Here is a 57,671-nt window from a genome sequence, read left to right on the forward strand (position 1 = left end):
TGGGACGTCCTAAAATGGCTACAAAACCTGATTTAAAAGTCATAATTTCCTCTTACTGTTTAAAATAATAAATCCCAGATTCGTGGGAGAAAAATTAATGCGCCTGTTAAGGCTGCGAAAAGAGAAACCACTAATACCGCGCCAGCCGCCATATCCTTGGCATTTTTAGCCAGCATGGAAAAGTGATAGTGACTGGCCAAATCCACCACATTTTCAATAGCAGAGTTGATAATCTCAAAGGCTACTACCAAGAAAATGCTCAATAGGAGAAAGAGCCATTCGATTCGTGACACCTGAAAAACAAAACCTGCAAGGATGACCACTAGAGCCGTCACTGCGTGTTTTCGCATATTGCGTTCTTCCTTGATAGCAGTAAAAATACCTGTCAAAGCAAATTCTAAACTGGATATCAGGTCACGATTTTTCCATTTTCGTTTATTGTCTTGTGAGTCCATAGGCTGTCAAAATTTCTTCTTGTAAACCGAACATCTCCGCTTCTTCTTCCGGAGTGTAGTGATCATAGCCGTTAATATGTAAAAAGCCGTGTACTGCCAAGAAGCCCATCTCACGCTCAAAGCTGTGACCATATTCTTCGGCCTGCTCATGAGCCTTATCGATAGAGATGAACAATTCCCCAATATAGGCATCAAACTCAGACATCATCTCTGTCAATTCTGGATTTTCAAGCAAATCCTCTTCGTCAAAGGCAATTTCCAATTCTGGTTTATACTCAAGGCTAATGACATCTGTCGGACGGTCGGTGTCACGGTACTCCAGATTAAGTTCATGACTACGCTCATTGGTCACAAAAGTGACTGCCATCTCCTTGTCTTCTTTTCCTAATTTTTGGGCTGCAAATTCCAAAATTTCTTGGGTTTGTTGCAACATTTCTTTTGAAACTTGACCAGTTTCATCTACCATTTCAATATACATGTGCTTCTCGTTTCTCTTTACTTGGCTTTATTATACCACATTTCCATGATTTTATTCTACCTTTTTGATATAATACTATGGAATACAATCACAAGGAGAGAACGATGTCATTTGATGGATTTTTTTTACACCACATAGTTGAGGAATTGCGAAGCGAATTAGTGAATGGTCGCATCCAGAAAATCAATCAGCCTTTTGAACAAGAGTTGGTCTTGCAAATCCGCAGCAATCGCCAAAGTCACCGCCTGCTCCTTTCTGCCCATCCCGTTTTTGGACGCATTCAGCTGACCCAAACGACTTTTGAAAATCCAGCCCAACCTTCTACCTTTATCATGGTTTTGAGAAAGTATTTACAGGGGGCCCTGATTGAGTCGATTGAGCAGGTGGAAAATGACCGTATTGTGGAAATGACAGTTTCCAATAAAAACGAGATTGGAGACCATATCCAGGCTACCCTGATTATCGAGATTATGGGGAAACACAGTAATATTCTACTGGTTGATAAAAGTAGCCACAAAATTCTCGAAGTCATTAAACACGTTGGTTTTTCACAAAATAGCTACCGCACCTTGCTTCCTGGATCGACCTATATCGCTCCGCCAAGTACGGAATCTCTCAATCCTTTTACTATCAAGGACGAGAAACTCTTTGAAATCCTGCAAACACAGGAAACGACAGCTAAAAATCTTCAAAGCCTCTTTCAAGGTCTGGGACGCGATACGGCAAATGAATTGGAAAGGATTCTGGTTAGTGATAAACTGTCTACTTTCCGTACCTTTTTCCATCAAGAAACCCAGCCATGCTTGACTGAGACATCCTTCAGTCCAATTCCTTTTAAAAATCAAGTAGGAGAGCCTTTTACCAGTCTTTCTGATTTGCTGGACACCTACTATAAGGATAAGGCTGAGCGCGACCGTGTCAAACAGCAAGCCAGTGAACTCATTCGTCGTGTTGAAAATGAACTTCAGAAAAACCGACACAAACTCAAAAAACAGGAAAAAGAATTACTGGCGACAGACAATGCTGAAGAATTTCGTCAAAAAGGGGAATTGCTGACAACCTTCCTCCACCAAGTGCCTAACGACCAAGATCAGGTTATCCTAGACAACTATTACACCAATCAACCCATCACAATTGCCCTTGATAAGGCCTTGACTCCCAACCAGAATGCCCAACGCTATTTTAAACGGTATCAGAAACTCAAAGAAGCTGTCAAATACTTGACTGATCTGATTGAGGAAACTAAGGCAACCATTCTCTATCTGGAAAGTGTGGAGACCGTCCTTAACCAAGCTGGGCTGGAAGAAATCGCTGAAATCCGTGAAGAATTGATTCAAACAGGTTTTATCCGCAGAAGACAACGGGAGAAAATCCAGAAACGCAAAAAACCAGAACAGTATCTAGCAAGCGATGGCAAAACCATCATCTATGTCGGCCGAAACAACCTACAAAACGAGGAGCTAACCTTTAAAATGGCCCGCAAAGAGGAACTTTGGTTCCATGCCAAGGACATTCCTGGAAGCCACGTTGTCATCTCAGGCAATCTTGACCCATCTGATGAAGTCAAGACAGAAGCAGCAGAACTAGCTGCCTACTTCTCTCAAGGTCGCCTGTCAAATCTGGTGCAGGTAGATATGATTGAAATCAAGAAACTCAACAAACCAACTGGTGGAAAACCCGGCTTTGTCACCTACACAGGACAAAAGACCCTCCGTGTCACACCAGACCCAGAAAAAATCGCATCCATGAAAAAATCCTGATTTTACTTAAAATCAGGATTTTTAACATACTATTCACTCAAATCATATCCAATTATAGGACTAATCTTTGCCACCTAGTTTCTCATTGATTTTCATCATCACACTAGCAATTTTTTCACCCCAATAAGGGTCTGAGGCATATTCTACATTCATACCAGACGCCTTGTTTCCAAGGAAAGTTCTTCCCCTATCGATATAATTTTCCTTAATCCACTTGGTTGCACCTAAAATTCCCTTATCCACATCATCAAATGTCTTAGCAGAAAGGTAAGGGGTCGTATCATAGGCTGTAATGCCAAAGAAATTATTCTTATCTTTGGCAATTTTACTTCTTCCCCAGTCACTTTCTAGGGCACTATGGGCAAGGAGATAAAGGGCATTGATATGGTAATGTTCTTCGGCTTCCTTAAAAGTAGCGCCCTTGTTCTCCAAAAGGCTATTGTTAATGTTTAGCAAACTAAATACCTTATCCAATTCTTCAGCACTGTAGTTGGTAGCCTCTGTTAAATCTTTGAAAAGGAAGGGATTCTCAAGCTTAAAACCATCAAAATGCAGGCCATCTGCCGAATAATATTTCTTGCCTACTTCCATATCAGAAAGATGAGCAGCTACTGGGATACTAGCATTCTGAGCCACATAGTGATAAAAACGGTGGCCATCACTCTCATAATAAGGGATAAAGTCCTTACTGGCATCTAGCGCTTGTAAATCTTCTGTTTTCATATAGCCTGACAAACCAGAAATAGTAATAGCCAGGCGCTTGTCATCACTTTTTCTATCCTTATCTAGCCAAACAACACTAGCTTGCGATATATAGGAGAGCTTTTCACCATCTGCATTATAGATATTTGCTGTGACTGGTACTACTTGATAATAAGCAGCATTTTCATTTGTAGCTTTTTCTCCACGCCATTTACCATCGCTTCCAAGCTGATAACCATCTACTGTCTCATTTTTCGCCATGTAGCCACCGGATTTGAAGTAGTACCAGGCTTGACTTTTAGAATCGTAGACCCATTCTTTTTTAGCCATTTTGCCATCAGACTTGAGGTAAAACCATGACTCCTTATCCCAAATCCATTCATTGGCTGCCATGTAGCCACCAGATTTGAAGTAGTACCAAGCTTGACTTTTAGAATCGTAGACCCATTCTTTCTCAGCTATTTTACCATCAGATTTGAGGTAAAACCATGACTCTTTATCCCAAATCCATTCATTTGCTGCCATATAGCCACCTGATTTTAGATAATAATAGTGACCATTTTCGAAAATCCATTCTTTGTCAGCATGATTTCCATTTTCTTTGATGTAAAACCAAGATTGATATTGTTTGTCAAAAAGCCAACCTTGCTGTACTTTGGCGCCAGTGGCATTCACATAAGCCTGGTCAATCCACTGACTTGTTAGTAAATAACCACCAGATTTAAAATAATAGTCCTTCCCCTTGATTTGGAGCCATTCTTTCTCTGCGTGCTGGCCATCTGCTTTTATATAAAACCAAGAGTCGTATTGAGAATCATAGACCCAGTCTTCTATTACCTTAGCACCTGATGCACCGACATAGGAAGCTCCTAGCCAAGCATTTCTTTTCATCTTTCCATCTTGGTCAAGATAGTAGAGGACTCCCTTGTCTTCTACCCATTCTGACTTGGCCATATAGCCACCAGATTTTAGATAAAAATAGTCGTCACCTTGTTTCAGCCATTCATTTTCAGCATAGTTGGCATCTGCTTTTATATAAAACCAAGATTGATAATGAGTATCAAAAACCCACTCATTGGCTGCTTGACTGCCATCTTCTTTCAGATACTGTTTTCCTTGCCAAGTACCATCACTAGCCATTGCACCCTCTGGACTAGCTAAGAAAAATAGCAGAGCTAAAAAAATAAATCTTACTTTCTTCATTAACCTTCTTCCTCTGTTCTTATTTATTTTATTGTACCAAAATTCTCCTAAATTCATATTACAAACTAATAAAAAATCAAGAACAGATTGATTGCAGGTTACCTCAGAGACTCTTTTACTTCCTGACGGAGTTCTTCCAGACTGCTAATACCGTATTTATCCATGACTTTTGGTAAATTTTCGATGATGTCAGGGCAGGCATAAGGATTGGTAAAGTTAGCTGTTCCAACTCCGATAGCAGATGCCCCAGCCAGATACATTTCTAGGGCAGCTTCAGCCGAATCCACTCCCCCCATTCCAATGATAGGCAGGTCTGTTGTTTGGGCTACTTGGCGGATGAGTTTGAGGGCTACTGGAAAGACTGCTGGACCTGACATTCCACCTGTTCCATTGGCCAAGATTGGTTTTCTGGTTTTGAGGTCAAAGCGCATTCCAACCAGAGTATTGATCATGGTCAAGCCACTTGCTCCCGCATCTTCTGCAGCTTTTGCGACAGTAACGATATCGGTCACACTCGGGGTTAATTTGACATAAACTGGCACTTCTGAGGCTTCCACAGCTGCTTTCACCACATCATAAGCCAAATCTGGATCTTGACCAATCAAAAGTCCATGATTACAGTGGTCAACATTGGGACAAGAAATATTGAGCTCGATAGCTTTTACATTAGTTGCCTTGGAAATCCCATGAGAAACAGCTGCATACTCTTGTTTTGAAAAACCAGCTACATTGGCAATAATAGGAAGATTTGGATATTCTCTTTCCAGCCAAGGTAGCTTTTCAGCCAAAACAACCTCTAAACCAGGATTTTGCAAGCCAATTGCATTGAGCATACCAGCAGGCGTCTCTGCCACTCTTGGAGTTGGATTCCCAAAACGTGGTTCAAGGGTTGTCGCCTTGATCATAATAGAACCTAAAAGGTCTAAATCATAGTACTTGGCATACTCTTGTCCAAAGCCAAAACAGCCTGATGCTGGAATAATCGGATTTTTCAAATCCAAACCAGGTAGAGACACTTGTAATCGATTTGTAGTCATAATTTTCTCCTTATAATACAACTGTTCCTGTGCGGAAAACAGGACCATCTTCACAGACGCGTTGGCTGACCGTCTCGCTTTCTGGTACTTTTAGAACACAGGCATAGCAAGCTCCCATCCCACAAGCCATACGAGATTCCAGAGATAGATAGGCTCTTGGGTGATCATCAAAGGTTTGATTGATATACTTCATCATTCCTGGAGCCCCACACGAGTAAACAGCATCAAACTGACTATCTAAATCATTGATAACAACGGAAACATTTCCCTTGATGCCATAAGAACCATCATCTGTCGTTACAAAGACCTGACCATACTGAGCCAATTCCGTTTTCAAAATAACAGCATCCTTATTAGCAAAACCGAGGACTGTCACTACTTTCACTCCACGTCCATGCAATTCCTTGGCCACCTCAAGCAAGGGTGGAACACCAATCCCACCACCAACAAGGAGAACCTGATTCTGCTCATCAAGGTCAGACAAGTCAAAACCATTTCCCTGAGGCCCCATCACATCAAGAGTGTCTCCCTGACTTAAGGTTGAAAAAATTGCAGTCCCAGCTCCCTCAATCCGATAAATGAGGTGACACTGCTTGTTTACCTTGTCAATAGACGAAATTGAAATAGGACGACGTAAGAGATGGGCATCGTCCGGTACACGCAGATGAAGAAATTGGCCTGCTCGCATGGCTTCAACCATTTCTCCTTCTAGGACTAATTCAAAGATTGCTGGCGCGATTTCCTCTTGTGCAACCACCTTCATGGTTTCCAACCGAATGACACCCAAACGCTTCTTACATGTGGGATTCATAACTTTTCCTCCTTAAATTTTAAGGGGACCAGATAAAGAAAAGACCTTGCTAGTGCAAGGCCTCAGTTAAAATCGTACAACACAAGAGAGCACATTCAAAAAGTCTCCTCTAGAAAATTGCACTATTCTTTTATCTGACACCTTGTGAGTCTCTCTGGACTCCCCTTAAAGGTTGAATTTTTATTAGTATACTCTTTCAGCTAAAAAAAGTCAAGTAGAAAAGGAACATTCTACTTAACTTGCACGAAATTATTTTTCACGAATGACTTCGACCTTGTAGCCATCAGGGTCTTTGACAAAGTAATAGTTTGGTGTAGTTCCTGGTAGACCATTTGGCTCAGTCACTTCATAGCCTTTTGCACTGTGCTCTTGATGAAGTGCCTCAAGATCAGGTGTACTGAGGGCGATATGGGCAAACCCATCACCAACCACATACGGACCGTGATCGTAGTTATAAGTCAACTCCAACTCATAGTCATCACCCTCAAGACCTAGATAGACAATCGTGAAGGCATGGTCTGGAAAATCTCTGCGACGCAATTCTTTAAAACCAAAAGCATCTTGATAAAATGCGATTGATTTTTCAAGATTTTCTACTCGTAAGCAAGTGTGTAGCATTTTTGAAGCCATATCTTTCTCCTTTATTTTTAAAAAGACTGGACAATCCTGTTCCAGTCTCATCAGTTGTTATTTACCAAGTTTTGCTTTAGCTGCATCTGCAAGAGCTGTGAAAGCTACTGCATCGTTAACAGCCAAGTCAGCAAGCATTTTACGGTTAACTTCGATCTCAGCCAATTTCAAACCATGCATCAATTGTGAGTATGAAAGTCCGTTCATACGAGCTGCCGCGTTGATACGAGTGATCCACAATTTGCGGAAGTCACGTTTTTTCTGACGACGATCACGGTATGCATAGTAGTAAGAGTTCATTACTTGTTCTTTTGCAGTACGGAACAAGATGTGTTTAGCTCCATAGTAACCTTTTGCTAATTTAAGAATACGTTTACGACGTTTGCGTGATACAACGCCACCTTTAACACGTGCCATGTTTTATTTCCTCCAAATATTTCCTAGAATTATTTACTTACAGTCAAGCTATTATTTCAAGCGAGTAAGCATTGCTTTGATACGTTTGTAATCTCCTGAATGCACCATAGATGCTTTACGAAGATGACGACGTTGTTTCTTAGTTTTTCCGTGGAAACGGTGAGAAGTGTAAGCACGGAAACGTTTAAGTCCACCAGAACCTGTACGTTTGAAACGTTTAGCTGATGCGCGGTGTGTTTTTTGTTTTGGCATGATTTTTTCTCCTTTATTTAACTTTCTGACAATTATTTTTTGTCAGTCGCTGGCGCCAATTGCATGAACATTTGACGTCCATCCATTTTAGCACGTTGTTCGATGATGGCAATATCTTGAGTTGCTTCAGCAAACTCGGCTAAAACTTTTGCACCAATCTCTTTATGGGTAATCATACGACCCTTAAAGCGAATAGATACCTTAACTTTATTTCCTTTTTCAAGGAACTTACGTGCATTACGAAGTTTTGTATCAAAGTCACCCTTGTCAATTGTTGGACTTAGACGAACTTCTTTCACAGTAACAACGCTTTGTTTTTTACGTTGTTCTTTTTGCTTCTTCTGGTACTCAAATTTGAACTTACCGTAGTCCATAATTTTTGCAACAGGCGGTTTGGCTTGGGGTTGAATCAATACTAGGTCAACATTAGCGTTATCAGCCAAAGCTTGCGCTTCACTGAGTGGCTTGATGCCTAGCTGTTCTCCCTCAAGACCAATCAAGCGAACTTCACGTACACGAATCTCATCATTGATGAATAAGTCTTGCTTTGCTATGGTTTTCACCTCTTTTGTTTTATTAGAGAAAAACAATAGCGGACTCGTAAATATACAAGCCCGCACGTTATGATAGCGTTTCTTCGAAACTTTTCATCCGTAGGGCCAGGCAACTTAATGTCACAAGGCGAGAAGCTCTCACTTCTGCTTTTCTCAACTTTTATATGATACCAAGTTTTCTAGCTCTTGTCAAGATAAAAAGTTATTTTTTGAAAAGTTTGTGTTTGTATTTTGGTTTGGTTTTCGAATCAAAAAGAGAGAATCAAGTTGATTCCCTCTCTATGTTAGTTTTTACTTATTTTCCCTACCTATAGGAAAGCTAGAATCTATTAAAAACTTCCCTTTTACGTGAATTTCCCCATCTTTCGATAAATAAAATCCCCACTAACAAAAGGATAATCAAGTAAGGAAGTAAAACTAGCCCCATGCTCCAATTTAGATTGACATTATCAATCTGCTTAGGTAATCTTCCAGATAAAATCTCCACTGAACGCAAGTAAGTAAAGGGAATCAGATGTGCAATCCTTTGAAGAGGCTGAATGGTTTGGATGCCAAACAATAAGCCAACAATCCCAATGAGTGAAAGAAAAAGGACAGGCATTTTTTGCTTGAAAAAGTAAGCAATCAAATACACGACTTCCACAATGACGATAAAGGCTAAGAAAGCTAAGAACAAGCCAGGAAATAACACATCTTGTATCTTTCCAATAGTTACCTCTTGATTCGCTAAGCTATAAATTGGGTAGGGATAATCTAACTGTCCAAAACCACTTATCAGACTTCCCGCTAGAAAAGAAAATCCACAGATTCCGATAAACAGCACAGTTACATAGCTCACTCCAACTCCAAGAGAGGATAAAGCAAATGTCACTTTTGAAAAAGGATATAACTGAGCTGTGTCCAGATGATTTTGATATCTTTCTGCAAATAGTTGCGTTAGCATAAAAATAATAGCAACCACAAACAAGCTTGGGATGATAGCCTCTAAAATCCAGACAATCTGGTCAATCCCGTGGGTCGGAAACTCCAAAGTATGTGCTTTTATGTTCAAGGGATACAGGGCTTGGTAAATCTTTCGTTGGCGGTCAACCGCCATTTTAAAGTCAGAGCTAGCAGTCGGTTCATTTGACATAACTTCATAATTCTTCTCTTCATCTTGCCACTGCAAATAATAGGCTTCTTTCCATCGTCCTTCTTTTAGTAAATTCAAAATTTCTTTCTTTTGCGTTAAAAAATTTTTTTGCAAGTCTAAATTACTTTTAACACTCTGGTATTCCTCCGAGCTGGTGTCAGACATTTGGGAAAGCTTCACTTCATTTTCATTGATGATTCTCTCATATTTTACAACACTGGTTTCCAACTCGCTCTCCAAGCTGTGTGAGTTTGCAGTCTGACTATTTAAATAAAAGGTAACACCGAGTACAGATGCAAATAAAAGTAAGATGAACCAGTTTAAACGACTTTTGAAAACTTTCTTTAATAAAAATAGGCTAATATCTTTCATAACGGAACCTCTTCTATCTGCCCCTGATGAATGGTTATTACTCTATCGCAGACATCAACCAACTCTTCCTTATAGTGGGAACTTAAAAGAACCAGCTGTTCTTGTCTATCGATTTGTGCTAGCCTATCAAAAAACTTCTGTCGATAATACTCATCTAAGCCATTTGTAATCTCATCCATAAGCCAGCATTTGGCCTGACTGAGGAAATACATGGCAATCACCAAGCGTTGCTTCATGCCTAAGGAATACTTGCGAATGGGAAGGCTGACATAGTCCGACATTTCCCAATAGGCAATTTCATCCCTCAAGTTCAGACCTGACTTCCAGATGTTTTTGATAAGACGAAGGTAGTCCATCCCACTTAAGTTTCCATCCAGCCATTCAACGCTCTCATAATAAAATAAAGAAGGAGGAGCTGCGATATGTCCACTACTTATGGGAATTAAGTTGCTAATGGTGCGGAACAGGGTCGTCTTTCCAGAGCCATTGATAGCAAGAACGCCATAAATACTGCCCTTTTCAAAGGTGAAATCTACATCTTGTAAGATGACTTGTCGCGTTTTTAAGGTCACATGAGTAAGCTGTAACATATCCAGTCCTCCTTTTTCTCACTCTTTAAGGATCAATAGCCTCCTTTGTAATGGTTTACTACCTCATAACGATCGTAGTTCCAGCCTCCGCCAACTTTATACTCAGAATAGCTATAATAACGAGACCATTCCGGAATGACAATATATCCATATCTGTGGTAATTCATACTAGACCTATAGTAGGTATTCCAATCATAGCGATAACTTTTAAGAACGGTCTTAGCAGATACACTAGACTGAAGAAGACCAATAGATTATAAACTAACTAATTAAACGATTTTTGCTAATTTTTAATGATTTTATATCATCAATATCGAAGACGCTTTCATTATATCGTTTTTATCATTATTATGCAACAGATTTTTAGTTTATTTTACTACTAGACTTCTGCAAAACTAGAATCCTAGTTCATGATTGATAATGCCAGCAATCGAATTCATTCGTAATCCGAAGCGTTTACGATGATTTCGATAGGTTGTTGAAAACATTTTAAACGTTTTTACTGTGGCAAAAATATTCTCAACCTTGCTGCTCTCCTTAGATAGTGCATGGTTACAGGCTTTGTCTTCAAGAGTTAATGGCTTAAGTTTACTTGATTTCCTCGGAGTTTGTGCTTGAGGATATATCTTCATGAGTCCTTGATAAGCACTGTCAGCCAAGATTTTACCAGCTTGTCCGATATTTCTGCGACTCATTTTGAACAACTTCATATCATGACAATAGTTCACAGTGATCTCCAAAGAAACAATTCTCCCTTGGCTTGTGACAATCGCCTGAGCCTTCATAGCGCGGCATTTCTTTTTACCAGAATCATTCGCTAATTGTTTTTTAAGGCGATGGATTTTTACTTCCGTCGCATCAATCATTACCGTGTCCTCAGAACTGAGAGGAGTTCTTGAAATCGTAAAACCACTTTGAACAAGAGTTACTTCAACCCATTGACTCCGATGGGTTAAGTTGCTTTCGTGGATACCAAGATCAGCCGCAATTTCTTCATAAGTGCGGTATTCTCGCACATATTGAAGAGTGGCCATAAGAAGGTCTTCTAGGCTTAATTTGAGTTTTCGTCCCCCTTTTGCGTGTTTACCTTGATAAGCTGTTTTTAATACAGCTAACATCTCTTCAAAAGTCGTGCGCTGAACACCAACCAGGAGCTTAAATCGTGCATCAGTTAGTTGTTTACTTGCTTCATAATTCATAGAACTATTCTACCATATATTGTTTCGCAGGAAGTCTAATCAAACAGGATATCCTGTTGAAACGGAACTAGCGAGTCTAACAATCATCTCTGATAAATCAGTCGATGGCGAAATCTGAACGACTCGACTCTTTGGAGAAAGACATGCTTCTATCCTCTGGCAAGTCGAAAGTTTTGAGGGCATCGAAGCCATCCTCATCGATAAAGAAGGTCACCTAAGCTGTTCTTCAGGAATTCCTACTCTATAGAGACAACTGTTTCAATGGAGTTTTAAAATTGTATTATGTAAAAAGAGAAAGGAAATCTCATGTTATAGTCATTTAGTTTTAAAAAAGAAAGAATACATATTATGAATTTGGATCATCAAGACTACGACCATGTAATCCTTTTTCACGTTGTACCTGACGTAGTTTTTCTGGTGTAACATCATTACCTTCTTCGTCCACAATTTTGATTCCCTCAATGTGGTGACGAACAGAGCGACGATAACCTTCAATGTACTCCTCACGTAGTTTAGCTTGTTCCACTTTTTCTTCTGATGTCAAGCCTTCTGCTTTTTTCTTTTTGGCAAGCTCATTGATACGATCAATTTTTTTAGGATCCATGTTTCTCTCCTTTATGATAAGATTTAATCCGTTTAACAGATTTTATTTGGTATTGATTTGGTTAAAACGTGCAAGTTTAGCTGCTTTCTTGGTTAATTGAGACAAGATTGCCAAACGATTTTGACGGACTGCTTCATTTTCAGCCATAACCATGGTATTCTCAAAGAATGCATCAATGACTGGGCTAAGAGCAAAGAGCTGTTTCAATTGCTGACTGGCAGTCCCTGACAAAACGAGTGATTCTACTGCTTCTGCCAAGGTTTTCTCTTCTTCATTCTCAAAGAGAGCTGAATCAACTGTGGCTACTCCTTCTGCCTTCTCAGTCAAGTTAAAGGCACGAGAGAGTGATTCAACGGATGGTTTGAAGTCTTCTTCCTTGCTTGCTTCTACGAGAGCACTTGCTGCTTCCAACATATCTGCCACAACAAAGTTTGATCCTGCAAGAACGGCTTCCTTAATGTCTTTTGGAGTAGAACCCATCATCTTATCAACACGAGCCTTGATAAAGTTCATAACCTCTGTCTTATTTTCATAAGTCAAGCTGTCAAATGTTAAAGCATAAAGGCTATCAATCAGCTCGTCCATAGCAATGTGCCAACCAAAGGCATCCAATATACGAACTACACCTTGCGTCGCACGACGAAGGGCATAAGGGTCATTAGAACCTGATGGAATCAAACCTACTGAGAAGAAACTCAAAATCGTATCCAATTTATCTGCAATAGCAAGCACTGCACCAACCTTGCTCTCTGGAAGTTCTCCTTCAGCTGATGTAGGCATGTAGTGTTCACGAATAGCAGTTGCCACTGCTGGAGTTTCACCAGCAAGAAGGGCATATTTCTCACCCATAATTCCTTGGAGCTCGTCAAATTCACCAACCATACCTGTCAACAAGTCAAACTTGTAAATTGCTGCTGCACGGGCTAGGTCAACTGTTTCATCCGCTGACAAGCCTGCTTTTTCTGCCAAGAGAATAGCAATCTGACCCGTACGAATCATGTGTTCACGAAGGGAACCAATCTTCTCATGGAAGGTCACATTGTTTAATTTTTCAACAAGATCTGAAATGACCAATTTTTGATCTTCACGCCAGAAGAATTCACCATCTTCTAAGCGAGCGACCAAGACTTTTTCATTTCCTTTGATAACATTTTCCAAATGCTCTGCATTTCCATTACGAACAGAAATGAAGTTTGGCAATAGTTTACCGTCTTGATCACGGACAACAAAGTAACGTTGGTGTTCCTTCATTGAAGTCACCAAAACTTCTTCTGGAACTTCAAGATATTTAGCATCAAAACTTCCCATAAAGGCAGTTGGGTATTCAACCAAGTTCAAGACTTCATTCAGCAAATCAGCGTCAATCTCGATACCTACACCACGCTCAGCTTCGATTGTCTTGATTTGGTCAACAATCATTTGCTCACGTTCACGTGGATCTGCAATTACATACTGTGCACGAAGGTCTTCTTCATAGCTCAATGCTGACTGAATCTTAGTTTCTTGTCCCAAGAAACGATGGCCACGGCTCACACGCCCTCCCTTGATATCAAGGAAATCCAAATCAAACTCTTCTTCATCTAAAAGAACAGTTAAAGTGTGAACAGGGCGGATGTATTCAAAGGTGTTGTTAGCCCAGTGCATGCTGACAGGGAAAGTCAAGGACTTCAAGACATCTACAACACCAGGAACAATGGCTTCAACTGCTTGACCAATTTCTTCCTTGGTAACATAGACATATTCTTCACCCTTGATTTCACGGAATTCGATATCTTCAACAGTCAAGCCTTTCCCACGGACAAATCCTTGAGCTGCTTTGGTGAAGTTTCCATCACTATCCAATGCAATTTTCTTTGCTGGCCCCTTAAAATCTTCTGTCAAATCAGACTGTTTGTCTGCAAGACCAGTTAAACGAACAGCCAAACGACGTGGTGTTGAGAAGGTCTGAATAGCTTCAAAAGACAAGCGGTTTTCCTTGAGAAAGGCTGCCATTTTTTCGCCTAGTTGTTTTTCACTTGGTGTGACAACATAGGCTGGTAATTCTTCAAGACCGAGTTCTACTAATAAGTTTTTTGTCATGTTTTTTCTCCGAAAAATATCTTTTTATTTTCCAGTTTGCCTTATGTGATTGGTACGCAAGCAACCAACTTCGTTGTTTCATTGCTAAAATTGGAGCCAAAAGTCTCCAATTTTGCCTAGTATCCTTAGTTTCACTAAGGATACCTTCATCACTGCTGCAACTGGTTCAGGGCTCACACTGTTCGCCCATTTTCGTAATTTGTCACTTTCTTTATTCCGCGTCTTCTGCTAAGAGTTTAACTCGTGTTGCTTCATCTAAAAGTGGGTAACCTAGGCGTTTGCGTTCTGCGACAAAGGTTTTGGCTACGACACGGGCCAAGTTACGGATACGAGCGATATAGCCTGCGCGCTCTGTTACAGATACGGCACCACGCGCATCAAGCAGGTTAAAGGTATGTGAACATTTGAGAACATAGTCATAGGCAGGGTGAACTAAGCCTTCTTCTGATGCACGACCAGCTTCTTTTTCAAACTTATCAAAATTTTCAAGCAACATTTCTTGATCTGAAATTTCAAATGAATATTTTGAGTGTTCGTACTCAGGCTGGATAAAGATTTCTCCGTATTTTACACCATCGGCCCACTCAATATCATAGACAGAATCCACTTCCTGAATATAAGAAGCCAAGCGCTCCAAACCATAGGTAACTTCCGCAGTCACAGGGCCGGTTGCCAATCCACCGACTTGTTGGAAATAAGTGAACTGGGTGATTTCCATCCCATCAAGCCAAACTTCCCAACCGAGACCTGCAGATCCAGTCGATGGATTTTCCCAGTTATCCTCAACGAAACGAATATCGTGCTCCAAAGGATTGATTCCCAATTTTTCCAAAGACTCAAGGTAAAGTTCCTGGATGTTTGATGGAGATGGCTTCATTACCACCTGGAATTGGTGGTGTTGGTAGAGACGGTTAGGATTTTCCCCATAACGACCGTCAGCAGGACGACGTGATGGCTCTACATAAGCCGCATTCCATGGCTCAGGTCCGATAGCTCGAAGGAAAGTGTAAGGACTCATGGTTCCCGCACCTTTTTCATTATCATAAGCCTGCATGAGCATACAACCTTGGTCATTCCAAAATTGTTGCAAAGTCAAAATAATTTCTTGAAATGTTAATTTCTTAGACATTGAATACTCCTTAATAAAAAATGATTTCTTGCGACACGAGTCTGCCTCGTCGATTATACGAGGCAAGACGAGTTAGTACTGCGTCTAGCTCAGGCACTCTAGTGCTGAGCGTGGGGCAGTCCGACTGAAGGAGGTTTCTGCCACTGACGCAGTGGAAAGTCAATTTTTTAGACATTGTTTACTCCTTTTTATATAAATTACTTGCGACACGAGTCTGCCTCGTCGATCATACGAGGCAAGACGAGTTAGTACTGCGTCTAGCTCAGACACTCTAGTGCTGAGCGTGGAGCAGCCCGACTGTAAGGAGGTCTCTGCCACTGACGCAGTAAAATGTTAATTTCTTAGACATTGTTTACTCCTTTAGTTTTTATATTTCTTTTTCAATTATTTTCTGCTGAACAAACCAATTTAACAAGGGAAGAGTTTTATCTGTATTTGCCCATAAATGATAAGAATCGAAGACCGCTTGTACACTACCTAGATTTTCTACCAACTTATCTATTGTCAAAAAACTACGCCAGTATTCGTAAAAAATACTTGCATAGTTCTTATCATAAGTCGAAGAACCAAAATCATTCAATGAATGCCAACCATACTTCTTCTGAAAAAGTTCTACGAGAGATTGATTACAAATTTTTTCCGCTTGAAATTCCTCTTCTGTCAAGAAATACTTGCGACTAATATATTCAACCATCCCCTCTTCGAACCAGATATAAGAGTCGTAACCATCAAAATCATCTAAAAAATGTTCCGACCAATGAGCTAACTCATGTCCTACAATCTGTAAGAGAAAATTTTCAGATAAAGAATGATAGTGACTTTCTATTGCTTGAGTTTGCTCAGAACACTCGTAGTCCATCAACTGATACAAATACAACTCTTTCCAAACAGCTAAATCAGGCGTCATAACCATTCTTCTATTATTTGTATAGGCTGGAACAGCGCTTTCCCTAATAATCTGTGTAGCAGCATTAAAATCTGACCAAATAACGGCTTGCGGTAAATCACAGACTGCAAGTTCATTCTTTAAAAAAGATTGATAATCTTTCAACTTTTCAGTATTTCTTACTACAAAATCACGAAATGTAGCTAGTTGACTATCGTCTTTTACAAGATAAAGATTTTCCACGTCTCTCCTTTCTTTCACACAATAGACTGAATAAGCAAAAGAACCGCGTCCGACAATCCTAGGTTGATTTAACCTAGGGGCGTCAGAAACGCGGTTCCACCCTAATTTATTACTTCATTGTTTTTGAAAATACTACAGAAAGCGCCAGCACTTTATTTTGCCCTACTTGGCTCCCACTATCCCAAGCTCGCTTGAAGAACGCCATAAGACTTTCTTTCCTGCTGACTATTATATCAAAAATTAGAACAATGTACAATTCTTTTTATGATTTTCTAAAAATCCACATCATCAACTCGTGGAGCACCAGAATGAACAGCAATCGCTTTTAAGGTTTCACGCTCCTCATGGCTCAATTCAATTCCAAAGCAATCAAGATTAGCCTGAATACGAGAGGCTGTGACAGATTTTGGAAGTGGTAGAAATCCTTCTGCCAAGCTCCAGGCCAAGGCTATCTGAGCAACAAACTTTCCATGATTTGCTGCGATTTCTTGGACTTCCTTACTATCAAATAGTTCTCCCTGACCAAAAGGGCCCCAAGCTTCCAATAAAATTCCTTTTTCTCGACAGTAATCTACGACTTCCTCTTGATACACACCTGGCGCCAAGCGAACTTGATTGACCGCTGGAAGAATTTTTGCTGTTTCAAACAAGGCATCCAAATGATGGGGAAGAAAATTGCTAACGCCGATAGCACGGATCTTGCCTTCTTGATAGAGGTCTTCCATCGCTCTCCAGACCTCAGCATTTCGGATTTTCCATGCGTCATTTTCTCTAAGCGGTTTTGGATTTGGCCAATGAATCAAATACAGATCCAAATAATCCAAGCCCAACTTCGCTAAAGACTCTGCAAAAGCCTGACGAGCTTGCTCATAGGTTTGTTGGCTATTCCACAGCTTGGTAGTTACGAACAATTCCTCTCGTGGAACTCCGCTATCTTTGATTGCTTGACCAACACTTTCTTCATTCTGATAAATCGCCGCCGTATCAATATGACGATAACCAGCCTTCAAGGCTTCTAACACTGCACGATAGGCTTCTTCTCCATCCTTAGCCTTAAAAGTTCCAAATCCTAGAACTGGAATTTCTACTCCATTATTTAATTGATAGGTATTCATATGCTTCTCCTTCTATTTTATTTATCATTTATAGCATAATTTTTTTGCTAATTAGTACTATCTTTTGTAAAAAATAAGTCTATCACATATCTGACAGAACCTATTTTTTCTTGCTTATTCATCACGGCTATAATACAGTTCATGAGGTTTTAGGCGAGTATTGAGCATCTCTGGTATGGTCACAAAGGTATAACCCTGATTTTTCAAATACTCAATGACCCTTGGCAAGGCATTGACTGTCGGACTGTGAATATCATGCATCAGAACGATAGAGCCGTTAGCTACTTGATGCTGAATTTCTGTCAAAATAGATGCTTCATTTTTACTCTTCCAGTCCAGACTATCCACATCCCACATGATAAAGCTCAAATCGAGGCTATTGCGAATGTCGTCTGTAATGGCTCCATAAGGCGGACGCATGAGTTTTGAACTAGAACCCAGCGCCTTAGTTAGCGCATCCTCAGTATCAGTAATTTGTTTTTTAGCTTCATCAAGAGAGAGTTGCGAGAGAATCGGATGGCTCCAACTATGGTTTCCAACAACATGACCTTCAGATTTTATCCTTTTCACCAAGTCCTCATTCCCAGAAACATTTTTCCCAAGCACAAAGAAAGTGGCTTTAACACCATATTTAGCTAGAGTCTCTAATACCTGCGGAGTCGTTGCTGGATTTGGACCATCATCAAAGGTTAGAGCGACAACTTTTTGATGTTTCTTATCAAAATAAGACTGGTACAAGGCCGCATCTTTTTCGAGTAAGTACGAAGATTGGATAACATCAAAGAAAGTAGATACTGGTAAGGCTATCTCTTCTAAATTTTCAACCGCAGGACTCGGATAAAGGATAATCTGACTATCCTTATAATCAAAATTCCATGCAGATAAGTCTTGGTCGGAGAAACCTTTAACAATCTGATCACTCTGGTCTTGCTCCAATTTCTTATCCTGTAAGAAGGAAGTCAATTCTTTTATCAGCTGTTCCTTGGCCTTACTAGCATCTGAAAACAGTTGGTCAAGTGTAAAAGGTTGCCCATCTTCTGTTAAGTGAACCTTTCCTAGGCTGGTCTTTTCAGTCTCTTCAACCTTAAAATCAACTAAATCATAGATTTGTTTCGTCGCATTACGATTGACGACTCCCTTTAAACCTGACTCTTCTTGCTCTGTATAGTAGAAAACAAGATTGTCCTTACTTTCTAGCTTGTCCTTAATATCTTGATTTATCAGCTCCTTAACAGACGAAATCACTTGCTCCCCTTGGAGAGGATAATAGGTAATCACTTCGGTTTGTCCCTTACGAAAATGCTCCTTCTGATTTCCCTCACTCAATTGATCGTCTTTCTCTTTTTTGAGCGATTCAATCTTTTGCTCAAAGCTTTTTTGCTGATACATTTTAAAAACAATAAATCCGCCTAATAGGCAAATAGAAATTGCTAAAATACCAATCAAAGCCAATAATATATGTCTCTTTTTCCCGTGTCTGCCACGTCCCAGTCTACTTTTATTCATGTTTATATCATAACAAATTTAAGCAATAATTTCAATGATACAGTTTGGCAATCCACAATTCCTCTAGCAAGCCAAAGCATCTCACATCAACTAGATCAGCCCTATCTATAGGAACCATCTAGTTTTCTATCTATGGAATTTCTAGTAGATTGAAGCTAGAATAGACACCGTCACTTCTAAAAACATTCTGAGAAATTGATTTATTTTTCCCAGTCGATTTATCCTCAAACATCCCTATACCTCTGATATTTTCTTGATAATACTATATACCCAGACACTTGTAGTTTTACCTTCAGCTAGTAATGTTGACTTTTCTTCTTCAGATAATTTTTTCCGTAAGTAGTCAATCTGCTGAGAAGTAATGTTCTCTTTCCCCATTGCCTTGACAGATTGTATCACCATTGCAGTTAAGGTTGACATATTTGAAATATCTCCATTATTTCTATGCTTAAATTCTATTCTTGCCTTACCAACATTAAAACTGGCATATCTTCCATCTGATATATAGATCCATTTTGCTGGTACCTGCGTAGATAGACCAAGTAAATTAAGGGCTGTGTTTCCCGATGGAGCAATGGTCCAATTATATTTTCTAGCAATAGCATCAGCAACTTCATCCACAGAGGCCATTGCATACTCTCCAATCAGTTCTATATATTTTGGTTTATAATAAATACCTTTCAAAATGCGAGTAACCTTTTTGTCTTTTACAAGACGATTTAATGTACTACGAACAGTTTCATATCCTACAATTTCAAAGAAATCATTTGCTATAAAAACTTGATTCGATTCAAAATTTTCTATCCTGTTTACTATTTCCTGCTTATCGTTCATCTATCGCACCTCCTTTGCACCGAATATGATGCTATTTTGGGTGCGAGAGTCATTTTATCAAGAGGGAACAGACCTCTTACAATTTCTTATGTAACATCTCTATCTATTTTATCCCATTTCTTATTTCAGTAATCGCTTGATTATAAAAATCAGGATAGTCAGCCGTATTTATTTCTTTTATATTGTAAAATGAAATAAGAATAGGACGATTCGATCAGGACAGTCAAATCGATTTCTAACAATGTTTTAGAAGTAGAGGCGCACTATTCTAGTTTCAATCTACTATAATAGAAATTACTTTGACTTTCCTGACTGATTTGTTTAGTTCTTATTTCATTCAGATATGCTATGCATTAACCAATAGCGGATACCTACGGAGAACTTGCCACTCAGATGTAGGACCTGCCCATCATACAAAAAAACAGACTTCATCCCACAAAGAGATAAAATCTGTTACTATTTTCTACACGATATTTCCTAATTTTTAATCCAGCAGTTGGTCTACTTGGCTGATGACTCGCTCGGTAAAGGGCTTGTTGCCAAAAAACTCCAACCACGGCTTGCGAACCTCGTCTTTGCTGGTTTCTCTGTATTTTTTAGGTCTTATTTATGATGCTCTTTCAATAGTTCTTCAAACTCAGCCACAGTCATGCCTAATTGCTCACTCGCAACCTCAGGTGTTAGAAGACCTTGACGAACTAGATTTGCTAAACTTACTTTTAATCCCTGTTCGATGCCTTCAGCTCGTCCACGTTCAATTCCCTGTTCAATGCCCTCAGCTCGCCCACGTTCAAGACCGCGCTCCAGTCCTTGTTCAATCCCTTCCGCCCTAGCAGTTTCTAAGGCATAGTCCTGTGCTAACATGGCTTGTTCTTCTCGCCTGCGTTGTTCACTAAACATTTTCTTATCCTCCTCGGACCAACTCTTGTAGTCCAGCAGTTGATCTGCTTGGCTGATGGCTCGCTCGGGCTGCTGGGTAAAGGGTTTATTCCCGAAAAACTCTAACCATGGTTTACGAACCTTGTCTTTGCTGGTTTCTCTGTATTTTTTTAGTTCCAAGAAAGCCATCTTAACCAGATGGTTTTCCTGACCGTTATTTGTGATGGTTAAGACCTCACCTGTCGTGTCCTCTCGCATGCTAAAACTGTGGAAAGCCAAATCATCTTGAAAATAATTACTATCCACAATTGCAATAGCGTATACTGGTGCGATGTGTTTGTAGCTCTGGTGAGTATTGCCTTCTTGCTGGCGAATTTTTTCAAGATTTTGATTGACCTGACTGCACAGGTAAGCCCATAAACGATTGATGAAAAAATTCTGATGATGGACTTGGATTTCAATGATTACTTGAGTGCCATTATCCAACTCCGCCAAGACGTCTATACTGGTATAGAAATCCTGCGCCGAGTAGGGCAGGGAAGGCAAGACGTGAATGTTACTTCCCTCCAAAATCGTCACATTTTTTGCTGGCAAGTCCAGCATATCGCGAATAAATTGACAAGTGATTTCTGGATTGCTAAAAATTTTCTTAGCAACCAAGTCGTTGGTCGGGCTAATGCCCGGATGTCTTAGAATCATCCTTCTCCTCCTTCTATTATAGCACATTTTTTAATCTAATTTGCTAGATTTGATGCTTCTATCTATTTATTCGTAAAAGAAAGCTTTTCTTCAGAAGAAAGCTAATCGCTTATTTGAAATTTTTCCCCTCTGTTGGATAGTCCCGTCTATCTATGTTATAATAAAAGAAGGATTTAAAATCAGAAAAGGAGTATTTATGCTTAAATTAGGTATCATTGGCACTGGCGATATCAGCCACCACTTCATAGAAGCAGCCCATGCTAGTGGGAAATACCAGCTGGTCGCAGTCTATTCTAGGAAACTTGAAACCGCAGCAACCTTTGCTTCTCGCTATCAGGATATCCAACTATTTGATCAATTAGAAGACTTCTTCAAGAGCTCCTTCGATGTAGTCTATATTGCCAGTCCAAACTCCTTGCATTTTGCTCAGGCAAAGGCTGCCTTGTCTGCAGGTAAACATGTCATTCTTGAAAAGCCAGCTGTCACTCAGCCACAAGACTGGCCGGATTTGGTTCAAACAGCTGAAAAAAATCACTGTTTTATCTTTGAAGCAGCTCGTAATTACCATGAAAAAGCTTTCACTATCATCAAAAACTTTTTAGCAGACAAACAAATTTTGGGGGCAGATTTCAACTATGCCAAATATTCTTCCAAAATGCCTAACTTGTTGGCTGGGCATACGCCCAATGTCTTTTCAGAGCGTTTTGCTGGTGGAGCACTTATGGATTTGGGGATTTATCCTCTCTACGCTGCCGTTCGTCTCTTTGGAAAGGCTGAGGACGCAACCTACATGGCTCAACAGCTTGACAATAGCATGGACCTAAATGGAGACGGTATCCTCTTCTACCCTGACTTTCAAGTTCATATCAAGGCTGGGAAAAACATCACTTCCAATCTTCCTTGCGAAATTTACACAACAAATGGAACCTTGACCCTCAACACGATTGAGCATATTCGCTCAGCTATTTTTACCGACCACCAAGGCAATCAAGTCCAGCTCCCTATTCAACAGGCTCCTCATACGATGACTGAGGAAGTCACTGCATTTGCACACATGATTCAGCAACCAGACCAGACACTTTACCAGACTTGGCTGGATGATGCAGGCTCTGTTCATGAGCTACTATATACCATGCGCCAGACTGCTGGCATTAGATTTGAGGCAGAAAAATGAAAAGCAAACTACCTACTGAATGGCAAGAACTAAGTGACCAACTCGGTTTCCAAGAATTTACCCCCATTCAAACTCAACTATTTGAGCCCATTCTTGCAGGAGAAAATCTTCTAGGAGTAAGTCCAACAGGAACCGGTAAGACCCTAGCTTACCTCCTACCAAGTCTTCTCAGACTACAAAAGAAAAAAGCGCAGCAACTCTTGATTCTAGCACCAAATACAGAGCTTGCTGGACAGATTTTTGATGTATGTAAAACGTGGGCTGAGACTATCGGCTTGACTCCCCAACTCTTCTTATCAGGTTCGAGCCAGAAACGCCAGATTGAACGCCTAAAAAAAGGACCAGAAATTCTGATTGGAACTCCTGGACGTATCTTTGAACTCATTAAATTGAAAAAAATCAAGATGATGAATGTGGAAACCATCATCCTGGATGAATTCGACCAATTGCTAGATGATTCTCAGATTCACTTTGTTGAGAAAATCACTCACTACGCACCGCGTGACCACCAACTGGTCTACATGAGTGCCACGACTAAGTTTGACCAAGAAAAGATTGCGCCAAACACACGTACCATTGATCTCTCTGACCAAAAACTGGATAACATCCAACATTTCTATATGCAGGTAGACCAACGTCACCGAGTGGATATGCTACGAAAACTAGCTCATGTGGAGGATTTCCGCGGTCTGGTCTTCTTTAACAGCCTATCAGACCTTGGAAGTGCAGAGGAAAAATTACAGTATCGGGATATCTTGGCTGTTTCTCTCGCTAGTGATGTTAATGTCAAATTTAGAAAAGTCATCTTAGAAAAGTTTAAAGACAAGCAACTAACCCTGCTTCTAGCAACAGACCTTCTGGCACGTGGAATTGATATCGATAGCCTAGAATGTGTCGTAAACTTTGATATTCCTAGAGATATTGAAACCTACACTCACCGTGCTGGCCGTACTGGCCGTATGGGCAAGGAAGGTTATGTTATCACTCTCGTCACTCATCCAGAAGAACTTAAAAAACTTAAGAAATTTGCGAGCGTACGTGAAATTGTCTTGAAAAATCAAGAACTCTATATTAAATAAAGCCCCATCGCTCTATACACATCCAGTGTATGGAGCTTTTTATAAGCAATTCAATTTTATACTCTTCGAAAATCTCTTCAAACCGCGTCAGCTTCGCCTTGTCGTATGTATATGATACTGACTTCATCAGTCTTATCTGCAACCTCAAAACAGTGTTTTGAGCTGACTTCGTCAGTCTTATCTGCAACCTCAAGACAGTGTTTTGAGCTGACTTCGTCAGTTCTATCTGCAACCTCAAGACAGTGTTTTAAGCTGACTTCATCAGTTCTATCTACAACCTCAAGACCATGTTTTGAGCTGACTTCGTCAGTCTTATCTATAACCTCAAGACAGTGTTTTGAGCTGACTTCGTCAGTTCTATCTACAACCTCAAGACAGTGTTTTGAGCAGCCTGCAGCTAGCTTCCTAGTTTGCTCTTTGATTTTCATTGAGTATTAGTTCAATATCTGAAAAAAAGAACCTTGCAAAGCAAGATTCTTTTAGTGTCTGACTTAAATAATTGTTCTTCTGGGAACTAAATCGAATTAAGCTTCGATTTCTGTAACCATACCTGAACCAACAGTACGTCCACCCTCACGGATAGAGAATGTAGTACCTTGTTCTACGGCGATTGGGTGGATCAACTCAACGTCGATTGTCACGTTATCACCAGGCATTACCATTTCAGTACCTGCTGGAAGTTCGATTGAACCTGTAACGTCAGTAGTACGGAAGTAGAATTGTGGACGGTAGTTGTTGAAGAATGGAGTGTGACGTCCACCCTCTTCTTTAGTAAGGATGTAGACTTCACCTTTGAATTTAGTGTGTGGGTTGATTGAACCTGGTTTAGCGATAACTTGTCCACGTTCGATTTCATCACGTTGAACACCACGAAGAAGGACACCTACGTTATCTCCGGCAAGACCTTCGTCAAGTTGTTTACGGAACATTTCAACACCAGTAACAACTGCTTTTTGAGTTTCTTCTTTGATACCAACGATTTCGATTTCGTCGTTGACTTTAACGATACCACGGTCGATACGTCCTGAAGCAACTGTACCACGTCCAGTGATTGAGAATACGTCTTCGACTGGAAGAAGCAATGGTTTGTCAGTGTCACGTTCTGGTTCTGGGATGTACTCATCAACTGTGTTCATCAATTCCATAACGATGTCTTCGTATTTAGAGTCACCTTCAAGAGCTTTAAGAGCTGAACCTTGGATAACTGGAAGATCGTCACCTGGGAAGTCGTATTCTGACAATAGGTCACGGATTTCCATTTCAACCAATTCAAGCAATTCTTCGTCGTCTACCAAGTCAACTTTGTTCATGAAGACGATAAGGTGTTTAACACCAACCTGACGTGAAAGAAGGATGTGCTCACGAGTTTGTGGCATTGGTCCGTCAGTTGAAGCTACTACAAGGATAGCACCGTCCATTTGAGCGGCACCAGTGATCATGTTTTTAACGTAGTCCGCGTGTCCTGGAGCGTCGATGTGAGCGTAGTGACGTTTTTCAGTTTCGTACTCAACGTGCGCAGTGTTGATTGTGATACCGCGTTCGCGTTCTTCTGGAGCAGCATCGATAGACGCATAGTCTTTAGGTTGGTTAACTGATGAAGGCAAGCGACGTGCCAAAACAGTTGTGATAGCTGCAGTTAGGGTAGTTTTACCGTGGTCAACGTGTCCGATAGTACCAATGTTAACGTGTGGTTTACTACGATCGTATTTTTCTTTTGCCATTTGAGTAAAAGCCTCCAATAAAATATATTTTATAGATAGACAGTAGGCAATACAGTCTAACTTTCCTTACTATTTTATCAAATTTCAGCTAAATTGCAAGTGTTTTACAACGTTTTTGTGAATTATTCTTGGTAAAAATTTAACTGAAAGTTCTATAATGAAGTTAGCCACCCAGCCCTCCTAAAAATTAGATGGTTCAACTAGCTGATAGCTAGCACTCGATTTCATTTGATAAGAGGCTTGATGCTGTTAGGCTGACAAGCCAAGGCTAAGATTAGCCTTGGTTTAGCTGACAAAACTGCTTCAAGGGTTCCTCTTGTCAAATGAAAGCTCTTCTAGGCATAAGAAAACACCTCTGTGTTATACTTGTTGTTCAATCACAAACACAAGAAAGGCACAGAGATGCAAAACCATTATACTACAAAAGCCAAACATTTGATAATCGATAGCCGTCGCTTAATCGAACGATGGAAAAAGGAAGGGAAATCAAATAGAGAAATCGCCTCTTTACTTGGAAAAGCTCCTCAAACTATCCATACTGAAACAAGCGTGGGACAGTCCGACAATGTCTTGGAAAAGGACGCTTTAAAGAGGTTTATTCTGCCGACTATGCTCAACAGGCTTATGAAAATAATCGCAAGCGCTCGGTCAAGAAATCAAGATTGACCAAGGAGCTGAAGGAAAAGATTCTCCACTATCATAACCAAAAGGTTTCTCCTGAAATGATGGTCAAGGCTAAGGGCGTTAACGTGGGAATTTCTACCATCTACTACTGGATCCATCATGGAAAATTAGGATTGCCTTGGGGAATTTCTTCAAACCACATCAGCTTGGTCAGTTCTACCTGCGACCTCAAAACTTGTGCTTTGGTCAAGCTGGGTTTAGTTTCCTAGTTTGCTCTTTGATTTTCATTGAGTATAAGATTGCAGATAAAACGATAACAATCATAGGACACAGCAGAGCCAATGTTGGTCGAAGAATAGCCCCCTAATCGCTTATTTTATGGCAAAATGAAATAAAAACTAAACATTTTGTTGAGGAAGGCAAATCAATTCCTCACAATGTTCGAGAAAGAAGGGCGGACTATTCCAACTTCAACCCACTATAAAGCAGACTTACAAGATAGGGAACCCATCTCCGATAATATAATATATAGTAGAATGAAAACTGCACAATTTGATTGGGGAATTCAAACTAATTTCTCACAATGTTTGAGAAAAAGGGTCTATTATTTCAACTGCAACCTACTATAGCCCATTAAAGTTGGAATAACCCACTGAGACTTTTAAACCACTGCTGGAGAGGAGTTTGTGTCGATTTTCTTTCATTTCCCTGAAAAATCAAAAAGAGAGAACCAATCTGATCCTCTCTTACTTATAAATGGTGCTCACTCAAATGTTAAAGGAGCTATTTCTTAGAGATAAAGGAATTTGAATACAGCTACTGCCGCAATTGCTGCTGCAATAGGTGCTACTACTGGTACCCAAGAATACCACCATTTTGAATCGCCTTTATTCTCACCAAGAACTGATTTCGGAAGGAAAGCATGAAGGAGACGTGGCCCCAAGTCACGAGCTGGGTTCAAGGCAGGTCCTGTAGGTCCTCCAAGTGATGTTACCAAAGCCATAACGAGGAATCCAAGTGCCAAGTGAGCCACAGAAAGTCCTGAAGCAGTGTGTGGAGCCACCTGTGCTTTAATAGCCAAGTCAGAAAAATCAACTGTCTGTCCTGCTTGTGTTGCCATTTGTTTCATGTATTGAAGCACTTCAGCACCAAAGAAGTTTTTAGTCAAACCGAGAGCTGCAAAGAACAAAACAAATGAACCAACAAACTCGTTTACAAAACCATTAACAGTTGCTGCATAGCGACTTTCTTTTGTACCATGGTCAATACTTGAAATAGTTGAGAAAGTTCCCAAGATGTTATTTGGGTTTTCAGTTTTCAAGTAGAATGGACGGTGTGTTGCCACAACTAAGGCTTGACCAAAGATAGCCCCCAAGACTTGCGCGATAATGTAAGGTACCACTTGTGCCCAAGGGAAAAGACCGCTAACTGCAAGTCCTAGAGTGAAAGCAGGGTTGATGTGGTTCCCAGATACGTTACCAAACATCAAGGCTGGGATCATAACCCCCATACCATAACCAACAGCGATGACGAGCCAGCCACTTTGGTGACCTTTCGTACCTTTAAGTTCAACGTTGGCAACTGCACCATTCCCAAGAATGATCAAAATGGCAGTTCCCAAAAATTCAGTGGCATATTTCAGTGCCCATGTGAAATCCATTTGCTAGATTCTCCTTAAAATTTTTTAGATATTCTTTATTCTATCAATTTTTACCCTATTTATCAACTGATTTCTGGAAATATTTTTAAAAAAATAGGATTCAGAGTTTCCCAGTCTAATGAACTTGTAAGCGTTTTTAATCTTCTCGAAAGACCTCGTTCTCAAAACCAGGAAAAAGCCCACATCTGTGAGCTTTTCCTTGTTCCTAGATTCTAAAATCTATTATTTTTCATCTTCTTTTTTCTTGAAGAATCCTAATCCTAGACCAGCTAATAAGGTCATGATACCAGCGCTAGCCAAGGTAGCATTCGCTTCTGGACCTGTGTTTGGCAATTCCTCTCTTTTATTTGTCTCAGAAGTCGGAACTTCTGGGTCTGGACTCACTGGAATTTCAGTTTTTGGAGTACCTGGTTCTGGAGTTAGCTCTGGTATTGGAGTCTCTTGATTTGGTAGTTCTGGGTTTGGTGTCGGAACACTTGGATGCTCTGGATTTGGTTGTGGGTTTGGTTTGTCTGGAGTCGGTTCACCTGGAGCACCTGGTTCCTGAGGACTTGGAATTTCTGGAATTGGTTTTTCTGGTCTTGATAAACGGTCATACCTTACCAAAATAGTCGTACCTTTTGAATCTGCTGTTACTTCTGCATTCGATACTTTTGGTAAATCTGGTTTACCATAATTTTCAATTTCTGGCGATACGACTTCGTCCCAGTTGCCTGTTGTCCATTCACCTTCTGTCACGACTTTCGTCACTTTATTACGCTTGTTGGTTCTTGTTAATTCAACTGTTTGCGTAACTGGGCTAGCTACTTCTGTTGTTTCATCAGTCGCATCTACATACTTGATGGTACGGGTAACAGTTTCGCTTTCTTTAATATCTTCTGTAGCTTGCGGATATTTCACTACTTCGGTTGTATCTGTAGTTGTTGATGTTACAGTTGCTTCCGCTACAGTTGCCTTATCTGGGGCGTCATAGTTGGTTACAGTTGGAGAATCTTGAGAACCCCATGTACCTGTTGACCAGTCTCCTTCTGTTACTTTACCTGTCACTTTGTTACGCTTGTTGGTTCGCGTTAAGGTGACGGTTTGCGTCCCAGTTGCCTGTTGACCAAGTTCCTTCTGTCACGACTTTCGTCACTTTATTACGCTTGTTAGTTCTTGTTAATTCAACTGTTTGCGTAACTGGGCTAGCTACTTCGGTTGTTTCGTTGGCTTTATCGACATACTTGATGGTACGGGTAACAGTTTTAGTTTCTTTAACATCTTCTGTAGCTTGCGGATATTTCACAACGACTGTCTCATCTTTGCTTACTGATGTGACGGTCGCAGAAGAAACCGTAGCTGTTTCGGCTGGACCATAGTTTTCTACTGATGGTGAAACTTTTTCGTCCCAGTTTCCTGTTGTCCATTCACCGTAGGTTACAACTCCTGTTACCTTGTTCTCAGTTTTTGTACGACTTAAGGTTACAGGTTGAACAACATCTTCTTTGACAGTTTGGTTCGTAACTTTATCAACGTAATGAATGGTACGCGTTATAGTCTTCGTCTCAGTAGTGGTGGCTGTTTTAGGAACCACTGTTTCCTCAACATTCTCACGGTAGTAGTAGTTAACGGTTGCACCGTCTTCTGGTACAGTTCCTGTGGCATTTTCAGGAGTTGCTACCAAGGTGTATGTTGTTTTCCTTGTGATAACTCGGTCTTCTTTGTCCTCAGTTGTTGTTTTTCCTTCAATAACTTTTGCTTCTGTAGTATACTCAGAACCTATCGCTAAATCAGCTTGTACAACAGACTCTGCCAACTTCTCTTGGGTACCTTCTTTATAGTAATTGGCTGTTACTGTAGCAGTAGTAGGCGCTTCACGTTCCTCATATACATAAGTTACCGTTCTTACCCCGCTTACGATATTTCCTTCAGTAGGGGCAGAATTTTCCCCCAAATCTCTTTTGACTCTATAATGTTTCCCATTAGTCGTTGAGATAGTGCTGAGTTTTTTATCTGTGACATTATAGCTAGTACCAATCAGTTGTTTTTTATTGGTAATGTAGGTTCCGTCACTTTCTTTTTCTCCAATTCCAGTATCATTTTTCAATGATAGCAAATGCCCTTGTTCATCAACATAGCGAACTTTCACATTTCCTGAGATTAGTTCTGCCAATTCTGAGGTTTTCTTCTTTTTCTTGATTTCTTCGGTTATTTTCTTTTTCTCTTCTTCGGGAATATTTAGTTTTGGAATGATTTTTTCAACAACGGTTCGTGATGGTTCCACAGTATCTTGGATGACTGAAAAGTCAGCGAGAATTGGAAGATTATACTGAACACGGTGACTTTGAGGATTTACCCCTACTCTGTCATTATTCTCTGAAAATACTTGTACGGTATAAGAAACAACATCTTTTGCTAATAAAACATCCCCAGTAGAGAAGTAGCCACCTTTTCCTAGATTGCTATCTCCAGGACCCACTGCGTCCTTAATCTTATCAGATAGTTGTTTATCAGTCAGTACATTCGTTCGCACAATTCCTTTGTCTACCCCTACAAAGTGTGAGAAATGTTTGAAGTCTTCAGAATCAGATCTAGCCCAACCTTTATTAAGGTTATTTGCTTTTGTATTTGTATTGTCTCTCTCAAAGGTTTGGGAATCAACACCATATGTATCTGCACTTGCAGTTGCTTCTATATCTGACCCTTGAATACCTGCTTCCTTACTACCATTTCTAGCGGCGAGATAGGTGTATTTTTCTGTTTCTACTTCTAGCTGATCATCCTTAACATGATAGGTAATTTTCTTAGCACCTGGTATAAGAGTCCTCAGTAGTTTATATACTCTGTCATCAGCTTTAGCTGGAGGAGTGCTTGAGTTTAGCCAAGTTGGGGTATTAGGAGTATCTTTATCAGCAACTTTCAATAAATTATTTAATTCGTTTGATAGCTTTGAAGTTGACTGAGATGTGCTTGTGAATGTTTTTCCCCACTCTGAATCTCTTTCTTTTGATTTTTCTATACTTAAGAAGTCTTCCGTAACATTTAATACAATATCGCCTTGTTTTTTAACTTCTTCCCTAGCTTCTGCTTCCAATTGATTGTACAGTTTGGTATCTTCTTCTGTATAATATCTTCTGGGTTTACGGTGTAATGGAGTAAATTTTATTTTCTCATTACGAATTTTATTAACACGAGATTTAAACTCATCTTTAAAAAATTTGGAAATTTGGAAATTCGCCAGTTCTACATTTAAACCTTTTTTGTACAAGTTTTCATTTTGAACGATTTCGGCTACACGGTGAATGGTTTCATCGTATACCGTCTTCTCTTGGCCAGCAGTATCCTTAGTTTTAATGACTACTCGATAGGTTCCTTTAGAACCATTAATATCTGAGATATATCCTGTCACAAATTCCACACGAACACGGCTTCCGAAGCCAGGAGAAAAGGCAGTAAACTGCTTCTCTATCCCATTATATCCAACTACACCTGGAGAATATTTATTATACTTATCTTTTTCTAAAAATGGGAGATTCTTAAATTCGGTGGAGTTCTTATTAGCACGTTCATTTTGAGCACGTGGATCATACTTCGAATTATCTGAAACCGTCTCGTCACGATTAGCTCGTGTACGTCCTTTAACAAGCATAAGCATGTATTTAAAACGACGGTCTAATGCTTGTTCGTGCACAAAGATGTTATCTAAGGCATCTGCCCCAAGCATACCACCTTGTTCAATCGTACCATCTTCTTTCTTATACCAACCTGTAAAGTAACCATCTGCATTTTTCTTACCAATAACGAATTTACCTGGTCTGCCATCTTTACCTGCAATCGCTGTCCATCCACCGAAAGAATCAAGTTCTCTTATTTCACCATCTTGTAATTTATCTCCTGTACCATCTTCACTGACTTTGCCGTTTTTAAATCTAAGAGCATCCCCAAGGGTGTTCATACTACGCAAGTAAGAACGTTCATTATTTTGGAAGTCGTCTGGCATATTTTTTACAATATCCCATAATTGTTCGAGAGTCAGATTTTCCTTAGGAGTATCAAATTTCAGATGGGCATTCTTATCATCCCCACCTGTCTCTCCATCTTTAGGCACAATGACCCCGGGCTGGTGTTCTTTTACTGTGTCACCCTTACGATTGGCATCCAGTAAATCTGAATCAGTATCTGCTGTGTCTGAACCTCCCTCATTTCCAGAAGTCGGCTCTGATTCAGTTCCTGTAGCTCCATTCGATGAATCACTTGACTCCCCATCAGCTAATTCTCTTTTACTACGAGTACGAGGTTTCGTACTTTCTGGAGTTACTAGCGGATTGTCAGCTACGGGAGCATTATAGGTGTTTGCTGCTGCATCAGTATGACTGAGGTCAGTCTTGTTTTCTGGCTCTCCAATTCCAGACTGTCCTGGATCTGTCGGGTTTGCTGTCCTCTCAGCTTCCCTCGCTGACTCCACGCCCTCAGCATGAGCAATCCCAGCTCCCATCAAAAGATAGAGCGCCCCAATGACAACACTAGCTGCACCGACACTCACTTTTCGAATACTGTATTTTAATTGTTTTTCTGGACTATTCATGACTACCTCCATATATATATATCAAAAGATATATATTATAACAGATCTTATATAATAATCCTCATTTTAAATTATACAACGAATAAGGTTTAATTTCAATTTTTTAGAGACTACAAATAGGATAAACTTGACTTGTCATTTCGGTTTGTAATTAACACACTTAAATCAAAATTATGAATAGTACAGTCTTCTTCGCTCATTGACTAAAAACTTATGCTACCGTTTTACTAAAATGCTAAAAAGTGCTATAATGTGAACGGTTAAAACAATTTACAAAAAGGAGAATTTTAATGTCTTACCAAGAAAATTACCAGAAATGGGTTGATTTTGCGGAGCTTCCTGACTATCTTCGTCAAGATTTGGAAAATATGGACGAAAAAACAAAGGAAGATGCCTTCTATACAAATCTTGAATTTGGTACTGCAGGTATGCGTGGCTTGATTGGTGCTGGTACAAACCGCATCAACATCTACGTTGTTCGTCAAGCTACTGAAGGATTGGCTCGTTTGATTGAGTCAAAAGGTGGAAACGAGAAAGAACGCGGTGTAGCAATCGCCTACGATAGCCGTCACTTCTCACCTGAGTTTGCCTTTGAATCTGCGGCAGTTCTTGCTAAACACGGTATCAAATCTTATGTATTTGAAAGCCTTCGTCCAACTCCAGAACTCTCATTTGCAGTTCGTCACCTCAACTGTTTCGCGGGTATCATGGTCACAGCCAGTCACAACCCTGCACCATTTAACGGTTACAAGGTTTACGGTGAAGACGGTGGACAAATGCCTCCACACGACGCAGACGCTTTGACTACTTATATCCGTGCAATCGAAAACCCATTTGCGGTAGAAGTTGCTGATGTGGAATCTGAAAAAGCTTCTGGCTTGATTGAAGTTATCGGCGAAGCTGTCGATGTGGAATACCTCAAAGAAGTGAAGGACGTTAACATCAACCCAGCCTTGATTGAAGAATTTGGTAAAGACATGAAGATTGTCTACACACCACTTCATGGTACTGGTGAAATGTTGGCTCGTCGTGCTCTTGCCCAAGCAGGATTTGACTCTGTTCAAGTCGTTGAAGCGCAAGCAACTGCTGACCCAGACTTCTCAACTGTAAAATCTCCAAACCCAGAAAGCCAAGCAGCCTTTGCACTTGCTGAAGAACTTGGTCGTCAAGTTGGTGCAGATGTTCTTGTGGCAACTGACCCTGATGCTGACCGTGTTGGTGTTGAAGTTCTTCAAAAAGATGGTAGCTACCTCAACCTTTCAGGTAACCAAATCGGTGCTATCATGGCAAAATACATCTTGGAAGCCCACAAAAACGCTGGAACTCTTCCTGAAAATGCAGCCCTTTGCAAATCGATCGTATCAACTGACTTGGTAACGAAGATTGCTGAAAGCTACGGCGCAACCATGTTCAACGTTCTGACTGGTTTCAAATTCATCGCTGAAAAAATCCAAGAATTCGAAGAAAAACACAATCACACATACATGATGGGATTTGAAGAAAGCTTCGGTTACTTGATTAAACCATTCGTACGTGATAAAGACGCTATCCAAGCCGTTCTTGTCGTTGCTGAACTTGCTGCCTACTACCGTTCACGTGGTTTGACCCTTGCTGACGGTATCGAAGAAATCTATAAAGAGTACGGCTATTATGCAGAAAAGACAATCTCTGTTACCCTTTCAGGTGTCGATGGTGCTGAACAAATCAAAGCGATTATGGCTAAATTCCGTAACAATGCTCCAAAAGAATGGAACGCAACGGCTATCACTGTCGTAGAAGACTTTAAAGCTCAAACTGCTACTGCAGCTGACGGTACTGTTACAAACTTGACAACTCCTCCAAGTGATGTGTTGAAATATACACTTGCTGACGGTTCATGGATTGCTGTTCGCCCTTCAGGTACAGAACCAAAAATCAAGTTCTACATTGCAGTTGTAGGGGAAACAAACGAAGAATCACAAGCTAAAATTGCTAACATCGAAGCAGAAATCAATGCTTTTGTAAAATAAAGTCCTATAAAAGATGAGACAAACCAATCTCATCTTTTTTTCGTATCAAATCTAAGCAATTTTAGAAACTTTATGGCATACTAGACTTATCAATGAAAGCGAGGTAATCTCATGGAACAATTTTTAGATAACATCAAAGACCTTGAAGTCACTACAGTTGCGCGTGCGCAAGAAGCTCTTGATAAAAAAGAAACTGCAACCTTCTTTATCGGTCGCAAAACTTGCCCTTACTGCCGTAAATTTGCAGGTACATTGTCAGGTGTCGTAGCTGAAACCAAAGCCCACATCTACTTCATCAACAGTGAAGAAGCAAGCCAACTCAATGAGTTGCAAGCATTCCGCTCACGCTATGGAATCCCAACTGTACCAGGATTTGTTCACGTTGCGGATGGACAAATCAATGTCCGTTGCGACTCTTCAATGTCAGCACAAGAAATCAAAGATTTCGCAGGATTGTAAAAAATCAGCTAACAAGTCTTAAAATCACAAAAACGCATAATATAAGGTGCCAGAAAACCTTGATATTATGCGTTTTATTGTTCCTAAAACAGTTACATCAGCATTTCATTACAGAACATTTTAATTTTGGAAGTCAAATCAATTTTTAACAATGGTTTAGAAATCACAGTGGGCTATTCCATATTCAATTATCCAGATTCAATCGCTATTATCGTTTTCCTAGATTACAAAAAACTGCGTTTTGCTAATCAAAACGCAGTCTCAGCCACTATTTTATCTTACTGTCCTTCTTTTACTTCTTTGGTTGCTACATCTTCTCCAAACCATTTTTGGCTGATTTCTTGGAACTTGCCGTCCTTGTAAAGACTAGAAAAAGCTTCATTTATCTTCTTAACCAGAGTTGTATCTTCCTTACGGGCTCCAACCGCAAAAGCTTCTGTTTCTAGTCCAACTGTAAAGACATTATAATCGTTTAAAACACCTTCTGCTTCTAAATAATAATTTGCATAGACACGGTCAATCAATAGACCATCAATTCGATCATTTTTCAAATCAATCAAGGCTTCATTAAAGGTTTGGTATTGATTCGCTTCCTTATTAGCGACAATATCCTTTAAAATCGCTGGGTTTGCTTCAAAGTCCGCATAACCAGATGAACCAGCTTGAGCTCCTAATGTCTTTCCATCCATATCCTTTGCAGTCGTGATACCAGATGATTTCTTGGTCACCAATACCTGCTCATTCTTCATATATGAGTTACTGAATGCTACCTTTTCACGGCGTTCGTCGGTAGCGGAATAGCCATTCCAAATCAGATCAATCGTTCCTTTTGTCAATTCAGCTTCTTTCAAATCCCAATCAATCGGTTGCCAGTTTACTGTGATTCCGTATTTTTCAAAAACAGCTGTAGCTAAATCAATATCAAATCCTGCATAAGAACCATCTTTCTGAGCAAATCCCATTGGAACAAAAGTGCTATCAAATCCAATAGTAATAGACTTGTTAGACTCGTACTTAGACCAATTATCTCCACTAGTTTCGCTAGTATTTTTCCCACAAGCTACTAAGAACAAAGCAGTCATCAGACTGACTAATACAAGCATCCATTTTTTCATCCATTTTTCCTCCTATTTAGGTTCTACTTTCAATAATACATCTGCGATATTTTCAGCAAACTGCAAATCATGGGTTACCACAATCTGGGTCATGCCAAGTTCCCTATTTTGCAAGATCAGTTTTTCCACTTCCAAGCGTAATTCTGGATCCAGGGCAGAAGTTGGTTCATCGTAGCCAATGATTTCTGGGTCAATCATCATAGCACGCGCCAAAGCCACCCGCTGCTTTTGCCCACCAGATAGCGAGAAAGGATAGGCATCTGCGTGTCCTCCTAATCCTAACTGTTCCAAGAGTCCACTCGCCTTCTTCTCAGCCTCCTCCTGCTTCATTCCCATGGTCTTCACAGGCGATAAGGTCAAATTGTCCAGAACTGATAAATGAGGGAACAGTTGAAAATCTTGGAAGACAAATCCCAGTAGATTGCGCTTCTGTAATTCATCCAGCTCTAAGGAATCTCCATTATAAAAGATTTGCCCTGAATCAATAGTTTCAAGACCTGCAAGCATACGTAAAAGAGTTGTCTTACCTCCACCAGAAGGTCCAACGATAGCCAGGATTTGCTTTTCAGGAATACTTAGACTGAAATTAGACAGGATTTGTTTATCTCCAAAGACTTTATTGATATTTCGTAATTCTAACATGGCAGCCTCCTATCTATAATAACTATACTTCTTCTCAACTTTTTTGGAAATAATTGTCACAATCCCAATCAAAATCAAGTAAATGGCTCCTGCCAAGAACATAGGAACCAGACTAGCATCACGGTTGGCAGCTGTTCGACTAGCCAAGATAAGATCAGAAATTCCTAGAGCATAGACCAGAGAGGTATCCTTGACCAAACTCATAACTTCGTTAAAGACACTAGGAAGAACAATCTTGGTCACTTGGGGCAAGATAATATAGCGCACTGTGTCAAAAGGGCTAAACTTCAAGACCTTGGCTGCCTCATACTGTCCTCTTGGAATAGTGTCAATTCCCCCACGGAAAATTTCTGCAAAGTAAGCCGCATAATTCAAAACAAAGGCAATAATAGCTGCAGGAAGGCGGTCTAAACGAATCCCAATACTTGGGAGCACATAATAAATAAAAATCAATTGCAAGAGCAAGGGGGTGCCACGCATAACCCAGATGTAAATGTTAATCAGATAATGGAGGGGCTTCCAATGGACTTGCAAGGCAAAGGCAATCAAAACGCCCAAAGGAATCGAAAATAGCAAGACCAGTGCAAAGACCTGTACAGTCGTGCTCGCACCATTCAGTAAACTCGGTAATATCTCAAATAAATAAGACATACTGCACCTCCTAAAAGTAATTGTTCCTATTATAGCATGAATAAACAAAATAACCAACCATTTTTGCAAAAAAATTCTATCATATACAAATAAAAACCGTAGCTATCAAAAGAGATAAACTACAGTTCTATATGTTTAAACATTCTTACAATCTCTCAAACAGTTCTTGCATTTGCACATCATCTGGAACCAGTTTTAAGTAAGCTTGTGCATTGACTTTTGCTTCCTCAAAGTAGCCCAATTCACGCAAGACATAGATATAGTGTTCCAAAAACTCTGGATTGTCCTTTAAATCTCCTGCCAACTCTTGGTAATGCTCATAGGCAGTATCCAAATCGTCCATTTCTTGATAGGAACGAGCAATCATCCACTTGGTCAAGAGATTTTCTGGCTCATCGCTCTGCAAGTCTAGAATATCCTCATAACGCTCCTGCTCCAGATAAATAGTGGCTAAACGAAGCAAGATTTCTTCTGTATCCTCAGCGTCTTCTTTAGCTGTTAGGAGATAATTTTCTGCCCCACTTGCATCATGCAATTCATAAGAGAATTGCGAAGCAGCTAGCAAGAGGCGAGTTTCAAAGGGATTTTTCTCTAAGCCTTGCTTAGCGATACGCAGGGCTTCTTGAACTTGATGTTCCTTATGTAAGGCCTGGCTATAACCATATTCATAGCCTTCAAAGTCAGGAGAAATGGTATCAAGCTGCTTAAAGTAAAGGGTGGCTTTTTGGTATTCTTCTTGATCAAAGTAAAGGCTGGCCAACTCAAAAGCTGTTAGGTCATCGTATTCTAACTCCAGGGCTTTTTCTAAAAACTCAGTAGCCGTTTCAAATTTCCCTAACTGGGCATAGGCAAAACCAATTCGTTGATAGGTGGAAATGCCCGTTTGCTCATAAATAGTACGATTATCTAACTGGGCATAGCCTTGAATGGCCTCTTGGTAATTTTCCAACTCACTATCCAACTCTGCCAAACCCAATATCAAGAGAGGATCCTCTGAGTAGGTCAAAGCCTCCAGCAATTTCTCACGCGCCACATCTGTCAAACCTTCCATCTGGTAAAGATCTGCCTTCAAAGCCAAAGCCGAAACATACCAGTCACTGTCAGCTTGGATTTCCTCAAGATAAGCAAAGGCTTCTTCGATTTGACCATCCTCACTAGCAATTGCAGCTAGATTAAGATGAAGCTCTGGGAAATCCTCTACAATTTTCAGGTAAATCTCCTTTGCCTGAGGATAAAAACCAATTCCTTCAAGATAAGTTGCCAACTCATACAGAAGGTCACTTGGATCATTTTCTAAAGCTTTGACGAAATAGTGCTCAGCCTTGGCTAAATCTTGCTCCTCCAAAGCCTGTAACATCTGTTGACTATTGTTCACTTTTGACTTCCTCGCCCTCTAATTCATATAGACCACTGACTGCCTTATACCATTCGAAAATGGCTGAAATGACAACCTTAGCAGAGGCATAAACTGGAATACCAAGTAAAACTCCCCAGATACCAAACATAGATCCTGAAGTTAACAAAACAAAGAGAACATTAATGGGATGGATGTTTAATTGACTTCCCAAAATCAATGGAGAGACAAAACGGCCTTCAATAGTTTGTTCTACGATAAAGACAATCACTACTTTCAAAAGCATGACTGGCCCAGCAATCAAGCCCAAAACTAGGGCAGGAAGCATGGCTAGGAAGCTACCAAGATAAGGAACCAGATTTAAAATACCAGCAGTAACACCAAGCGTAACCGCATAACGTAGACCGATAATCTTAAAGAAGATAATAAACATTACTGCTACAATAATAGCCACTGTTACTTGCCCTCGAACATAGTTGGACAACTGTTGATTCACATCTGATAAAACTTGTCCAACAGGTTCCTTCAATTTTCTTGGCATAAATTGGGTCAAATAGTTACGCAAGCCTTTCCCATCACGCAAGAGATAAAAGAGCATGAACGGAACGATAATCAAGGCAACAATCACTTGAGAAGCCCCACTAATAAAGGCACTCACCCAGTTGACTGCCCGAGATGAAACCTTGCTCGCCCAAACTGTAGCCTGGCTAGAAAAATTGGTCAAAACTTGCTCTAATTGAGGTCTGAAATCATCTGGCAGGTGCTGGGCTACCAATCCATTAACAATCCTATCTATATCTTCTAAGTAAACAGGAACGTTTCTTGCAAAGGTCAAAACCTGACGTTGCAGATTTGGAATGGCGACTGCCAAGCCCCAAATGATAAAGAGAGCGATGATAACAAAGACAATAGTGATAGCTATAACACGATTAACCTTATGCTTCTCCATCCAATCAACAATAGGATTCAACAAATAATATAACAAACCAGACAAAATGACTGGCAACATCACAACTGCTAAAAAGTCTAAAACAGGTGAAAATAGAAAACTAATCTTACTTAAAATAAAAAGATTGAGTCCCAATAATAAGGTTACTAAAAATACCGTAATGGCCTTGTTATCTAAAAACCACTTAAAAAACCAAGATAGGCTAAAATGTTTCTCTTTTTGCTCCATAAATACTTCCTTTCTATCGTTCTCTCATTATACCATTTTTAAATCAAAATAACTCTTTTTTAAAGTGCTTACATCTAATTGGATGTCTTTAATTGGCTTGTTTTTGTGATATAATAGTCTTATCTTTATATAGAGGTAACGTTATGAAAGAAACTGTTTATTTTGGAACTTATACACGTCGTACTTCCCAAGGGATTTACAAGGCTGACTTTGATACAGAAACTGGTCAGCTTTCAAATCTAGAACTTTTTACAGCTGAGCCAAGTCCAACCTACCTTGCCTTTGACCAGCACCAACACCTATACACTGTTGGTAGTCAAGACGATAAGGGAGGGATTGCAGCCTATCAAACTGACGGGGCTTTATTAAATCACGTCGTTGAAAAAGGAGCTCCCCACTGTTATGTTGCCGTTGATGAAAAGCGTAATTTGGTCTATGCAGCCAACTACCACAAGGGACAGGTCCTTGTTTATAAACGTCAGAAGGATGGGAGTCTTCTACTTAGTGATATGGATCAACACAGTGGCCAAGGTCCACATGAAAATCAAGCTTCCCCCCATGTTCACTATACAGATTTAACACCTGACCACTATCTAGTGACCTGCGACTTGGGTACTGACCAAGTTATCACTTATGACCTTGATCAAGAAGGGAAATTATCTAAACTCTATACCTACAATAGCCAGCCAGGAGCGGGCTCACGTCATATCGTTTTCCATAACCACTATAAAATCGCTTATCTGATTTGTGAACTCAATAGCACTATCGAGGTTCTAATCTACGATGGCGTTGGCGAATTTGAACGTATGCAAGTGATTTCAACTCTACCAGACGGTTATGAAGGCTTTAATGGAACCGCTGCTATTCGTCTCTCTACAGACGGTAAATACCTCTACGCTTCTAACCGTGGTCATGATTCTATCGCAGTATATACCATCCTTGCGGACGGTAGCTTAGAGTTATTAGAAATCGTTCCAACACATGGTCAGACTCCACGTGATTTTGATTTGACACCTGACCAAAAATTTCTCATTGCTGTCCACCAAGACTCTGACAATGCAACTGTCTTTAAACGTAATTGTGACAATGGTCGTCTAGCAGAACTCTCCAACGACTTCCATGTTCCCGAAGCAGTCTGCATCCGTTTTGCTCCTTAATACTCTTCAAAAATCTCTTCAAACCACGTCAGCGTCGCCTTACCGTAGGTATGGTTACTGACTTCGTCAGTTCTATCCACAACCTCAAAACTGTGTTTTGAGCTGACTTCGTCAGTTCTATCCACAACCTCAAAACTGTGTTTTGAGCTGACTTCGTCAGTTCTATCCACAACCTCAAAACTGTGTTTTGAGCTGACTTCGTCAGTTCTATCCACAACCTCAAAACTATGTTTTGAGCAACCTATGGCTAACTTCCTATGTTTGCTTTTTGATTTTTATTGAGTATAAAACACCATAAAAAAATGAACTTGGAATTTTCAAGTTCATTTTTTCTTATAGTCTATTTCCGACATTAATACGGTTAATGGCACGTTGCAGTGCAATCTTCGCACGACGTTCTTGGTCAATCAAGTGTTTGTCTTGTGCTTCTTCAATTGCACGTTCTGCACGAAGTTTGGCACGTTCTGCACGACTGATATCGATATCACGAGCACGTTCTGCAGAGTCAGCGACGATTGTGATCATATCATTGGCAATTTCAATAACACCGCCGTTTACTGCAATCCAGTTCACGTGATCTTCATCATCAATACGTTTTACCTTTACTTCATCAACTGCTAAAACCGCAATCATATTTTCATGTCGTGGCAAGATCCCCATCTCACCATCCAGAGTTCGAACCGATACATAGCTGGCATGGTGATCATAGACGAGACCATCTGGTGTCACGATCTGGACAGTTAACTGAGCCATAGATCACCTCTTAAAATCCTATTTTTTCAGCTTTTACAATCACATCTTCGATAGAACCTACACCACGGAAGGCATCTTCTGGCAAGTGGTCGTATTTACCATCAAGGATTTCCTTAAAGCCACGTACAGTTTCAGCAACTGGAACATATGAACCAGGCTGACCAGTAAATTGTTCCGCAACGTTGAAGTTTTGTGACAAGAAGAACTGGATACGACGGGCACGTGCAACCAAGGTCTTTTCTTCATCAGAAAGTTCATCCATACCAAGGATAGCAATGATATCTTGCAATTCATGGTAACGTTGAAGAACGCGTTTTACTTCAGCAGCAACTGCATAGTGCTCTTCTCCAACGATTTCAGGTGCTAAGGCACGTGAACTTGAAGCAAGTGGGTCAACGGCTGGGTAGATACCCAATTGTACCAACTTACGTTCCAAGTTGGTTGTTGAATCCAAGTGAGCAAAGGCTGTTGCTGGCGCTGGGTCAGTATAGTCATCCGCTGGCACATAGATAGCCTGGATAGAGGTTACAGAACCCTTCTTAGTTGATGTAATACGTTCTTGCAATTGACCCATTTCCGTAGCAAGTGTTGGTTGGTAACCAACGGCTGATGGCATACGACCCAAAAGGGCAGATACTTCTGAACCAGCCTGAGTGAAACGGAAGATATTATCGATAAAGAGAAGCACGTCTTGGCCTTCTACATCACGGAAGTATTCAGCGATTGTCAAACCAGTAAGGGCAACACGCATACGTGCTCCTGGTGGCTCATTCATCTGACCAAATACCATGGCTGTTTTCTCGATAACGCCTGATTCTTTCATTTCCCAGTAAAGGTCATTCCCTTCACGAGTACGTTCCCCAACACCGGTAAATACTGAAATACCACCGTGTTCTTGGGCAATGTTGTGAATCAATTCTTGGATTAAGACGGTTTTACCAACTCCGGCACCACCGAAAAGTCCAACCTTACCACCTTTAAGGTAAGGGGCAAGAAGGTCGATAACCTTAATCCCTGTTTCAAGGATTTCAGAAGAGGTAGACAATTCATCAAAAGTTGGAGCTTTTTTATGAATTGGCTGACGCTCTGCGTCTTCTGTAAAAGGAGCTTCCAAGTCAATGGTATCTCCCAAAACGTTGAAGACACGTCCCAAAGTTTCTTTACCTACTGGTACAGAGATTGGACGACCTGTGTCCAATACTTCCATTCCACGAGTCAACCCATCTGTTGATTCCATGGCGATAGTACGGACCATACCATCTCCCAACTCCAAGGCTACTTCAAGGACGATTTTTGTTTTTCTTTCGTCATTTTTGTAGACGACAAGTGCATTGTTAATCTCAGGAAGTTTTTCCCCTGCTGCAAACAAGACGTCTACAACGGGACCGATAACCTGAGCAATTTTACCTGAACTCATCTCCTTCTCCTATTCTATATAAGATACTGTCGGTTCCTAGCTCAACTAGATCCTAAGTTCATTTTCATACGAGCTGGACTAGAGCCTATTCTAAGGCACTAGCACCTGCTACGATTTCTGTAATTTCTTGTGTAATCGCCGCCTGTCTGGCACGGTTATACTGAATTGTCAAATCATTGATGACTTTCTTAGCATTATCAGTCGCTGTTTGCATGGCTGTCATACCAGCAGCATTCTCAGCTGTCTTGGCATCGATAATGGCACCGTAAATCATACTTTCTGCAAACTGAGGCAATAACTGCTCCAAAATTTCTTCTCGGCTGGTTTCCAATTCAAAAGTCAAGCTATACTCTTCATCCGCTTCATTTGGATCCAAGTCAACAATCGGAAGCATTTGTTCCACACGCATTTGACTGGTTAGCGTATTGACATGATGGTTATAGCAGACATAGAGTTCATCAAAAAGTTCATTTTGGTACATTTCAACAGTTTTTGAAATAATCTTACGAACTTGATCAAAGCTAGGTTGGTCTGCCAAGCCACGTAGTTCATAAAGTGGTTGAATACCACGAGCCTTAAAGAAATCAGCTCCCATTCCACCAATACAGATCATTTCAAAACCTGTACCGTCTGGGTGGTATTCTTCTTTCAACTCCATAACGGCTTTCAGAATAGAGGAATTATAACCTCCAACCAAACCACGGTCTGAAGTAATGACGATATAGCCTGTCTTCTTCACAGGACGGCTAATCAACATGGGATTAGTTGAACCACCAGCTCCATTACCATGAAGAATATCTGTCAAAAGTTTGCGAACCTTCTGAGCGTAAACTTGAAAGTTGCGAGCAGCTTCTTCAGATCGACCTAGCTTAGCAGCTGATACCATCTGCATGGCATTAGTGATTTGACTCGTATTTTTTGTTGAGGCGATTTTTGTTTTAATATCATTTAGAGATACTGCCATCTGACACCTCTATTCTTATTGGAAGCTGGTTTGGTTGAGAAACTCTGTAATCGCAGCATCCAAGACTGCTTCTTCTGGCAAGTCTTTTGTATCACGAATGGTTTCCAAAATCTCTGGATGTTGAGCATCAAAGAAGGCATGGAACTCTTCCTCGAAACGAACAATATCATCTACTGGAACAGTATCCAAGAAACCATGTGTCAAAGCATAGAGAATGGTTACTTGTTTCTCAACAGGCAATGGTTTGTGAACAGGTTGTTTCAAGACTTCAACTGTACGACGACCGCGGTTCAACTTAGCCTGTGTTGCCGCATCCAAGTCAGAACCAAACTTAGTGAAGGCTTCCAACTCACGGTATGAAGCAAGGTCGATACGAAGTGTACCAGCAACCTTCTTCATGGCTTTGATTTGTGCAGAACCACCTACACGTGATACAGATGAACCCGCATCGATGGCTGGACGAATACCCGCATTGAAGAGACCATCACCAAGGAAGATTTGTCCATCAGTGATAGAAATCACATTGGTTGCGATATAGGCCGAGATATCTCCTGCTTGTGTCTCGATAAATGGTAGGGCTGTAATTGATCCACCACCAAGTTCATCAGAAACTTTAGCTGAGCGCTCAAGCAAACGGCTGTGAAGGTAGAAAACATCCCCTGGAAAGGCTTCACGACCTGGAGGACGACGAAGCAAGAGTGACAGTTCACGATAAGCTACCGCTTGTTTTGATAGATCATCGTATACAATCAAAACATGCTTCCCTTGGTACATAAATTCTTCCGCCATGGCAACCCCAGCATAAGGAGCTAGGAAGAGCAATGGAGATGGTTGTGAAGCAGAGGCTGTCACAACGATTGTGTAGTCCAAGGCACCGTACTGACGAAGTGTTTCTACTTGCGTACGAACTGTTGATTCTTTTTGTCCAATTGCGACATAGATACAGATCATATCTTGATCTTTTTGGTTCAAGATTGTATCAATCGCAATGGTTGTTTTCCCTGTCTGACGGTCACCGATAATCAACTCACGTTGACCACGACCAATCGGTACAAGGGCGTCAATAGCTTTCAAACCAGTTTGCAATGGTTCTGAGACTGACTTACGTTGCATGACACCAGGAGCTGGCGCTTCTACTGGACGAGTTTTATCTGTGTGGATTTCTCCAAGACCGTCAACTGGACGACCAAGCGAATCCACAACACGACCAATCAGACTTTCACCTACTGGGACTTCCATGATTTTACCTGTACGGCGGATTGTATCGCCTTCACGAATATCTGTAAAGTCACCTAGGATGATAATACCAACGTCTGTTGACTCTAAGTTTTGAGCCATACCATAAGAACCGTTTTCAAAGATCAACAACTCTCCACTCATGGCATTTTCAAGGCCGTGAGCACGCGCGATACCGTCCCCGATATAGGTTACAACACCTGTTTCAGTCACATCAAAATTAGGTTTGAAATTTTCAATTTGTTGCTTAATTAAAGCGCTGATTTCTTGTGCGTTAATTGCCAAAAGAACACCACTTTCTATTTCAAATTTTCTTTAACAACTTTAAGTTGTTGTTTAATACTCACATCAATTGTCTTGTGATTGGCAAAAATAACAAAACCACCAATGAGACTTTCATCGATTTGTTCTTTTACACTCCTTACTTTCAGAGACATTTTCTTCTCAATCAAAGGGAGCAAACGACTCTTTTGTTCATCAGTTAGAGGATGAGCAGCAGTAATCGTCACTTCAAATCGATTTGTTTCTTTTTCAAGTCGGTCCAAGCAATCTACAAGCACATCATAAAAAAGATTTACTCTGTGATTGTAGGCCAGAACCTGGATAAAGTTTTGTAATAAAGGTGACACAGAGTCTTGGAAAAAAGCAATCGTTTTTTTCTTGTCAGACTCATCTACTGTCACTTTTTTTAAAAAAGAAGGTAAACCTGTTTCTTCAGCAATTTGCTTGATTTGAGTCAAGTCTGAAAAGATACGGGCTTCTTCTCCTTTTTCAAGTACCAATTGGACAAAAGGCATGCTGTATTTTTCAATTACCTTTACTGTTTTCTTGTCCATTAAGCTTCTCCTAGCTGATCGATATACTGATCAATGAGTTCTTTATGGGCATGACCGTCAAGGTTTTGTGAGATGATTTTACCAGCTAGGCTGATGGTCAAATCTGCTACCTCACCCTTAACGCTTTGTAAAGCTTCAGCTTTGTTTTGAGCAATTTCTTGGTTTGCTTTTTCTTTTAAGCGTCCTGCTTCTAGTTTAGCATCTACTAAAATACTAGCCTTACTTTTCTCAGCTGTTGTTTTCGCATTCTCAATGATTGCCTTGGCTTCTTTACGGCTACCAGCCAATTCATCTTCGCGTTTTTGAGCCAATACTTCTGCTTTTTGACGAGCTTCTTCAGCACTGTCAATATCAGTAGCAATTTTTTCAGCTCTTTCTTCGAAAATGCCTGTAATATTAGACCATGCAAATTTTTTAATCAAGACTAGCAAAAGAATAAAAGAGCCAGTGATTAAAATAAAATTACCAATCAATTCACCTACTGTTACGTGCATCAGTTACTCCTTTCTATTCCTCTTCAATATTAATCTTATTCCCTAAATACACAGATGTCAAAAGAGTAAAGACATAAGCTTGGATGCAGGAAATAAAGACAGAAAATGCAGTCCAAGCCAAATTAGCTCCAAAGGCTACTGGATACCAATAAATAGCTTGGTGGGAAAGAAGAAGTAACAAACTCGTCATGACCTCTCCTGCAAAGATATTCCCAAAAATCCGCAAAGCCAAAGATAAGAAGTTTGTAAATTCTTCCAAGATATTCATCGGTATGACAAAAACAGGACTCATAAAAGATTTTATACTTTTTTTAAATCCACGACGACGAACGCTTTCTATATGTGTCAACAAAATGACAAGAAAAGATAAGGTTAAGTCATACTGTAAATTAGCGGTTGGCGAACTCCACCAGTTAGTCCCATCGATCGTTTGAAGCTTTGTCATTAAGCCAAGGTTATTGGCAATCACCATGAAAAGAAATAAACAAAGGAAAAAGAGTGAGTAATCTTTCATGTAGCGCGAACCAATGTTAGGTTCTGTAAATCCAATAACAAAGTCATAGACATACTCAAGTACATTTTGCTTTCCTTTGGGTTTCAAGGTCATATTGCGGCTTGCCCAATAAATAAAGACAAAAATAACTCCCACAATCAACAAGGTCATGGCTAACATAGTCAGATTGAAGATAACAGGACCAATAGAGATGATTGGATTAATACTTTCTTCCATCTAAAATCCTCCCTTTTCTTCTCGTTCCATGTATTTATTTGATAATAAATGAGAAGACAAGAGTTACAAAGAAAGTTCCTTCAATAAAGGCAACACCTAAAAACATCAAACTACGAAACTCAGAAAGCATATCTGGTTGGCGTGCTACTGATTTAAACAGTCCATTCATCAATAAACCTTCACCGACAGATACGCCCATACAGGCAATACATAAGCCTAAATATGTTAAATTCATAACGAATTCTCCTTTAAAATAAAATTTACTTACTTAGTGTAGTCCTAAAATTTAAATTTGTCAACTTTTAACCGCTATTGGAAGCGTTTAATAAAAATTATTTCCATTTTCTTTCGGATTTCACTCTATTCTGAAAAACTCGAGAGGGGAATCTCGGATTAATGTCAATTTAAAAAGATAGAGAGTTTTTAGTTTAAATAAATTGTTTTAAAATATCAACCACATCACTTCTTTTCTTAACCCGATAAGCCTTGATTCCCAATTTCTCAGCTGCCATTGCATTGTACCCAATATTGCCCAGAAAGACACAATTTCTAGGTTATAACTGGTATTTATCGATAGTTACTCATATACATCAGTCCACCTCCATACTTATGTGCGAGCCTCTCTTTGTATTATACCTCCATACTCACCTTACAGATTCTTTTGCTAATAATATCTTTGCCCAATGTAGGGATAGTCTTGTAACCTAAAGACTTCCTTGTAGCCATACCTTTTATAAAAATCAAGAGCTTGAAACTGGTAGGTATTGACAAAGGCAAAACGACAGTTTCGATTCTTAGCTTCAGTTTCTGCTTGCTGCAATAGTTTTGAACCGATTCCTTGCCCTCTCAGTTCCTCTTTTACAAATAAATACTCGATTTCTAGCCAATTTCTAAAAGTCTCTACTATCAAACCTGCCAGGAGATTGCCCTTTTCATCTTCGACATAAAGATTAAGTGGCTCACTTTCAGCTTCCTCTCTTTTTGAACGGTTATAAACACGAATCAGATTCCCTATTTCTTGCGATTTATGTGATTCCTTATTTTTCAATCTAAAGTATAGTGAAATAAAATAAAACATGCGCAAATCGATTAAGGAATTTAATCTAATTTCTAACAATGTCTTAGAAACCAAAGTATACTATTTTAACTTCAATGCACTATACATCTAATACTCAATAAAAATCAAAGAGCAAACTAGGAAACTAGCCACAGGTTGCTCAAAGCATGGTTTTGAGGTTGTAGATAGAACTGACGAAGTCAGCTCATACTAGACTAAAATCAAAAAGCATTATATAGTAGTAATATGAAATCAACTAAAGAAGAAATCCAAGCTATCAAAACACTTTTAAAAGACTCTAGTACAGCTAAATATCATAAACGCCTTCAAATCGTTCTATTTCGTCTGATGGGTAAATCTTATAAAGAGATTATAGAGCTTTTAGACTGTAATCAAACAACGATTTGGCCAACTGTAAAAAAATATGAGGAGTTCGGACTCGATTCTCTCCTTAAAGAAACACGTGGTTGTCGTAACCATGCATATATGACAATTGAGGAAGAGAAAGCCTTTATTGCCCGTCATTTGAAGGCTGCAGAGGCAGGAGAATTTGTTACAATTGATGCCTTATTTCAGGCTTATACAAAGGAGTTAGGTCCTTCCTACACATGTGATGCCTTTTATCAACTCTTGAAGCGCCATGGTTGGCGAAATATTAGGCCACGTCCAGAACATCCCAAGAAAGCAGACGTTCAAACCATTGTCGCGTCTAAAAATAAAATCTCAATTCAAGAAGACAAGAAAGCGCTTTAAAACCAGTAGGCATTTTCGTAAGGTTCGCTTGATGTACCAAGATGAGGCTGGTTTCGGTAGAATCAGTAAACTGGGATTTTGTTGGGCTCCAATGGGAGTAGGTCCACATGTCCATAGTCACTATATACGAGAATTTCGCTATTGTTACGGAGCTGTTGATGCCCATACAGGCGAATCATTTTTCTTAATCGCTGGTGGATGTCATACTGAGTGGATGAACGCCTTTTTAGAAGAGCTTTCACAAGCTTATCCAGATGATTATCTTTTACTCGTTATGGACAATGCCATATGGCATAAATCAAGTACCTTAAAGATTCCGACTAATATTGGTTTTACCTTTATTCCTCCATACACACCAGAGATGAACCCCATTGAACAAGTGTGGAAAGAGATTCGTAAACGTGGATTTAAGAATAAAGCCTTTCGAACTTTGAAAGATGTCATGAATCAACTTCAAGATGTTATACAAGGACTGGAGAAGGAGGTGATAACGTCCATCGTTAATCGGAGATGGACTAGAATGCTTTTTGAAAGTAGATGAGTATTAAAACATGGTTTTGAGGTTGTAGATAGAACTGACGAAGTCAGTAACCATATATACGGCAAGGCGACGCTGACGTGGTTTGAAGAGATTTTCGAAGAGTAGCAAAATGGAAAAAGGAGTGAGTGAAGTACATCGCCTCCCCACTCCTTTTTCTGTTTTTAGGCTGTTTTTTCAACCTTCAAGATTTTTACATCATAGCTACCAACAGGCGTTTCAATGGTTGCTGTATCACCTGTTTTCTTGCCAATCAAGGCTTGTCCAATTGGGCTTTCATTTGAAACTTTACCTGCAAAGGCATCCGCACCCGCTGAACCTACGATAATATAAACTTCTTCTTCGTCCTCACCAATTTCTTGGATGGTGACTGTTTTACCAATCGCTACTTCGTCCTGGGCAACTGCGTCGCTATTGACGATTTCAGCATAGCGGATTTTTGTTTCTAAGCTAGAGATTTGTCCTTCGACAAAGGCTTGTTCATCCTTAGCTGCTTCGTACTCACTGTTTTCTGAAAGGTCACCGTATGAACGGGCAATCTTAATGCGTTCTACCACTTCTGGTCGACGAACCAATTTCAATTCTTCTAATTCTTTTTCAAGTTTTTCCTTTTCCTCAAGGGTCATAGGATATGTTTTTTCTGCCATTTTTCTCAACTTTCTTCTAATAATATTTTCTAAAGAAAATTATGTGAAGTATCACATAATTTTAGTTTGTTTGGTTTAATTTGCTGTTGACATGTTCAGCGACATTGCGATCGTGGTCTTCTTGATTATTAGCATAGTAGACCTTGCCTTCTGTGACATCTGCTACAAAGTAGAGGTTATCGCTCTTAGTTTGATTGATGCTTGACTCAATCGCATCCAGACTTGGACTATCGACTGGACCAGGCATGAGACCTACATTTTTATAAACATTATAAGGTGAATCAATGTTGGTATCAATCGCAACATCCTCAGCTAAGCTGATATTTTGCCCCAGTTTTCCTTGGGCATACAAGATTGCAATATTACTTTGAAGTGGCATATCACGATTCAAACGATTGTAGAATACACCTGCAATGAGCTTACGATCTTCTGTCTTGGCACCTTCTTTTTCGACCAAGGAAGCAATGGTCAACAACTCATTGACAGTCAAGTTTTTAGATTTGATAGTACTATAGTAAGGAGATAGGTTCTTATCCATAGCAGCTAACATCTCATCAATCAAGCTCTCAACAGTTGTGCTTTCCTTGATAGAATAAGTAGCTGGGAAAAGGTATCCTTCCAAACGATAACGCGCACCACTATCTTTTGCAGGCAAACTTTCCAATAAAGTAGGATATTTGGCTACTGCTTGACTGATAAACGTCTCATCTTGAACTTTTGCCAAGAAAGCCTCCGCTGTCAAAGACTCTTTGAAGTCACCTTCCAATTGACCCACAGCTTGTGCAATCTGATCCAAGGTATAACCTTCTGGAATTGTCAAAGTCGCAAGTACAGGTTCTTGCGGTTCATCTGTTCCACCTTTTTGCAACTCTTTGAGTAAGTCTTCTGTACTCATACTCTTTTGCAAATTGTAGTAACCCGCTTTCAAGTCGGTATAATTTTTATACTTGGCATAAAAGCTAAAAATCAGACCATGCTTTACCAAACCAGCTTTTTCAAGCGTCGTACCGATTTCTTGAACGTTTGAACCTTCTGGAATTCCAACCGTCACATATTTCTTAGAATTAGCATCGATAGGTAACAAAGAATCTAGCACGTACTGGTAACCAAAGTAACCACCTGCTGAGAGCAAGGCAAGGAATACAAGGAATGAAATCACAAAAGCTTTCACATGTGACTTCTTCTCTTTCTTAGACTTAACGGGTTTTGCTCCTTCTCTACGGCTACGACGTGGTGTATCGCTGATGATATCCACTGTTTCTGTAGCAGGCGTAGGTGTTTCTGGACCTGCTTGTTCTGCTTTTTTCTCTGCCGTCTTATAGGAAACAGCTACCCTTGTTGGGGTTTCATTGTATTCTCTTTCAAATTTCTTAGGTCTAACAGGACCTGGACCTGGTCCTGGTCTTGAACCACTTTCTTCCGCTGGAGAAGAAGGTACATCTTGACTTGGGTGAGTAGGCACGGTAGGAGCTTTTCTCATAATCTCCTCTACCGTTGACAAGGAATCAGCCATGAGTTCTTCAGCTGAAGGTTCATTTGCAGGAGTGCGAACTACTGCCTTATCTTCTTTCAGAACTTCATCATAGCCTTTTACTTTTTCTAAATCTCTCAGAATCTGCTCTTTAAAGCTTAATTTCTCTTCTTCTCTTGACTTTTCACTCAAAAGTTTTTCCTCCTTGTTGACAATCCATAATATTATATCTTAAAAGTCCAAGAAAAGCAACCTATGATACTTTTCCTAGCTTATTTTTTCGTTTCCCAAACCATATCATACCAGGTTTCCCCTGCAAAGGTTGACTGGGACAAGCCTTCATTGACAAATCCGTGCTTTTCATAGTAGGCGATGAGATAGTCATGACAGGTTAGGTTAATGCCATCTCTCTTATCTTCAAGAGCAACTTCTTTCAAGGCTATTAGTAATTTTTGTCCAAGTCCGAGGCCCTGTGCTTCTTTGGCAATAGAAAGACAGGTCACAGAGATATAACCACCAGGCTCATGACTATAGTCTTTTATTTCTTCTGTAAAGGACTGGTCTTGCAGATGGCGGTGTGGTCCAACTGGCCCTTCTATGTACCCCATGATTCTACCTACTTTTTCCGCAACCAGAAAAGAGGTCTGAATTTCTCGCAAATGCGATTCAAAAACAGATCGAGGAATAGCTTCTTCTACCGAGAAATTTTCTAGTTCAATCTCAACGATACGTTCTAAATCTTCTAATCTTGCTTGTCTGATCTTCATTGTACCTCCAGATAATAGGGATTAAACCAAATCATACTAAAACCCTGGCTAGTTTCATAAAGGGAAGTTTCTTCATCAATAAAACCGCTCATTTCAAAATAGGAAAGCAGCTCATCAGGACTCTTCAAACGAATCCCTTTGTAATCCAGCTCAACTGCCACCTCTTTCAAAGCCGCAAGAAGAAGTGTTCCCAATCCTTGTCTCTGATGGTCAGACTCAATGACTAAAGAATCTACTTTTAGACATTGCGGATTGTCTGACTGGGGACTTGATAGAATATAGCCTAAAAGTTGGTTTTCATCCCTAGCTAGAAGAAAGGTATCCGCACACTTACGGATACTTTCTTCTAAGATATGGGAAGGTTGCTGCTTTTCAGCCGGAAAAGACGAAGTTTGAAGTGCCTCTATCTCAGCCAAATCAGACTGACTTGCCTGAATGATCTTAATTGGAATTTCCATGAGAATAACCTATTGAACATTGCTTGTCAAGTTAGACAAGAGTCGTTCAAATGAATATTCATAGGTTTGGATATCTCCTGCTCCCATAAAGACATAGACAGCATTGTCATGGTCAAGGAGTGGTGAAACATTTTCAACAGTGATCACTTGGTGTTTCTTGTTGATTTTATTAGCTAGGTCTTCTACCTTGACATCTCCATGGTCTACCTCACGAGCTGACCCATAAATTTGCGCTAGGTAAACAGCATCTGCTTGGTTTAAAGCGTGGGCAAAGTCATCTAACAAGGCAATGGTTCTTGTAAAGGTATGCGGTTGGAAGACTGCTACAATTTCCTTGCTTGGGTATTTTTGACGAGCCGCATCCAAGGTCGCAATAATTTCTGTTGGATGGTGAGCAAAGTCATCGATAATCACTGTATCATTGACAATTTTCTCAGTGAAACGACGCTTAACACCAGCAAATGTTTTCAAGTGCTCACGCACCAAGTTCAAATCAAATCCTGCTGTGTAAAGAAGACCAATAACGGTTGTCGCATTCATGATATTGTGACGACCAAAGGTTGGGATGTGGAATTGCCCCAAGTCTTGTCCACGGAAATGAACGGTGAAGGTTGAACCAGTCGTAGAACGAAGAAGCTCACTAGCTACAAAGTCATTACCTTCTGCTTCAAAACCATAATAATAAATTGGTGCATCAGACGTAATTTTACGCAATTCTGCATCTTCACCATAGACAAAAAGACCCTTGGTAATTTGTTTAGCATAGTCGTTAAAAGCATTGAAAACATCCTCTAGACTTGTGAAATAGTCTGGATGGTCAAAGTCAATGTTGGTGATAATAGAGTATTCTGGGTGGTAAGGCATGAAATGGCGCTCATATTCGTCAGATTCAAAGACAAAATATTTGGCATTGGCCGAACCACGACCTGTCCCATCCCCAATCAAGAAGCTGGTATCTGTGATGTGAGACAAGACATGAGACAACATACCTGTCGTTGAAGTTTTTCCATGTGCTCCTGCTACTCCCATGCTAACAAAGTCACGCATAAAGCTTCCTAGGAACTCATGGTAACGTTTGTAGCTGATACCATTTTGGTCTGCATAGGCAATTTCGACGTTGTTATCTGGACGAAAGGCATTTCCAGCGATAATTTCCATATCACCGTCTAGATTCTTTTCATCAAAAGGAAGAATGGTAATTCCTGCCTGCTCAAGACCTCGTTGAGTAAAGTAGTACTTTTCAACATCTGAACCCTGTACCTTATGCCCCATTTGGTGCAACATCAAGGCCAAGGCACTCATCCCTGATCCCTTAATCCCGATAAAATGATATGTCTTTGGCATGTTTTCTCCCCTATTCTGTAATTCTGGTCAGATTCAACTCTTGGGCAACCCGACGTTCTTGTTCTGTTTGTTTACTTTTTTTATTGTAGATTTGGCTCTTCTTTAGAAAATCATAGTTGTTTTTCTTTGGAGCAGGTGCTGACACTTCTTCATTCTTGGTAGGGATAGAATGAACTTCCTCCGCTAAGATATAATGAGACTGGGTCAATTTTTGGCTATATCTGACAAATTCACCAGGATTTTCCTTTTGGAAAGGAGTTGTCGGTTGGTTGCCCTGTCTAAGAAGGCCTGATTTAGAATGACGTCTCGCACGGCTGAAATCCTGAGTTAGATAGTTAGCAGAGCGTTTCTTTTTCAAGTCTGCACGCGCTTCTTCACGCGCCACCTCCGCATAGCTCTTTCCTTCTTTTTTTACCCCTAAAGGAGCCTTTTTAGGTTTCTCTACTTGCTTTTCAAGCGGTTTTGCTGGTTTTTCTTCAGCAATAGGAGCCCATTCTAAATAATTTTTATCCCGATACTCACCCTTGATATTACTGATCAGATCAGACTCATCGTACAAGTTCATGACTGGCATTTCAGTCAGCATGACCTCGTCATCTGACACCAATGGAAATCGTTCTTGTTTCATTTTCTATTTCCTTTCAACACTTCATTATAGCGTATTGTCTTGATTTTTCAAGTGCTGGCTTCAGAAATTCCCAAAATTTCTCTAATTTCTGCTAGGGTGAGACTGCCACGTGACTCTGTGCCGTCCAATACTTGTGACACCAGATGTTTCTTTTGTTCTTGGAGTTCCTGAATTTTTTCTTCAATGGTTCCCTTGGTCACCAAGCGATAGACCTCAACCGTTTCTTCCTGACCCATCCGATGGGCACGGCCAATGGCTTGCGCCTCAACAGCAGGATTCCACCAAAGATCGACCAAGATAACCGTATCAGCACCTGTCAGGTTCAGACCGACACCACCAGCCTTGAGGGAAATCAGAAAGGCATCTCTTTCCCCTTGGTTAAAGGCCTTGGTCATGTCTTGTCTTTCCTTGGCTGGGGTTGAACCCGTAATTTTAAAGGAAGTCAAGCCCAAGTCTGGCAGTTCTTGTTCAATTTTCTCCAACATTCCCTTGAACTGCGAGAAAATCAAGACACGGTGTCCGCCGTCTGCCACCTGTACCAGCAGGTCTCGGAGACTATCCAGTTTGCCACTGGCTCCCTGATAATCTTCCATAAAGAGGGCAGGAGTGTCACAGATTTGGCGCAAGCGCATCAGACCAGACAAGATTTCCACACGACTTCGCTGAAATTCCTGATCTGACACTTGAGCCAATCTATCTCTCATCTGTTGCAACTGGGCTAGGTAGATAGCCTTTTGCTGGTCTTCCAGTTCATTCTTATAAACTACTTCAATCAAATCTGGCAATTCAGTCAGCACTTCTTCTTTCTTGCGCCTCATCACGAAAGGCTTGATAAACTGAGCAACGCGCTCAGCTGGTAATTTCATAAATTCTTTCTTGCTTGGCAAAAGTCCTGGCATGACGATTTGGAAAATAGACCACAACTCACCCAGATGGTTTTCAATCGGAGTTCCTGACAAGGCAAAGACAGACGGCACCACAAATTGTCTCAAAGTCTGAGCAATCTTGGTCTGGGCGTTTTTCATGACCTGAGCCTCATCTAAGAAAAGGAAGTCAAAGGCCATCCCCTGATAAAGCTCACTGTCCTGACGGAAGGTAGCATAGCTCGTCACATAGATTTGATGGCTATCAGCAAGAATCTCTTCACGACTAGCTTTCAAACCATGAACAACAGCCACATCCAACTGTGGGGCAAACTTCTGAAATTCATCTGCCCAGTTGTAAATCAAACCTGACGGTGCTAAAATCAAGACCCGACTTTCTTTTGTCACTTGACTGGTCAAAAAAGCAATAGTCTGCAGGGTTTTACCAAGTCCCATATCATCAGCCAAAATTCCACCAAAACCATAGTGATGGAGCATTTGCAGCCAGCCGATTCCCTTTTCCTGATAATCTCGCAAATCGGCCTGAACCTGAGTTGCTTGTCTAGGGAAGTCCTCTGGATGCGTCAAATCCTGGGCCAGATTCTGGAATTCTTGTGAAAAAGAAACACGGTCTCGCCCTTCAAAGAGATGAGCTAAACTGTAGGCCAAAGATTTCCGAGCCTGCAAGGTCCCATCTTTTAATTCAAACTGCCCCAGTTCCTGTAGATTTTGGCGAATTTTCTTGGTTTCTTCATCGAAAAAGTAGACTCGATTGGACGAATCAATGTAAAAATCTTGATTGGCAACCAAGGCCTGCATGGCTTGATCAATTTCCTCTTGGGCAATATCTTGAAAATCAAATTGGATTTCCAAGAGACCTCCCTTGGAAGCAATCTGCACTTGAGGGCTTGCTAGGTTATAGAGTTCTTCTAACTTGTCTGATAGGTCAACATTCCCGAGTTTTTCAAAGACTGGAATGATTTCGTGGAAGAAATGATAGACAGACTCTGCTTTTAGGGCCTGACGCCAAGATTGAAAGTCTGCTTCAAAACCTGTAACCAAACAGACTTGGAAAATTCTTTCTTCTAAGTCAGCATCACTTGAAAATGGCAATTCTTCTAGCTCTTGTCGGCTTGATACCTGCCTATCCCCATAATCAAACTGAATCTCTAAACGAATCCGATTATCTTCTTCCCTGTCAAAGTAAAAAGAGGGCGCAAACGTTTTGATTTGTAACCGTTCTGGAGCTGAAACAGTCCCCATCTGGCTAAAAAAAGTTAAACAAGAAGCCAACTTATCTCGGTCACTACTATCAAATTGCAGGTATTTCTTTCCATGCTGATCCACAGGTAGCGCTTTAATTTCCTTGAGAAGACGCATCTGTTGGTCTGTTAGAAAATAAACCTGTCCTTTATGGAAAAGTACAGCTCCCTGATAAAAGGCATTAACTCTTGGACTCTCTCTGATTTCCATTTCAAAATAATCCGAGTATTCTATTACTGTAAAGGCAAATAGATTAGCATCAGCATGCATATCCTGAAAAAGCAGGGTCTGGTAGCTATCCACTTGATGGTCAAATTGAAAATGGGGCAAGGTCATCAGTAAATTCACACCCTGCTCAAAAAAGGTCAGAGGGAAAAAGAGGTGCCGACCCTGGTTTTGGAAAAAGAGGTCTGGAGCCTGTCCTTCCTCCATCAGTCCCCGTAAGAACGTCAGAAGTTCTTGGCTGGCCTCATCAAAGGCTTCCCAAGAAAGAGACTCCT

56 protein-coding genes, 5 pseudogenes and 1 other annotated feature (2 of these 62 only partly in view) are annotated in these 57,671 nt (G+C 40.3%); of the genes and pseudogenes, 9 read left to right on the forward strand and 52 right to left on the reverse strand.

What is annotated here, in order from left to right; genetic code table 11:
- The 3 genes in view from era to ybeY are tightly spaced (at most 16 nt apart) and all read right to left on the reverse strand, a layout consistent with a single transcriptional unit that may run on beyond the window.
- On the reverse strand, positions 1 to 43 hold the 5' portion of the coding sequence (gene era, locus SPPN_RS07045) for a GTPase Era (protein WP_000143257.1). The gene continues 857 nt to the left of window position 1, outside the view; the window shows 43 of its 900 coding nt (coding positions 1–43); it begins with the start codon at positions 41 to 43; the stop codon falls past the left edge of the window.
- 16 nt (positions 44 to 59) lie between these two features.
- Positions 60 to 455, reverse strand: a complete 396-nt coding sequence (locus SPPN_RS07050) for a diacylglycerol kinase family protein (RefSeq protein WP_000378166.1) — start codon at positions 453 to 455, stop codon at positions 60 to 62.
- On the reverse strand, positions 436 to 933 hold the full coding sequence (gene ybeY, locus SPPN_RS07055; RefSeq protein ID WP_000275158.1) for an rRNA maturation RNase YbeY: 498 nt from the start codon (positions 931 to 933) through the stop codon (positions 436 to 438). Before ybeY ends, SPPN_RS07050 begins: the two co-directional genes overlap by 20 nt.
- Positions 934 to 1,037: 104 nt before the next feature.
- On the opposite strand from ybeY, the gene pavA reads away from it, so the two are divergent.
- On the forward strand, positions 1,038 to 2,693 hold the full coding sequence (gene pavA / locus SPPN_RS07060; RefSeq protein ID WP_000006710.1) for an Rqc2 family fibronectin-binding protein PavA: 1,656 nt from the start codon (positions 1,038 to 1,040) through the stop codon (positions 2,691 to 2,693).
- A gap of 60 nt (positions 2,694 to 2,753) precedes the next feature.
- Here the strand turns inward: pavA and SPPN_RS07065 are convergent, their stop codons facing one another.
- The 11 genes from SPPN_RS07065 to SPPN_RS12175 form a co-directional block, all read right to left on the reverse strand.
- Positions 2,754 to 4,655 carry a glucosaminidase domain-containing protein gene (locus tag SPPN_RS07065; protein ID WP_080564675.1) on the reverse strand — a complete coding sequence of 634 codons (1,902 nt, stop codon included), beginning with the start codon at positions 4,653 to 4,655 and terminating at the stop codon, positions 2,754 to 2,756.
- A gap of 41 nt (positions 4,656 to 4,696) precedes the next feature.
- Complete coding sequence (locus SPPN_RS07070; protein WP_000210693.1) at positions 4,697 to 5,635, reverse strand: dihydroorotate dehydrogenase; 939 nt, start codon at positions 5,633 to 5,635, stop codon at positions 4,697 to 4,699.
- Between the two features lie 10 nt (positions 5,636 to 5,645).
- Positions 5,646 to 6,446: a dihydroorotate dehydrogenase electron transfer subunit gene (locus SPPN_RS07075; RefSeq protein ID WP_001070107.1), complete on the reverse strand. Its 801-nt coding sequence runs from the start codon at positions 6,444 to 6,446 to the stop codon at positions 5,646 to 5,648.
- Positions 6,447 to 6,695: 249 nt separating this feature from the next.
- Positions 6,696 to 7,076 (reverse strand): lactoylglutathione lyase, encoded by a 381-nt coding sequence (gene gloA, locus SPPN_RS07080; RefSeq protein ID WP_000157154.1) that lies wholly within the window; start codon positions 7,074 to 7,076, stop codon positions 6,696 to 6,698.
- 57 nt (positions 7,077 to 7,133) lie between these two features.
- Positions 7,134 to 7,493: a 50S ribosomal protein L20 gene (rplT, locus tag SPPN_RS07085; RefSeq protein ID WP_000124836.1), complete on the reverse strand. Its 360-nt coding sequence runs from the start codon at positions 7,491 to 7,493 to the stop codon at positions 7,134 to 7,136.
- A 51-nt stretch (positions 7,494 to 7,544) separates the two neighbouring features.
- Positions 7,545 to 7,745, reverse strand: coding sequence for a 50S ribosomal protein L35 (gene rpmI, locus SPPN_RS07090; protein WP_001125943.1), 201 nt, complete (start codon positions 7,743 to 7,745; stop codon positions 7,545 to 7,547).
- 32 nt (positions 7,746 to 7,777) lie between these two features.
- Positions 7,778 to 8,308, reverse strand: a complete 531-nt coding sequence (gene infC, locus SPPN_RS07095) for a translation initiation factor IF-3 (protein WP_000848180.1) — start codon at positions 8,306 to 8,308, stop codon at positions 7,778 to 7,780.
- 15 nt (positions 8,309 to 8,323) lie between these two features.
- Positions 8,324 to 8,455, reverse strand: a sequence feature (ribosomal protein L20 leader region).
- A gap of 163 nt (positions 8,456 to 8,618) precedes the next feature.
- On the reverse strand, positions 8,619 to 9,803 hold the full coding sequence (locus tag SPPN_RS07100; protein WP_000652059.1) for a hypothetical protein: 1,185 nt from the start codon (positions 9,801 to 9,803) through the stop codon (positions 8,619 to 8,621).
- Positions 9,800 to 10,393 carry an ABC transporter ATP-binding protein gene (locus SPPN_RS07105; protein WP_000939894.1) on the reverse strand — a complete coding sequence of 198 codons (594 nt, stop codon included), beginning with the start codon at positions 10,391 to 10,393 and terminating at the stop codon, positions 9,800 to 9,802. Before SPPN_RS07105 ends, SPPN_RS07100 begins: the two co-directional genes overlap by 4 nt.
- A gap of 32 nt (positions 10,394 to 10,425) precedes the next feature.
- Entirely contained in the window at positions 10,426 to 10,644 is a 219-nt protein-coding gene (locus SPPN_RS07110) for a hypothetical protein (protein WP_044012184.1), read from the reverse strand.
- A 144-nt stretch (positions 10,645 to 10,788) separates the two neighbouring features.
- Positions 10,789 to 11,592, reverse strand: coding sequence for an IS5 family transposase (locus tag SPPN_RS12175; protein WP_001105159.1), 804 nt, complete (start codon positions 11,590 to 11,592; stop codon positions 10,789 to 10,791).
- Between the two features lie 37 nt (positions 11,593 to 11,629).
- Here SPPN_RS12175 and SPPN_RS12180 point away from each other — a divergent pair.
- A pseudogene (locus SPPN_RS12180) lies at positions 11,630 to 11,839 on the forward strand (FAD:protein FMN transferase); the annotation flags it as partial.
- A 99-nt stretch (positions 11,840 to 11,938) separates the two neighbouring features.
- On the opposite strand, the gene SPPN_RS07125 reads toward SPPN_RS12180, so the two are convergent.
- The 8 genes from SPPN_RS07125 to SPPN_RS07160 all read right to left on the reverse strand — a co-directional run bounded on the left by SPPN_RS07125 (position 11,939) and on the right by SPPN_RS07160 (position 21,566).
- A complete protein-coding gene (locus SPPN_RS07125; protein ID WP_000371298.1) occupies positions 11,939 to 12,196 on the reverse strand; it encodes a DUF896 family protein in 258 nt (85 codons plus the stop codon).
- Positions 12,197 to 12,238: 42 nt separating this feature from the next.
- Positions 12,239 to 14,275, reverse strand: coding sequence for a glycine--tRNA ligase subunit beta (glyS, locus tag SPPN_RS07130; RefSeq protein ID WP_000164732.1), 2,037 nt, complete (start codon positions 14,273 to 14,275; stop codon positions 12,239 to 12,241).
- A 211-nt stretch (positions 14,276 to 14,486) separates the two neighbouring features.
- Positions 14,487 to 15,404, reverse strand: coding sequence for a glycine--tRNA ligase subunit alpha (glyQ, locus tag SPPN_RS07135; protein ID WP_000038740.1), 918 nt, complete (start codon positions 15,402 to 15,404; stop codon positions 14,487 to 14,489).
- Between the two features lie 367 nt (positions 15,405 to 15,771).
- Positions 15,772 to 16,533 (reverse strand): hypothetical protein, encoded by a 762-nt coding sequence (locus SPPN_RS07140; protein WP_000429570.1) that lies wholly within the window; start codon positions 16,531 to 16,533, stop codon positions 15,772 to 15,774.
- Positions 16,534 to 16,805: 272 nt separating this feature from the next.
- The gene (locus tag SPPN_RS07145; protein ID WP_001099666.1) at positions 16,806 to 17,648 is read right to left on the reverse strand and encodes an aldo/keto reductase; all 843 of its coding nucleotides are present in this window, start codon (positions 17,646 to 17,648) and stop codon (positions 16,806 to 16,808) included.
- 114 nt (positions 17,649 to 17,762) lie between these two features.
- Positions 17,763 to 19,154: a peptidoglycan-N-acetylglucosamine deacetylase PgdA gene (gene pgdA / locus SPPN_RS07150; RefSeq protein ID WP_049779895.1), complete on the reverse strand. Its 1,392-nt coding sequence runs from the start codon at positions 19,152 to 19,154 to the stop codon at positions 17,763 to 17,765.
- Between the two features lie 234 nt (positions 19,155 to 19,388).
- On the reverse strand, positions 19,389 to 19,988 hold the full coding sequence (locus SPPN_RS07155) for a DUF6088 family protein (protein ID WP_000998387.1): 600 nt from the start codon (positions 19,986 to 19,988) through the stop codon (positions 19,389 to 19,391).
- A gap of 603 nt (positions 19,989 to 20,591) precedes the next feature.
- Entirely contained in the window at positions 20,592 to 21,566 is a 975-nt protein-coding gene (locus SPPN_RS07160; protein ID WP_000603335.1) for an Rpn family recombination-promoting nuclease/putative transposase, read from the reverse strand.
- Positions 21,567 to 21,762: 196 nt separating this feature from the next.
- Here SPPN_RS07160 and SPPN_RS07165 point away from each other — a divergent pair, with 196 nt between their 5' ends.
- Together SPPN_RS07165 and SPPN_RS07170 are read left to right on the forward strand one after the other, a co-directional pair.
- Positions 21,763 to 22,740 (forward strand): Gfo/Idh/MocA family protein, encoded by a 978-nt coding sequence (locus tag SPPN_RS07165; RefSeq protein WP_000915857.1) that lies wholly within the window; start codon positions 21,763 to 21,765, stop codon positions 22,738 to 22,740.
- Positions 22,737 to 23,819, forward strand: coding sequence for a DEAD/DEAH box helicase (locus SPPN_RS07170; RefSeq protein ID WP_000837546.1), 1,083 nt, complete (start codon positions 22,737 to 22,739; stop codon positions 23,817 to 23,819). Before SPPN_RS07165 ends, SPPN_RS07170 begins: the two co-directional genes overlap by 4 nt.
- A 77-nt stretch (positions 23,820 to 23,896) precedes the next feature.
- Here the strand turns inward: SPPN_RS07170 and SPPN_RS13970 are convergent, their stop codons facing one another.
- On the reverse strand, positions 23,897 to 24,247 hold the full coding sequence (locus SPPN_RS13970; RefSeq protein ID WP_014017297.1) for a hypothetical protein: 351 nt from the start codon (positions 24,245 to 24,247) through the stop codon (positions 23,897 to 23,899).
- Between the two features lie 96 nt (positions 24,248 to 24,343).
- Positions 24,344 to 25,540: an elongation factor Tu gene (gene tuf / locus SPPN_RS07180; RefSeq protein WP_001040724.1), complete on the reverse strand. Its 1,197-nt coding sequence runs from the start codon at positions 25,538 to 25,540 to the stop codon at positions 24,344 to 24,346.
- A gap of 402 nt (positions 25,541 to 25,942) precedes the next feature.
- On the opposite strand from tuf, the pseudogene SPPN_RS07185 reads away from it, so the two are divergent.
- Positions 25,943 to 26,340: pseudogene (locus SPPN_RS07185) on the forward strand (transposase); the annotation flags it as partial.
- 614 nt (positions 26,341 to 26,954) lie between these two features.
- On the opposite strand, the gene gla reads toward SPPN_RS07185, so the two are convergent.
- From gla to SPPN_RS14425, 6 genes and pseudogenes are all read right to left on the reverse strand, one after another.
- Positions 26,955 to 27,824: an aquaglyceroporin Gla gene (gene gla, locus SPPN_RS07190; RefSeq protein ID WP_000348129.1), complete on the reverse strand. Its 870-nt coding sequence runs from the start codon at positions 27,822 to 27,824 to the stop codon at positions 26,955 to 26,957.
- A gap of 222 nt (positions 27,825 to 28,046) precedes the next feature.
- Positions 28,047 to 28,871 carry a mucin-binding protein gene (locus SPPN_RS07195; protein ID WP_000147100.1) on the reverse strand — a complete coding sequence of 275 codons (825 nt, stop codon included), beginning with the start codon at positions 28,869 to 28,871 and terminating at the stop codon, positions 28,047 to 28,049.
- Between the two features lie 4 nt (positions 28,872 to 28,875).
- The gene (locus SPPN_RS14420) at positions 28,876 to 29,397 is read right to left on the reverse strand and encodes a mucin-binding protein (protein ID WP_158306301.1); all 522 of its coding nucleotides are present in this window, start codon (positions 29,395 to 29,397) and stop codon (positions 28,876 to 28,878) included.
- Positions 29,355 to 30,470 (reverse strand): annotated as a pseudogene (locus SPPN_RS13975) (MucBP domain-containing protein). The gene SPPN_RS14420 and the pseudogene SPPN_RS13975 overlap by 43 nt, the downstream one beginning before the upstream one ends.
- A gap of 116 nt (positions 30,471 to 30,586) precedes the next feature.
- Positions 30,587 to 30,855: pseudogene (locus tag SPPN_RS14470) on the reverse strand (hypothetical protein).
- Positions 30,856 to 32,325: 1,470 nt separating this feature from the next.
- Positions 32,326 to 32,400: pseudogene (locus SPPN_RS14425) on the reverse strand (YSIRK-type signal peptide-containing protein); the annotation flags it as partial.
- 278 nt (positions 32,401 to 32,678) lie between these two features.
- Between SPPN_RS14425 and SPPN_RS07220 the strand changes: the two are divergent.
- Entirely contained in the window at positions 32,679 to 34,397 is a 1,719-nt protein-coding gene (locus SPPN_RS07220) for a phospho-sugar mutase (RefSeq protein ID WP_000121691.1), read from the forward strand.
- Positions 34,398 to 34,508: 111 nt separating this feature from the next.
- On the forward strand, positions 34,509 to 34,856 hold the full coding sequence (locus SPPN_RS07225) for a DUF6568 family protein (RefSeq protein WP_000434638.1): 348 nt from the start codon (positions 34,509 to 34,511) through the stop codon (positions 34,854 to 34,856).
- Positions 34,857 to 35,134: 278 nt separating this feature from the next.
- On the opposite strand, the gene SPPN_RS07230 is transcribed toward SPPN_RS07225, so the two are convergent.
- From SPPN_RS07230 to SPPN_RS07250, 5 genes are all read right to left on the reverse strand, one after another.
- Positions 35,135 to 35,971 carry an amino acid ABC transporter substrate-binding protein gene (locus SPPN_RS07230; RefSeq protein ID WP_000759194.1) on the reverse strand — a complete coding sequence of 279 codons (837 nt, stop codon included), beginning with the start codon at positions 35,969 to 35,971 and terminating at the stop codon, positions 35,135 to 35,137.
- Between the two features lie 12 nt (positions 35,972 to 35,983).
- Positions 35,984 to 36,613, reverse strand: a complete 630-nt coding sequence (locus SPPN_RS07235) for an amino acid ABC transporter ATP-binding protein (protein ID WP_000891768.1) — start codon at positions 36,611 to 36,613, stop codon at positions 35,984 to 35,986.
- A gap of 9 nt (positions 36,614 to 36,622) precedes the next feature.
- Positions 36,623 to 37,264, reverse strand: a complete 642-nt coding sequence (locus SPPN_RS07240; RefSeq protein WP_000120831.1) for an amino acid ABC transporter permease — start codon at positions 37,262 to 37,264, stop codon at positions 36,623 to 36,625.
- A 145-nt stretch (positions 37,265 to 37,409) separates the two neighbouring features.
- Positions 37,410 to 38,639, reverse strand: coding sequence for a tetratricopeptide repeat protein (locus SPPN_RS07245; protein ID WP_001065939.1), 1,230 nt, complete (start codon positions 38,637 to 38,639; stop codon positions 37,410 to 37,412).
- Positions 38,629 to 39,795 carry an AI-2E family transporter gene (locus SPPN_RS07250; RefSeq protein WP_000435457.1) on the reverse strand — a complete coding sequence of 389 codons (1,167 nt, stop codon included), beginning with the start codon at positions 39,793 to 39,795 and terminating at the stop codon, positions 38,629 to 38,631. The genes SPPN_RS07245 and SPPN_RS07250 overlap by 11 nt, the downstream gene beginning before the upstream one ends.
- Positions 39,796 to 39,938: 143 nt before the next feature.
- Between SPPN_RS07250 and SPPN_RS07255 the strand changes: the two genes are divergently transcribed.
- Positions 39,939 to 40,952 (forward strand): lactonase family protein, encoded by a 1,014-nt coding sequence (locus SPPN_RS07255; RefSeq protein ID WP_000665636.1) that lies wholly within the window; start codon positions 39,939 to 39,941, stop codon positions 40,950 to 40,952.
- Here the strand turns inward: SPPN_RS07255 and SPPN_RS13320 are convergent.
- From SPPN_RS13320 to SPPN_RS07305, 10 genes are all read right to left on the reverse strand, one after another.
- Complete coding sequence (locus SPPN_RS13320) at positions 40,949 to 41,167, reverse strand: hypothetical protein (protein ID WP_000376209.1); 219 nt, start codon at positions 41,165 to 41,167, stop codon at positions 40,949 to 40,951. The genes SPPN_RS07255 and SPPN_RS13320 overlap by 4 nt on opposite strands.
- A 118-nt stretch (positions 41,168 to 41,285) precedes the next feature.
- On the reverse strand, positions 41,286 to 41,705 hold the full coding sequence (locus SPPN_RS07265) for a F0F1 ATP synthase subunit epsilon (protein WP_000068041.1): 420 nt from the start codon (positions 41,703 to 41,705) through the stop codon (positions 41,286 to 41,288).
- Positions 41,706 to 41,715: 10 nt separating this feature from the next.
- Positions 41,716 to 43,122, reverse strand: coding sequence for a F0F1 ATP synthase subunit beta (atpD, locus tag SPPN_RS07270; RefSeq protein ID WP_000094361.1), 1,407 nt, complete (start codon positions 43,120 to 43,122; stop codon positions 41,716 to 41,718).
- Positions 43,123 to 43,207: 85 nt separating this feature from the next.
- A complete protein-coding gene (locus tag SPPN_RS07275) occupies positions 43,208 to 44,086 on the reverse strand; it encodes a F0F1 ATP synthase subunit gamma (RefSeq protein ID WP_000301223.1) in 879 nt (292 codons plus the stop codon).
- Positions 44,087 to 44,101: 15 nt separating this feature from the next.
- Complete coding sequence (gene atpA / locus SPPN_RS07280; protein WP_000996633.1) at positions 44,102 to 45,607, reverse strand: F0F1 ATP synthase subunit alpha; 1,506 nt, start codon at positions 45,605 to 45,607, stop codon at positions 44,102 to 44,104.
- Positions 45,608 to 45,621: 14 nt separating this feature from the next.
- Positions 45,622 to 46,158, reverse strand: a complete 537-nt coding sequence (locus SPPN_RS07285) for a F0F1 ATP synthase subunit delta (protein WP_000359025.1) — start codon at positions 46,156 to 46,158, stop codon at positions 45,622 to 45,624.
- Positions 46,158 to 46,652: a F0F1 ATP synthase subunit B gene (atpF, locus tag SPPN_RS07290; RefSeq protein ID WP_000558555.1), complete on the reverse strand. Its 495-nt coding sequence runs from the start codon at positions 46,650 to 46,652 to the stop codon at positions 46,158 to 46,160. Before atpF ends, SPPN_RS07285 begins: the two co-directional genes overlap by 1 nt.
- 13 nt (positions 46,653 to 46,665) lie before the next feature.
- Entirely contained in the window at positions 46,666 to 47,382 is a 717-nt protein-coding gene (atpB, locus tag SPPN_RS07295; RefSeq protein ID WP_000392851.1) for a F0F1 ATP synthase subunit A, read from the reverse strand.
- 34 nt (positions 47,383 to 47,416) lie between these two features.
- On the reverse strand, positions 47,417 to 47,617 hold the full coding sequence (locus tag SPPN_RS07300; protein ID WP_001054890.1) for a F0F1 ATP synthase subunit C: 201 nt from the start codon (positions 47,615 to 47,617) through the stop codon (positions 47,417 to 47,419).
- Between the two features lie 429 nt (positions 47,618 to 48,046).
- Positions 48,047 to 48,460 (reverse strand): GNAT family N-acetyltransferase, encoded by a 414-nt coding sequence (locus tag SPPN_RS07305; RefSeq protein ID WP_000499170.1) that lies wholly within the window; start codon positions 48,458 to 48,460, stop codon positions 48,047 to 48,049.
- 225 nt (positions 48,461 to 48,685) lie between these two features.
- On the opposite strand from SPPN_RS07305, the gene SPPN_RS12215 reads away from it, so the two are divergent.
- A protein-coding gene (locus tag SPPN_RS12215; RefSeq protein ID WP_148255720.1) for an IS630 family transposase occupies positions 48,686 to 49,733 on the forward strand; the annotation gives its coding sequence in 2 pieces (ribosomal slippage) (positions 48,686 to 49,182 and positions 49,181 to 49,733; 1,050 coding nt in all).
- Positions 49,734 to 49,894: 161 nt separating this feature from the next.
- Here the strand turns inward: SPPN_RS12215 and greA are convergent.
- From greA to SPPN_RS07350, 7 genes are all read right to left on the reverse strand, one after another.
- Positions 49,895 to 50,377, reverse strand: coding sequence for a transcription elongation factor GreA (gene greA, locus SPPN_RS07320; RefSeq protein WP_000818760.1), 483 nt, complete (start codon positions 50,375 to 50,377; stop codon positions 49,895 to 49,897).
- Between the two features lie 61 nt (positions 50,378 to 50,438).
- A complete protein-coding gene (gene mltG, locus SPPN_RS07325; RefSeq protein ID WP_001291668.1) occupies positions 50,439 to 52,040 on the reverse strand; it encodes an endolytic transglycosylase MltG in 1,602 nt (533 codons plus the stop codon).
- A gap of 80 nt (positions 52,041 to 52,120) precedes the next feature.
- On the reverse strand, positions 52,121 to 52,615 hold the full coding sequence (locus SPPN_RS07330) for a GNAT family N-acetyltransferase (RefSeq protein WP_000702440.1): 495 nt from the start codon (positions 52,613 to 52,615) through the stop codon (positions 52,121 to 52,123).
- Positions 52,612 to 53,073 carry a GNAT family N-acetyltransferase gene (locus SPPN_RS07335; protein ID WP_000405299.1) on the reverse strand — a complete coding sequence of 154 codons (462 nt, stop codon included), beginning with the start codon at positions 53,071 to 53,073 and terminating at the stop codon, positions 52,612 to 52,614. Before SPPN_RS07335 ends, SPPN_RS07330 begins: the two co-directional genes overlap by 4 nt.
- A gap of 9 nt (positions 53,074 to 53,082) precedes the next feature.
- A complete protein-coding gene (gene murC / locus SPPN_RS07340; RefSeq protein ID WP_001127123.1) occupies positions 53,083 to 54,417 on the reverse strand; it encodes a UDP-N-acetylmuramate--L-alanine ligase in 1,335 nt (444 codons plus the stop codon).
- A gap of 10 nt (positions 54,418 to 54,427) precedes the next feature.
- Entirely contained in the window at positions 54,428 to 55,045 is a 618-nt protein-coding gene (gene zapJ, locus SPPN_RS07345) for a divisome accessory protein ZapJ (RefSeq protein WP_000808213.1), read from the reverse strand.
- A gap of 47 nt (positions 55,046 to 55,092) precedes the next feature.
- Positions 55,093 to 57,671 carry the 3' portion of a pilus expression-regulating Snf2 family helicase gene (locus tag SPPN_RS07350; protein WP_001096279.1) on the reverse strand. 520 nt of this gene lie beyond the right edge of the window, so 2,579 of the gene's 3,099 nt are visible here — the last part of the coding sequence; its start codon lies off the right edge, out of view; it ends in the stop codon at positions 55,093 to 55,095.

The organism is Streptococcus pseudopneumoniae IS7493, assembly GCF_000221985.1.
In the GTDB taxonomy this organism is placed as follows: Bacteria; Bacillota; Bacilli; order Lactobacillales; family Streptococcaceae; genus Streptococcus; species Streptococcus pseudopneumoniae.

What these genes read in the sequence shown, in the direction of transcription:
- SPPN_RS07075 (WP_001070107.1), bottom strand. Translation starts at nt 6,446, where the DNA reads ATGAATCCCACATGTAAGAAGCGTTTGGGTGTCATTCGGTTGGAAACC.
- SPPN_RS07275 (WP_000301223.1), bottom strand. Translation starts at nt 44,086, where the DNA reads ATGGCAGTATCTCTAAATGATATTAAAACAAAAATCGCCTCAACAAAA.
- rpmI (WP_001125943.1), bottom strand. Translation starts at nt 7,745, where the DNA reads ATGCCAAAACAAAAAACACACCGCGCATCAGCTAAACGTTTCAAACGT.
- gla (WP_000348129.1), bottom strand. Translation starts at nt 27,824, where the DNA reads ATGGATTTCACATGGGCACTGAAATATGCCACTGAATTTTTGGGAACT.
- zapJ (WP_000808213.1), bottom strand. Translation starts at nt 55,045, where the DNA reads ATGAAACAAGAACGATTTCCATTGGTGTCAGATGACGAGGTCATGCTG.
- atpF (WP_000558555.1), bottom strand. Translation starts at nt 46,652, where the DNA reads ATGCACGTAACAGTAGGTGAATTGATTGGTAATTTTATTTTAATCACT.
- SPPN_RS07265 (WP_000068041.1), bottom strand. Translation starts at nt 41,705, where the DNA reads ATGGCTCAGTTAACTGTCCAGATCGTGACACCAGATGGTCTCGTCTAT.
- SPPN_RS13970 (WP_014017297.1), bottom strand. Translation starts at nt 24,247, where the DNA reads ATGAAAATCAAAGAGCAAACTAGGAAGCTAGCTGCAGGCTGCTCAAAA.
- SPPN_RS07100 (WP_000652059.1), bottom strand. Translation starts at nt 9,803, where the DNA reads ATGAAAGATATTAGCCTATTTTTATTAAAGAAAGTTTTCAAAAGTCGT.
- SPPN_RS07250 (WP_000435457.1), bottom strand. Translation starts at nt 39,795, where the DNA reads ATGGAGCAAAAAGAGAAACATTTTAGCCTATCTTGGTTTTTTAAGTGG.
- SPPN_RS07335 (WP_000405299.1), bottom strand. Translation starts at nt 53,073, where the DNA reads ATGGAAATTCCAATTAAGATCATTCAGGCAAGTCAGTCTGATTTGGCT.
- SPPN_RS07305 (WP_000499170.1), bottom strand. Translation starts at nt 48,460, where the DNA reads ATGTTTTATTTTATTTCACTATACTTTAGATTGAAAAATAAGGAATCA.
- SPPN_RS07065 (WP_080564675.1), bottom strand. Translation starts at nt 4,655, where the DNA reads ATGAATTTAGGAGAATTTTGGTACAATAAAATAAATAAGAACAGAGGA.
- SPPN_RS07170 (WP_000837546.1), top strand. Translation starts at nt 22,737, where the DNA reads ATGAAAAGCAAACTACCTACTGAATGGCAAGAACTAAGTGACCAACTC.
- atpD (WP_000094361.1), bottom strand. Translation starts at nt 43,122, where the DNA reads ATGAGTTCAGGTAAAATTGCTCAGGTTATCGGTCCCGTTGTAGACGTC.
- pavA (WP_000006710.1), top strand. Translation starts at nt 1,038, where the DNA reads ATGTCATTTGATGGATTTTTTTTACACCACATAGTTGAGGAATTGCGA.
- SPPN_RS12175 (WP_001105159.1), bottom strand. Translation starts at nt 11,592, where the DNA reads ATGAATTATGAAGCAAGTAAACAACTAACTGATGCACGATTTAAGCTC.
- glyS (WP_000164732.1), bottom strand. Translation starts at nt 14,275, where the DNA reads ATGACAAAAAACTTATTAGTAGAACTCGGTCTTGAAGAATTACCAGCC.
- SPPN_RS07240 (WP_000120831.1), bottom strand. Translation starts at nt 37,264, where the DNA reads ATGTCTTATTTATTTGAGATATTACCGAGTTTACTGAATGGTGCGAGC.
- murC (WP_001127123.1), bottom strand. Translation starts at nt 54,417, where the DNA reads ATGCCAAAGACATATCATTTTATCGGGATTAAGGGATCAGGGATGAGT.
- SPPN_RS07300 (WP_001054890.1), bottom strand. Translation starts at nt 47,617, where the DNA reads ATGAATTTAACATATTTAGGCTTATGTATTGCCTGTATGGGCGTATCT.
- SPPN_RS07255 (WP_000665636.1), top strand. Translation starts at nt 39,939, where the DNA reads ATGAAAGAAACTGTTTATTTTGGAACTTATACACGTCGTACTTCCCAA.
- SPPN_RS07220 (WP_000121691.1), top strand. Translation starts at nt 32,679, where the DNA reads ATGTCTTACCAAGAAAATTACCAGAAATGGGTTGATTTTGCGGAGCTT.
- ybeY (WP_000275158.1), bottom strand. Translation starts at nt 933, where the DNA reads ATGTATATTGAAATGGTAGATGAAACTGGTCAAGTTTCAAAAGAAATG.
- SPPN_RS07235 (WP_000891768.1), bottom strand. Translation starts at nt 36,613, where the DNA reads ATGTTAGAATTACGAAATATCAATAAAGTCTTTGGAGATAAACAAATC.
- glyQ (WP_000038740.1), bottom strand. Translation starts at nt 15,404, where the DNA reads ATGTCTAAGAAATTAACATTTCAAGAAATTATTTTGACTTTGCAACAA.
- gloA (WP_000157154.1), bottom strand. Translation starts at nt 7,076, where the DNA reads ATGGCTTCAAAAATGCTACACACTTGCTTACGAGTAGAAAATCTTGAA.
- SPPN_RS07160 (WP_000603335.1), bottom strand. Translation starts at nt 21,566, where the DNA reads ATGATTCTAAGACATCCGGGCATTAGCCCGACCAACGACTTGGTTGCT.
- atpB (WP_000392851.1), bottom strand. Translation starts at nt 47,382, where the DNA reads ATGGAAGAAAGTATTAATCCAATCATCTCTATTGGTCCTGTTATCTTC.
- SPPN_RS07225 (WP_000434638.1), top strand. Translation starts at nt 34,509, where the DNA reads ATGGAACAATTTTTAGATAACATCAAAGACCTTGAAGTCACTACAGTT.
- pgdA (WP_049779895.1), bottom strand. Translation starts at nt 19,154, where the DNA reads ATGAATAAAAGTAGACTGGGACGTGGCAGACACGGGAAAAAGAGACAT.
- SPPN_RS07070 (WP_000210693.1), bottom strand. Translation starts at nt 5,635, where the DNA reads ATGACTACAAATCGATTACAAGTGTCTCTACCTGGTTTGGATTTGAAA.
- SPPN_RS07155 (WP_000998387.1), bottom strand. Translation starts at nt 19,988, where the DNA reads ATGAACGATAAGCAGGAAATAGTAAACAGGATAGAAAATTTTGAATCG.
- tuf (WP_001040724.1), bottom strand. Translation starts at nt 25,540, where the DNA reads ATGGCAAAAGAAAAATACGATCGTAGTAAACCACACGTTAACATTGGT.
- SPPN_RS07230 (WP_000759194.1), bottom strand. Translation starts at nt 35,971, where the DNA reads ATGAAAAAATGGATGCTTGTATTAGTCAGTCTGATGACTGCTTTGTTC.
- SPPN_RS07105 (WP_000939894.1), bottom strand. Translation starts at nt 10,393, where the DNA reads ATGTTACAGCTTACTCATGTGACCTTAAAAACGCGACAAGTCATCTTA.
- greA (WP_000818760.1), bottom strand. Translation starts at nt 50,377, where the DNA reads ATGGCAGAAAAAACATATCCTATGACCCTTGAGGAAAAGGAAAAACTT.
- SPPN_RS07165 (WP_000915857.1), top strand. Translation starts at nt 21,763, where the DNA reads ATGCTTAAATTAGGTATCATTGGCACTGGCGATATCAGCCACCACTTC.
- SPPN_RS07050 (WP_000378166.1), bottom strand. Translation starts at nt 455, where the DNA reads ATGGACTCACAAGACAATAAACGAAAATGGAAAAATCGTGACCTGATA.
- SPPN_RS07145 (WP_001099666.1), bottom strand. Translation starts at nt 17,648, where the DNA reads ATGAATACCTATCAATTAAATAATGGAGTAGAAATTCCAGTTCTAGGA.
- SPPN_RS07125 (WP_000371298.1), bottom strand. Translation starts at nt 12,196, where the DNA reads ATGGATCCTAAAAAAATTGATCGTATCAATGAGCTTGCCAAAAAGAAA.
- SPPN_RS07330 (WP_000702440.1), bottom strand. Translation starts at nt 52,615, where the DNA reads ATGAAGATCAGACAAGCAAGATTAGAAGATTTAGAACGTATCGTTGAG.
- SPPN_RS07285 (WP_000359025.1), bottom strand. Translation starts at nt 46,158, where the DNA reads ATGGACAAGAAAACAGTAAAGGTAATTGAAAAATACAGCATGCCTTTT.
- rplT (WP_000124836.1), bottom strand. Translation starts at nt 7,493, where the DNA reads ATGGCACGTGTTAAAGGTGGCGTTGTATCACGCAAACGTCGTAAACGT.